At 48.7% G+C, this 49,063-nt stretch carries 39 protein-coding genes and 1 pseudogene; 19 read left to right on the plus strand and 21 right to left on the minus strand.

What is annotated here, in order from left to right; genetic code table 11:
• Window positions 1-1,773, minus strand: a pseudogene (locus tag ACJMM9_RS07100) (hypothetical protein); the annotation flags it as partial.
• A 159-nt stretch (window positions 1,774-1,932) separates the two neighbouring features.
• On the opposite strand from ACJMM9_RS07100, the gene ACJMM9_RS07105 reads away from it, so the two are divergent.
• Window positions 1,933-3,468, plus strand: a complete 1,536-nt coding sequence (locus tag ACJMM9_RS07105) for a diguanylate cyclase domain-containing protein (RefSeq protein ID WP_405325128.1) — start codon at window positions 1,933-1,935, stop codon at window positions 3,466-3,468.
• 23 nt (window positions 3,469-3,491) lie between these two features.
• Here ACJMM9_RS07105 and ACJMM9_RS07110 read toward each other — a convergent pair whose 3' ends face one another.
• Together ACJMM9_RS07110 and ACJMM9_RS07115 are read right to left on the minus strand one after the other, a co-directional pair.
• On the minus strand, window positions 3,492-7,454 hold the full coding sequence (locus tag ACJMM9_RS07110; RefSeq protein ID WP_405325131.1) for an EAL domain-containing protein: 3,963 nt from the start codon (window positions 7,452-7,454) through the stop codon (window positions 3,492-3,494).
• Window positions 7,455-7,647: 193 nt separating this feature from the next.
• Window positions 7,648-8,385 carry an SDR family NAD(P)-dependent oxidoreductase gene (locus ACJMM9_RS07115; protein ID WP_405325135.1) on the minus strand — a complete coding sequence of 246 codons (738 nt, stop codon included), beginning with the start codon at window positions 8,383-8,385 and terminating at the stop codon, window positions 7,648-7,650.
• A 293-nt stretch (window positions 8,386-8,678) separates the two neighbouring features.
• Here ACJMM9_RS07115 and ACJMM9_RS07120 point away from each other — a divergent pair, with 293 nt between their 5' ends.
• From ACJMM9_RS07120 to ACJMM9_RS07160, 9 genes are all read left to right on the plus strand, one after another.
• On the plus strand, window positions 8,679-9,044 hold the full coding sequence (locus ACJMM9_RS07120) for a helix-turn-helix domain-containing protein (RefSeq protein WP_405325137.1): 366 nt from the start codon (window positions 8,679-8,681) through the stop codon (window positions 9,042-9,044).
• 40 nt (window positions 9,045-9,084) lie between these two features.
• Window positions 9,085-10,158, plus strand: a complete 1,074-nt coding sequence (rlmN, locus tag ACJMM9_RS07125) for a 23S rRNA (adenine(2503)-C(2))-methyltransferase RlmN (RefSeq protein WP_405325139.1) — start codon at window positions 9,085-9,087, stop codon at window positions 10,156-10,158.
• Window positions 10,152-10,772: a methyltransferase gene (locus ACJMM9_RS07130; protein WP_405325142.1), complete on the plus strand. Its 621-nt coding sequence runs from the start codon at window positions 10,152-10,154 to the stop codon at window positions 10,770-10,772. Before rlmN ends, ACJMM9_RS07130 begins: the two co-directional genes overlap by 7 nt.
• A gap of 164 nt (window positions 10,773-10,936) precedes the next feature.
• Window positions 10,937-11,434 carry a YchJ family protein gene (locus ACJMM9_RS07135; protein WP_173465248.1) on the plus strand — a complete coding sequence of 166 codons (498 nt, stop codon included), beginning with the start codon at window positions 10,937-10,939 and terminating at the stop codon, window positions 11,432-11,434.
• A gap of 126 nt (window positions 11,435-11,560) precedes the next feature.
• Complete coding sequence (argC, locus tag ACJMM9_RS07140) at window positions 11,561-12,526, plus strand: N-acetyl-gamma-glutamyl-phosphate reductase (RefSeq protein WP_405325145.1); 966 nt, start codon at window positions 11,561-11,563, stop codon at window positions 12,524-12,526.
• A gap of 131 nt (window positions 12,527-12,657) precedes the next feature.
• A complete protein-coding gene (gene obgE, locus ACJMM9_RS07145) occupies window positions 12,658-13,659 on the plus strand; it encodes a GTPase ObgE (protein ID WP_012820189.1) in 1,002 nt (333 codons plus the stop codon).
• Between the two features lie 32 nt (window positions 13,660-13,691).
• Entirely contained in the window at window positions 13,692-14,042 is a 351-nt protein-coding gene (locus tag ACJMM9_RS07150; protein WP_012820190.1) for an HU family DNA-binding protein, read from the plus strand.
• Window positions 14,023-14,493 carry an SsrA-binding protein SmpB gene (smpB, locus tag ACJMM9_RS07155; protein WP_012820191.1) on the plus strand — a complete coding sequence of 157 codons (471 nt, stop codon included), beginning with the start codon at window positions 14,023-14,025 and terminating at the stop codon, window positions 14,491-14,493. Before ACJMM9_RS07150 ends, smpB begins: the two co-directional genes overlap by 20 nt.
• Before the next feature lie 29 nt (window positions 14,494-14,522).
• A complete protein-coding gene (locus tag ACJMM9_RS07160) occupies window positions 14,523-15,644 on the plus strand; it encodes an N-acetylmuramoyl-L-alanine amidase (RefSeq protein ID WP_405325150.1) in 1,122 nt (373 codons plus the stop codon).
• Window positions 15,645-15,765: 121 nt separating this feature from the next.
• Here the strand turns inward: ACJMM9_RS07160 and ACJMM9_RS07165 are convergent, their stop codons facing one another.
• From ACJMM9_RS07165 to ACJMM9_RS07185, 5 genes are all read right to left on the minus strand, one after another.
• Window positions 15,766-16,836, minus strand: a complete 1,071-nt coding sequence (locus ACJMM9_RS07165; RefSeq protein ID WP_405325153.1) for a hypothetical protein — start codon at window positions 16,834-16,836, stop codon at window positions 15,766-15,768.
• Window positions 16,837-17,061: 225 nt separating this feature from the next.
• Entirely contained in the window at window positions 17,062-17,814 is a 753-nt protein-coding gene (locus ACJMM9_RS07170) for a hypothetical protein (protein WP_405325156.1), read from the minus strand.
• 252 nt (window positions 17,815-18,066) lie between these two features.
• A complete protein-coding gene (locus ACJMM9_RS07175; protein WP_073424666.1) occupies window positions 18,067-18,810 on the minus strand; it encodes a YebC/PmpR family DNA-binding transcriptional regulator in 744 nt (247 codons plus the stop codon).
• Window positions 18,811-18,849: 39 nt separating this feature from the next.
• A complete protein-coding gene (locus ACJMM9_RS07180) occupies window positions 18,850-19,569 on the minus strand; it encodes a hypothetical protein (RefSeq protein WP_405325159.1) in 720 nt (239 codons plus the stop codon).
• Window positions 19,570-19,598: 29 nt separating this feature from the next.
• Window positions 19,599-21,212 carry a phosphomannomutase gene (locus ACJMM9_RS07185; RefSeq protein WP_088630356.1) on the minus strand — a complete coding sequence of 538 codons (1,614 nt, stop codon included), beginning with the start codon at window positions 21,210-21,212 and terminating at the stop codon, window positions 19,599-19,601.
• Window positions 21,213-21,609: 397 nt separating this feature from the next.
• On the opposite strand from ACJMM9_RS07185, the gene dapA reads away from it, so the two are divergent.
• Complete coding sequence (gene dapA / locus ACJMM9_RS07190) at window positions 21,610-22,566, plus strand: 4-hydroxy-tetrahydrodipicolinate synthase (RefSeq protein ID WP_173354547.1); 957 nt, start codon at window positions 21,610-21,612, stop codon at window positions 22,564-22,566.
• Window positions 22,567-22,723: 157 nt separating this feature from the next.
• Entirely contained in the window at window positions 22,724-23,407 is a 684-nt protein-coding gene (locus ACJMM9_RS07195; RefSeq protein WP_405325163.1) for a hypothetical protein, read from the plus strand.
• A 144-nt stretch (window positions 23,408-23,551) separates the two neighbouring features.
• Here ACJMM9_RS07195 and ACJMM9_RS07200 read toward each other — a convergent pair whose 3' ends face one another.
• From ACJMM9_RS07200 to surE, 3 genes are all read right to left on the minus strand, one after another.
• Window positions 23,552-25,408: a glycoside hydrolase family 11 protein gene (locus ACJMM9_RS07200; RefSeq protein ID WP_405325166.1), complete on the minus strand. Its 1,857-nt coding sequence runs from the start codon at window positions 25,406-25,408 to the stop codon at window positions 23,552-23,554.
• Window positions 25,409-25,628: 220 nt separating this feature from the next.
• Complete coding sequence (gene gyrA, locus ACJMM9_RS07205) at window positions 25,629-28,340, minus strand: DNA gyrase subunit A (RefSeq protein ID WP_405325169.1); 2,712 nt, start codon at window positions 28,338-28,340, stop codon at window positions 25,629-25,631.
• A gap of 50 nt (window positions 28,341-28,390) precedes the next feature.
• Entirely contained in the window at window positions 28,391-29,179 is a 789-nt protein-coding gene (surE, locus tag ACJMM9_RS07210; protein WP_405325171.1) for a 5'/3'-nucleotidase SurE, read from the minus strand.
• A gap of 219 nt (window positions 29,180-29,398) precedes the next feature.
• Between surE and ACJMM9_RS07215 the strand changes: the two genes are divergently transcribed.
• Window positions 29,399-30,070 carry a TrmH family RNA methyltransferase gene (locus ACJMM9_RS07215; RefSeq protein ID WP_173355254.1) on the plus strand — a complete coding sequence of 224 codons (672 nt, stop codon included), beginning with the start codon at window positions 29,399-29,401 and terminating at the stop codon, window positions 30,068-30,070.
• A gap of 90 nt (window positions 30,071-30,160) precedes the next feature.
• On the opposite strand, the gene ACJMM9_RS07220 is transcribed toward ACJMM9_RS07215, so the two are convergent.
• Window positions 30,161-31,360, minus strand: a complete 1,200-nt coding sequence (locus ACJMM9_RS07220; protein ID WP_405325174.1) for a hypothetical protein — start codon at window positions 31,358-31,360, stop codon at window positions 30,161-30,163.
• Window positions 31,361-31,568: 208 nt separating this feature from the next.
• Here ACJMM9_RS07220 and ACJMM9_RS07225 point away from each other — a divergent pair, with 208 nt between their 5' ends.
• The 3 genes from ACJMM9_RS07225 (at window position 31,569) to ilvD (ending at window position 35,567) form a co-directional block, all read left to right on the plus strand.
• Entirely contained in the window at window positions 31,569-31,940 is a 372-nt protein-coding gene (locus ACJMM9_RS07225) for a hypothetical protein (RefSeq protein ID WP_405325177.1), read from the plus strand.
• Between the two features lie 20 nt (window positions 31,941-31,960).
• On the plus strand, window positions 31,961-33,601 hold the full coding sequence (locus tag ACJMM9_RS07230; protein ID WP_405325180.1) for an RNA methyltransferase: 1,641 nt from the start codon (window positions 31,961-31,963) through the stop codon (window positions 33,599-33,601).
• Window positions 33,602-33,707: 106 nt separating this feature from the next.
• On the plus strand, window positions 33,708-35,567 hold the full coding sequence (ilvD, locus tag ACJMM9_RS07235) for a dihydroxy-acid dehydratase (protein WP_405325183.1): 1,860 nt from the start codon (window positions 33,708-33,710) through the stop codon (window positions 35,565-35,567).
• Between the two features lie 73 nt (window positions 35,568-35,640).
• Here ilvD and ACJMM9_RS07240 read toward each other — a convergent pair whose 3' ends face one another.
• Window positions 35,641-35,937, minus strand: a complete 297-nt coding sequence (locus tag ACJMM9_RS07240) for an STAS domain-containing protein (protein ID WP_088640139.1) — start codon at window positions 35,935-35,937, stop codon at window positions 35,641-35,643.
• Between the two features lie 35 nt (window positions 35,938-35,972).
• A complete protein-coding gene (locus tag ACJMM9_RS07245) occupies window positions 35,973-36,386 on the minus strand; it encodes an ATP-binding protein (RefSeq protein WP_405325186.1) in 414 nt (137 codons plus the stop codon).
• Window positions 36,387-36,511: 125 nt separating this feature from the next.
• Here ACJMM9_RS07245 and ACJMM9_RS07250 point away from each other — a divergent pair, with 125 nt between their 5' ends.
• Window positions 36,512-36,997 carry an NUDIX hydrolase gene (locus tag ACJMM9_RS07250; protein ID WP_405325189.1) on the plus strand — a complete coding sequence of 162 codons (486 nt, stop codon included), beginning with the start codon at window positions 36,512-36,514 and terminating at the stop codon, window positions 36,995-36,997.
• Window positions 36,998-37,143: 146 nt separating this feature from the next.
• Here ACJMM9_RS07250 and ACJMM9_RS07255 read toward each other — a convergent pair whose 3' ends face one another.
• The gene (locus ACJMM9_RS07255) at window positions 37,144-37,632 is read right to left on the minus strand and encodes an LptE family protein (protein WP_405325191.1); all 489 of its coding nucleotides are present in this window, start codon (window positions 37,630-37,632) and stop codon (window positions 37,144-37,146) included.
• A gap of 89 nt (window positions 37,633-37,721) precedes the next feature.
• Here ACJMM9_RS07255 and serS point away from each other — a divergent pair, with 89 nt between their 5' ends.
• Complete coding sequence (gene serS, locus ACJMM9_RS07260) at window positions 37,722-39,008, plus strand: serine--tRNA ligase (RefSeq protein WP_073442886.1); 1,287 nt, start codon at window positions 37,722-37,724, stop codon at window positions 39,006-39,008.
• Between the two features lie 151 nt (window positions 39,009-39,159).
• On the opposite strand, the gene ACJMM9_RS07265 is transcribed toward serS, so the two are convergent.
• Entirely contained in the window at window positions 39,160-39,486 is a 327-nt protein-coding gene (locus tag ACJMM9_RS07265; protein WP_405325195.1) for a hypothetical protein, read from the minus strand.
• Between the two features lie 67 nt (window positions 39,487-39,553).
• Here ACJMM9_RS07265 and ACJMM9_RS07270 point away from each other — a divergent pair, with 67 nt between their 5' ends.
• Window positions 39,554-41,323, plus strand: coding sequence for an AMP-dependent synthetase/ligase (locus ACJMM9_RS07270; RefSeq protein WP_405325198.1), 1,770 nt, complete (start codon window positions 39,554-39,556; stop codon window positions 41,321-41,323).
• Window positions 41,324-41,440: 117 nt separating this feature from the next.
• Here ACJMM9_RS07270 and ACJMM9_RS07275 read toward each other — a convergent pair whose 3' ends face one another.
• The 5 genes from ACJMM9_RS07275 to ACJMM9_RS07295 all read right to left on the minus strand — a co-directional run.
• Complete coding sequence (locus tag ACJMM9_RS07275; RefSeq protein WP_173465265.1) at window positions 41,441-42,607, minus strand: phosphoglycerate dehydrogenase; 1,167 nt, start codon at window positions 42,605-42,607, stop codon at window positions 41,441-41,443.
• Window positions 42,608-42,740: 133 nt separating this feature from the next.
• Window positions 42,741-44,480 (minus strand): (E)-4-hydroxy-3-methylbut-2-enyl-diphosphate synthase, encoded by a 1,740-nt coding sequence (ispG, locus tag ACJMM9_RS07280; protein WP_405325201.1) that lies wholly within the window; start codon window positions 44,478-44,480, stop codon window positions 42,741-42,743.
• A gap of 58 nt (window positions 44,481-44,538) precedes the next feature.
• Window positions 44,539-46,284, minus strand: a complete 1,746-nt coding sequence (locus ACJMM9_RS07285) for an HD domain-containing phosphohydrolase (protein ID WP_405325204.1) — start codon at window positions 46,282-46,284, stop codon at window positions 44,539-44,541.
• Window positions 46,285-46,307: 23 nt separating this feature from the next.
• Entirely contained in the window at window positions 46,308-48,014 is a 1,707-nt protein-coding gene (locus ACJMM9_RS07290) for an HD domain-containing phosphohydrolase (RefSeq protein WP_405325207.1), read from the minus strand.
• Between the two features lie 172 nt (window positions 48,015-48,186).
• Window positions 48,187-49,063, minus strand: an 877-nt coding sequence (locus ACJMM9_RS07295) for a S1 RNA-binding domain-containing protein (protein WP_405325210.1), incomplete at its 5' end; no start/stop codon positions are given.

The raw sequence follows: 49,063 nt of genomic DNA on the forward strand, positions 1-49,063 counted from the left end.
ACTTGAGAAGATCCCTTCGGATGAACTTAAAACTACTTCCGACGAACTCGACCACAAAACATCTGAAGAGCTTAATTCTAGCGTTTCTGAAGAGCTGGACGACATTTCTTCAAAAGAACTGGATGAGACTTCTATTTCCAAAGAATCATAAACGGCGTAATATTTTGCATCAGCCTTCGCTGGCACAACAGCCTTATCCCACCCCTTGAACGAGTAAGAATACTTTTCTGTAGAATTTCGCAACGGAGTTCCTTCATAAACATACGTCTTGCCATACTGAACACTCTGCGATTCAATCAACGTAGAATCCCAATTAAAGAACGAGATTTCATAAAAGACATTGCTCATGTCCTTGAACTTTGCCGAGACTGTCTCGTTCTGCGTAAACACGCTAGATGCATTTACCTGTGTACCGCCACTTGTAAACCAGCCTTCAAAAACATAATTTTCAGCCGCCGCAGGCGCTGCCGGGAACGCGACCTGACCCTTGGCATTGGAATATTGAGTGGACAAAGTCGTGCTGCCATTCTTAAAAACAATTTTATTCGTCTTTTTATCGCTGAGCATTGCCACATAAGCATAGCCTCCATTGATAGTCCAAACTCCATTACTAGAAGTTTTGGTGCCGCAAAGCATATTCATGTCGTAAGCAAATGAACCCGCTTTCATTTGTGCAGTCGTTCTTCCTTCGACCTTTTTTCCTATTGATCCGTTATTCTTGCCAACAGCACTTTTGTTCGCCAATACAGTTTTATCGTAAATGACGCAATCCCCAACCTTTCCGGAGTTTACAGCCACAGCACCACCTACATAATAGTCGCCACTAACACTTCCTTTTACTTTACTTGTGCTTAAGGCATCCCAAAGTTTGGCACCGTTATTACTCATACCAACAAGACCACCTGCATAAGCATATCCATAATCGGTTGTAGATCCCGTAGATCTCGCCGATGCCTGTCCAACAACTTCGCCGTGGTTGCTCACGTGCTTGATTTCACCATCGTTCGTTCCGCTTATACCCCCAGCGTACGATGCGGCCATCCCGTCATAAGCAGTCATTTGAGCCCCAACCCAAGCGTAGTTGACACTGTTCCAAATAAGTTTTTCATTGACAGCGGCTATACCTCCCGCATATCCGTAAAGCATCGTCAAATTATTCGAAGTTACGTTCGTCTTGGCGCTAATAGAAGCTCTATTGAAGCAGTAGCGGATTTCGCCCTTATTTTCACCAGCAATACCACCAGCATAAAGATACGCTGTTCCAGAACTTACTGTACTCGTCACCTTGACACTGTTGTTACCGACATTGTAAATTGTTCCGTAATTATGAGCCGCCACGGCACCCGCATATTCAGAACTTGTAACAGAGCCTACATTTAGGCGCAAATTTTTCACCGACCCACTGCTACCGATATATCCAAACAAGCCGACATTCGAGCCGCTTGCCTTAAGACCGTAGACGACCTTTCCGTTACCCTCGAAAATGCCATTGAACGGTTTGCTGCTTGAACCAATCGGAGTCCAGTTAGTGCCACAAGTTTTCGTTTCATCGGCACCCAGAACAATGTTTGCCGAGAGCACTGCGTTTATCGTATTTTTTCCGCCGTTCACTGTCGCGGCAAACCACGCCAAGTGATTCGGAGTCGTAATCGAATAGTAGCTTTTGCCATTGATTGTAGTCGTTCCTGGCTGTGTCTTGCCACCACTCCATGCAGCGAAAGTCTGTGTAAGAAATGAAAAAATGAGCAAAAAAACGAGGGACTTATTTTTCATGAGCGCAAATGTAAATATTTCGTAAGAATAATTCAAGATTCTATTTATTAATAAATATCACACTTCAGCCCGCCACACATACCATAATCACGGTATTTCCGCCCCATAAACTCCAAAATTATATATCTTAAGGGCAATAACAGCTTTGAGGTGTATTAAATGAAACTCAACTTTTCATTGAGGATCGCTTCTGAAAATGACAAAAACATTTTCAGGACCTTTGTCGTCGAAAAGAAATTGATGTGGGATACCAGTATCTCTGTGGATTCTCCAGCTAGCGATTCTTTTGAAGTTTTACTAACTGACGACGCAAATGAAGCAATCCAAGCCGTACAGGACAAGCGCCCCCAAAGCGAAACCGTTTTCTTAGGCGAGATTGCCAAAGTCGAAAGCGTGTACGAATCGCTTCTGGATGTCTGGCCCAAAAACGAAGCCAGCGCCATCCGCAAGATCCGTATCGAGAAATTACTCCAGAATTTGCAGACCCGCTTTGACGCCTACCATTACCAGAATCTACTCACGACAGCAATCGACAGCGTCCCAGACCTCGTGTGGTTCAAAGATAAGATCGGCGCCCACATGATGGTGAATAAAGAATTCTGCAACACAGTCCATAAGACAAAAGAAGATATTCGCGGTCGAGGGCACTATTATATTTGGGACATCTCCGAAGAGGAATACAAGAAGGGCGAATACGTCTGCATGGAATCCGAAGAAGAGACGATGTCTTCTGGTCATACCTGCATTTTCGACGAACCGCTCAAGACCAGCAGCGGCATGAAGCAGCTAAAGACTTACAAGACCCCGCTTTACGACATGTTCGGCAATATCGAAGGAACGGTCGGAATCGCAAAAGACGTCACCGACTTTGGCAACATGGGGCTTGAGCTTTCGATTCTCGTAGAAAACCTCCCGTTCCCGCTGATTCTTTGCGATACAAACAGGAAAGTTCTCAAGATGAACGATTCCTTTAAAAAGCTTATCGAATCGATCGACGGGACCTTCAAAAGCTTCCAATACCAAGAATGGCTACAGCACAACATGACTCCCATTGGGGAAGAAGATGTTGATTTGGAAGGCAAGTCTAGAAAGAGAGAATATGAAATAAATCTCGCCGGACAAACGCGCTATTTTAAAGTCATCGAACAGGAAATCATTGACTACTTCAAGAATACATCTGGCTACTTCGTGATTTTCAATGACGTGACAATGGTACGCGAATATGAAAAGATGATTCTGAACGAAGCGAACACCGACGCCCTAACAGAGCTTTACAACAGGCGTTATTTCGAGGACTTTATCCACAACAACGCCAAAAGATCCATGACGCTCATTTACATGGACCTCGACCGCTTCAAGGAAATCAACGATAATTTCGGGCACAAGCGCGGCGACCAGATTTTGAAAGGTTCGGCAAAGTTCATCCAGGAAACATTCCCCGACGGAATTGTCGCACGCCTGGGCGGCGATGAATTTACAGTCATCTTAGAAAAAGAAATCACCGAAGAAGAAATCAAAACACGGTGCGAAGAGCTGAACAAGAAGATCTGCACACTCATTCGCGCAAGCGATTTACGCATATCCATCAGCTACGGCATTTCTTCAACAGACGGCAGCCGCAACACAGACCAGCTTCTGCGTGAAGCGGATAAACGCATGTACGAAAACAAGCGCGCAAAGCAAGGATATAAATAAAGGGGCATCGCCCCTTTTATTTATCAATTATTATCTCTCATATTCGTTATGTCCGATATGGTAACGATGTATTTTTGAGAGCCATCGTAAAGCACTCGTCCACGAACAAATTTAATCTGCCCATTTTCGAGCTTTAGCGATTTGCCATACGGTTCTCCCGAAGCACTATACAGCTTTGCACGTTCCAAGAATTCTTCCGCAGAGCAAAGCGGTATCTGGAAAAGCTTACAAAGGTTGTCCATAGAATCCGTAATCGTTCTCTGGACATACATAGGTTTTCCATCAACACAGGAAAGGCTCAATATTCTATCGTAATTGCCATCGATATAGATAATCTGGTCATACAGATTCAAAACAACAGCATCCGTCAATTCCTTATAGGCTTCGACATCGGTATCGTTTTCATTCTGGAGTTTCAGAATGACATCGCCAGTATCTGGATCCGCCATCATATCAAACGTGGACTTGATGGAGAACCATCCATTTTTAAAATTATAGCTCAAATTGAGCGGCGAAACAGGCCGCTTATTCACATAGTCAAGAATCAATTTTTCACGAGTGTAATCTGACACCTTTTGGACATTTACACAATCCTTTGACATAAGCCCTGTCAAATAATTGTAATGGACATCGTAAGTATAATTACCAGAAAAGCCTTCCGGAATATACGTTATGCCCTCCATTCTCAACACTGGAGAATTCTTCGTGAGGTTCCAGAACAGGAATGCCTTGTAACCCGGTTCATAAGACTTGGTATGCGAAGCTTCACCAGAAGACATGAACAATTTGAAAGCATTCTTTCGGCCAAAATAATTTTTGAGGGCCATATCGTCTTCAGAGACAAATACTGATAAAATACGTCCATACGGAGTATCTCTATAGAATCTGCCCACATGATAAATCCGCTTAACAACACCTTTCTTCGTCTTAATACGATATGTTGTCTGAGTCGGCATAGAGCTACCACTGCGGAAAAGCGTTTCAAGCTTTTCATCGACTCGCGCATAGTCTTCAGGGAGAACGGCTCCTTCAAATTTATGCCCTGTCAGCGCACGGAAATCATCCTCGTTATCGCAATCAAAAATTTCGAGCGCCTGTCCATTGACATAAAGAATGTCTCCGCTTACAGCATCCAAAAGAACGACTCCGCCAGGAACATATTCCATATAGTTCAAAGCAAGCTGGTGGAGCAATTCCGTATTCTTGATAGCTCCATCAATTTTCGACTTGACCTGCTCCTTGTTTTTTATAGGCGTATGAATAAACTGATAAGCACCCAAACGGACACTTTCTTTCGCCAGTTCCATATTATCCGTCATCACCACAAACGGAATCTGGAATTCTCGCTTTTCGCCTCTAAATTTTTGAATAATCTTGAAGCCATCAATTTTCGGAAGAGCGGCATCAATCAGGGCAAGCGAGATTTTGTTACCGTACTCCAGCAAAATATTGAGGACCTGTTCACCATCATTAGCCAGCATCACGTTGTAATCCGACCTCAAGATTTCTTCTAGGAATGCCCGATCCTGCGAGTTCACCGTTGCAAGCAAAATATTCTTCGCCTCGGCAGGGAACTTCACCATTTTTTGCTGTGCCGAAGCACTTTCAACAGCGCTCACATGCGTATTGCGGAACGTCAAATCATAAATATGGCAACCGTTAATATCGGCAATCAAGCGCCCTCCCAAGAACACATAAGTTCCATGGGATGCATAAGTCGTCTGTAACGGGGCCTTATAGGCAGCGTGTTCTGCCTCGCGTAATTTTTCATAAACCGGATTACCAGGATCATTACAAGCAACCTCAACATCCTTAAAACTTGTAAATCCTAGACTCATGAGTTGTTCTTCGTATTGCTGGTTTACAAACAGGAACTTAAATTTCCCATCTTCATAAGACATGATTGCCTTAGGAGAATCAACCAGATAATCGAGGCGTCCAAGCCTTGAATACACATGGCGAGCCTTCGGATCTTCAACAGGCATTCCCATAGAAGCCATGTGTTTAAGCGTTTCCTTCAAGGGCATCGGTTTACCGTAATAGTACCCTTGAACCTTTTCGCAGCCAATGCCCTTCAAAAAGTCCATCTGCTCCTTAGTCTCTACACCTTCAGCAAGAGTCTTAAGGCCCAAATTTTTCGCCATACGAACTGTCGAACGGATTATGGTACGGGATGTCTCATTGAAATTCGACAGGAACGCCATATCAATTTTCAGCTCATCAAACTTATAATCCTTCAGCGTATTCAGAGAAGAGTAGCCACTACCAAAGTCATCCATCCAGACTTCATAACCAGCAAGACGGAACCGTTCAATTTCGTTTCGGACATAAGAATCCGACGCAATGATACTTTCCGTAATCTCGACACGAATATAGTCACGATCGATTTTATATTTTTCGAGCGCTTCTTCAACAACTTCGAAGATATTGCAGCCAATAAAATCCAGACGCGAAAGGTTAAACGAAACCGGAACTACCTGATTTCCACTATCGATCTCCTCTCGCATTTCCTTACAGACAATATTAATGACCTCGCTATCAAGTTTATGGATTTGTCCAGATTCTTCAAGAGCGCCAATAAATACAGCAGGATTCAAGAAACCATATTGCGGGTCAATCCAACGCGCAAGAGCTTCCATACCGCAGAAAGTTTCCGTGATCGTACGGACAACCGGCTGGTAATAAACTTTGATGTAGCCATTTTTTATAGCTTCGTCAATGTGGTTCACAACGTAATTCTGCAAGAATAGCGCCTTGCGCAGATCTTCGTCATAATAGCGAACAAATCCGTCACTAGACTGTTTTTTGACTTTACATGCAATTTTCGCCTTTTCGCAGACATCAAGCATCGCTTCAAATTCATCAATCTTACAAATGCCGACGTTGACATCCATTGAAATTTTTGAAACGGTACTCTTGACAAACCTTCGAATTTCATTCAGTTTGCTTTCAACATTTACCATGTCTGCAATAATCGTAAAGTGATCATTGGATTGACGGCAAATCAAATTTTTCGGGAATACTTTTTTTAGGAATGCCGCGAAATGAAGCAGGAACTCGTTCCCCTTACTGTAGCCGTTGGCATTATTATAAAGCTTCATCCCGACGATGTCAAAGTAGATAACCGACGGTATACCGCCAGCATTTCTAATATCGTCCGCATAGTTTTCACCACGCATGCGACAGTACTCCATGTTCGGGAGTCCCGTCAATGTATCAAAATACCTGTCAGTTCTTTCGCTTATCCGATGGAATATGGCATCCACGCCATGCCATTTGATCAAAGAAGCTTTTAAAATAAGGTCTCCGCCCGTACGCGAATTCGATACAAGAACTTCGCCTCTTTCAAGGACCTCGTCAAGAGTAACCAGTTGCGGTTCTTTCGGATCAAAAAAGTATTCTTCAAAGGTGATTCCTGGATTAAAGGCCTTTACCGGCGTCCAGATTTTCTCTACAGAAGCACTGATCATGTAAATTTCGTGAGTCTTTGCATCCACAATAACAAAAGGCTCAACGGTATCACTATTTAAAAATTCAATCAGGCTCTTATCAAATTCGAGGCGTTTTTCCTTATTTTGTTCAAGCGCCTCAGTCACATCGTCATAAACGACAACTGTATATTCAGTGGAATCATCAAAAAAATGATGATAGCCTATGGAATGAATAGTACGGTATTCCTCTTTTCCATACAGTTTTTGACGATAAATAACCTCGTAGCGCCCATCCTTTGATTTTGCAAATTCTTTGGCCTTGTTCGCAACATATACAATATCTTCATGATGAACACCCTTATACATGTCCGTATCAAGGAAATGCAGTAGATCTTCACGGGTACAGCCAGGTTTCTGCCAGCGAATAAGTCCATTAGAGACGAGAATAGTTTCAAGATGTCCATTTGCAAATCGATAGACCGCAAGCGGAATATCGGAATTTTCCAATTCCTTCCTTATCCCCTCTGGAATTATATTTTTTTTCTGCACAGACATAGCCACACATCCTCTACAAGAAAGGGAGCAGAAGCATCTTACAGCAAAAAATTCAATGCTCCCCTTGAAAAAAAATAACTTCTAATGTTTAAAATAATTTAATATTTCGCCATTTGCAAGCTTTTTGACATATTTTTGTAATATATTTTAATAGCGAGTGTGATATTCTTAACTTTTTGAGGATGCAGAAAAACTACGCAAATACCTTGCTTCCGGCCTCGACTGCATCAGCTATGCTCATACCCACGTAATCCTGGGCGCTAAACCAGCGACCGCTCTTCTTATCGTCAAGAAGCACACTGACAAGAGCGCCCGGCACAACGCTTTCGGGAGCATTCGGGGCGTTCGGGCCACCAAGATCCGTGCGCAACCAACCCGGATCCATGACATTCATCATCACGTCGGTACCATTCAGCTTGCAGGCGAAATCCTTCACGAACTTCGTGAGGGCAGCCTTTGCGCATGCATAAGCGGCTAGTTCCGGCTCATTGGCGATACCGCTCGTGGTAAGCTGCATGCGGCCAAAGCCACGCTTGATCATGCCCGGCAAAAAGTGGTAGGCAATTTTCATCGGGGCAAAGAAGTTTACAGCCATTGCCTGACGGAAGTCTTCCATCGTATTCGTCGTGTAATCGGCAAAATAGTGGCTCATAAGGCCCGCATTGTTGAACACGAGGTCCACCTGGACGCCAAAGGAATCGATTTCGGCAAGGGCGGCGTCAATTTCGGCTTCATTTTCGAGATTGCAGCCCACAGCCTTCACTTGAACGCCATACGGAGCAAGTTCGTTAATCACCTTTTCGGCATGGCTCTTGTCGCGGCCCTGCAAAATGAGATTTGCACCGAGTTTAGCCATTTCGATCGCGATGAGGCGACCAACACCACGGCAACCTCCCGTCACCAAACACCACTTCCCTTTGACGTCAATCATTCGTATCCCTTTGCGCAATGCGCGATAAATTTGCTCTTACGAAAAATAATCAATCTTTTCCAAAACAGGCGCCCAAACGAAAGACGATTCTGTATACAAATGTAAAGACTTATCTCACAATCCCTTAAATTAAAATCAATTTGATTTTAAACAACAAAAATTCGAGTCAATAAATTAATAGACATTTTATGACAATAAATAAGAAATAAAACCCAAAATATCAAAGTTTTACGTCATTTTGCAAACTAAAGCATGCACTTAACATTTCCAAAATTTCATAAAATTAGGCTCCAATGAATTACGAAACACTCCTATTACACGAAGCCATCAGGCTTCTTCTTATTTCGATTAGGCAACAGCGGCAACACACGCAGCAGTCGCTATCCATTGAATCAGGAATTTCAAGACAATTCATATCGCAAATGGAATGCGGGAAACGTATCCCCTCTATAGACACGCTCTCCCAGCTTGCCATAGCTCTTAAAACAAGCATCAGCTCCCTTTCCGTAGAACTTGACCGCATATACCAGCATCTTTTTTGGCAAAAGCACCCAAAACAAGCAGGGAAAAACGACGACGAACCGCTCCAGAATGTCGCTGAAAGTGATTTACCACACATAGAGTACATACGCAAGGCCAGGGGATTACGAAAACCCTAGCCCTTAACAAGAAGCTTAAAATTTTCTATCTTTTATAGATATGGAATGGCAGCGCAATATAAAAACTTTGACAACCGACGAGCTCAAAGCTTGGCTTCGGGACGTTGACGAAAAGCCCTACCGCGCCGACCAGATTCAAAAATGGCTATTCTGCCAGCAGGTGCGTTCTTACGACGAGATGGTAAACATCTCCCCTGCCCTCCGCGAAAAAATGGCAAAACAGTTCACGCTTTGCGGCCTCAAGGAGGCGCAGCGTTCTGTTTCTGTCGATGGAACGGTCAAGTGGCTTTTTGAGACCGAAGACGGTCACCATATCGAAACCGTGATGATACCTGCAAACGGTCGCTATTCCGTTTGCGTTTCAACCCAGGTCGGCTGCGCCATGAACTGCGCATTTTGCCGCACCGCGAAGATGGGATTCACGCGTAACCTCGAAGCAGGCGAAATTCTCGAAGAAATCATCAACGTCAACTGGTACCTGAAAGATAACGGCTTCATGAACGAAGAAGGCGGCACGGCCCAGGTGACGAACATCATCTTCATGGGCATGGGCGAACCGCTCAACAACCTCGAGAACGTCCACCGCGTCTGCTGCACGCTCCATAACCAGAAACTTTTCAACATGGGCGCAAAGCGCATGACCGTGAGCACTTCGGGTGTCGTCCCGAAAATCAAGGAACTTGTCGATCGCAACACGCCCTGCTGCCTCGCGGTAAGCCTCAACAGCACGAACAACGAATACCGTTCGTCCGTGATGCCGGTAAACAAGACCTGGCCTATCGAGAAACTTTTGGAAGCGGTTGACGAATACATCCGCCGCACCGATAACTATGTGACGTTCGAGTTCGTGCTCATCCAGAACATCACCTGCACCCCCAGGGCCGCAAAAGAACTCATCCGCATTTGCGCCCCGCGCCGCGTGAAGGTAAACGCCATCGTGCTTAACGACGGTGACGACCCGACGCTCCACGCCCCCACCCCCGAAGAGGTGGAGGATTTCCTCGCCGCCGTGCGAGCTGCTGAAATTCAAATAACGATCCGTAATCCGCGCGGTAGGGACATCCTTGCTGCGTGTGGACAATTAGCGTACAAAAAGGAAGGTAAAGAATGTTAACGCAAAACCTCCCGGAATTCTGGGACAATCTTTATGCCGAAGGCAAGGACTACTGGAATTTCAAGAAGGCTACTCCGGCCCTGCTTGAATTTTTCAAGCACCCCTCCTGCCCCGCAGAGGGCTCCGTGCTGATTCCAGGCGCCGGGTTCGGCTATGATGCCGAGGCATGGGCTTTGCGTGGACACGAAGTTTTGGCAGTCGACTTTGCCCCGACCGCAGTCGATGAACTGGACCATTTGAGCCGCAAGCACAAGAACTTGCGCTCCCTTGACCTCGACTTGTTCACCCTTTCTCCGAAGGATGCCAAGCGCGGTGGCCAGCAGTTCGACATCATTTACGACTACGGTACGTTCTCGGCAATCCATCCGGGCCGCCGCGACGAATTCTTCGAAGTCTGCTACAAGATGATGAAGGACGACGGCGTGTTCATCTGCCTCATGTACCCGCTCATGAACGGCAAGACCATGCAGGGTCCTCCGCACTGCATGAGCGAAGGCGAACTCATGGCTCGCCTGGATGGCGTGTTCGACATTGTTGAACGCATCAAGCCCACGAACAGCATTCCGGGCCGCGAAGGCAAGGAAGAGTTCTGGCTCTTGAAGAAGTGCCTGTAATTTAGAAGAGAGAACGCCCGCTGTAGCGGGCTACAGACTAGAGACGAGAGAATGAAGCTCTCGTCTTTTTTATTACAGGAACCTCTGTAAAAAATAAAGCGGGGAACTCCACAGGCGCACCATTTTTTTGTATTTTTAGCCCAGTTTTTTATAAGGATTTTACTATGGCTAACGATTTATGCCCGTGCGGTTCTGGCAAAGCATATTGCGACTGCTGCGAACCGATTATTAAGAAGACCGCCCTCGCCCCGTCCCCGGAAGCCCTTATGCGCTCCCGCTACACTGCTTATGCCAAGCACGAAATTGCATGGCTCAAGGATTCTCTCGAAGCCACCCAGCGTGACGACTTTGACGAACCGAGCGTAGAAGCATGGAGCCGTCAGTCCGAATGGCTCGGCATCGAAATCAAGCAGACCAAGACCGAAGAAGACAAGAACATCGGCTGGGTCGAATTTGTCGCTCGCTTCAAGCAGGGCAACATCACTCGTAACCACCACGAACTTGGCGAATTCCACAAGGTCGGCGGCGCATGGTACTTCTATGATGGTCGTGCCGTAAAGCAGGAAACTGTCCGTCACGAAGGTCCGGTTGTCGGTCGTAACGACCCGTGCCCGTGCGGTTCTGGCAAGAAGTACAAGAAGTGCTGCGGCGCGAATAAGTAAGAAGTTAAGAGTTCTGAGTTACTAGTTACTAGAATTTCATAACAAGAATTTCTAGTAGCTGTAATCTATAAACTAATAACTTAATAATCCTAGTAACTATCAACTATTAACTAGTAACTAAATCAAATGTTCAAGATATTCGTAGATGGCGAAGCAGGGACCACTGGCCTGCAAATTTTCGAGAGACTTGCCAAGCGCAATGACCTGGAAATTCTCAAGATCAATCCAGAACTCCGCAAGGACGTGAACGAACGCCAGAAGATGATCAATGAATCTGACGTGACGTTCCTTTGCCTCCCGGACGCAGCGTCCATGGAAAGTGCCGCCCTCTGCACGAATCCGAACACGCGCATCATCGACGCCTCCACGGCTCACCGCGTGAACCCGGCTTGGACATACGGTATGCCGGAACTTTCGGCCGAACAGCGCGAAGCCATTTCCAAGAGCAAGCGCATTGCAAACCCCGGTTGCCACGCCTCCGGATTTATCCTCGGCGTCCACCCACTCGTTGCCTCGGGAATCCTCCCGAAGAGCGCAAACCTCGCCGCTTACAGCATCACCGGTTACTCCGGCGGCGGCAAGAAGCTCATCGCCGAATACGAAGCCGAAGACGCCCTCAGCCACAAAGTCGGTGAATCGAAGGCCATCATGGCTCCCGCCCCGTACGCGCTCGCGCTCGCCCACAAGCACCTCCCCGAAATGAAGAAGTACTGCGGACTCGAAAACGTCCCGTTCTTCAACCCGGTGCTTGGCCCCTACTACAAGGGTATGGCCGTGACGGTCGCCATCTTCCCGAACATGCTCACGAAGAAGGTCGGTCCGCAGGACTTGACCGAAATCCTCGCCAAGCATTATGAAGGTTCGAAGTTCGTGAAGGTATTGCCATACGAAGCCGCTCCGGTGCTGTTCAACGGCCGCTTGGACCCGACGGTCTGTAACGATACGAACAACGCCCGCATCCAGGTTTTCGGCAACGAAAACATCATGCAGGTCACGACGATTATCGACAACCTCGGCAAGGGTGCTAGCGGCGCCGCTATTCAGAACATGAATATCGCGCTCGGCCTCGACGAAACGATCGGATTAGTTTAATCCAATTTCATCCGCGAAGGATCCAGTTAAATTTCAGAAAACGCCAAAGCTCCACGAGTTTTGGCGTTTTTTGTTTTTGGAGGTGAAATTTGTACTCTATGAAATTCACCAAAAATTTCTAAATTTGGGCTATGTTCTTAGACGAAAAAAATATTGAAGTTCGCTCCGGCAGAGGCGGTGACGGCATCTGCAGTTTCCATCGTGAAAAGTTTGTACCCCTCGGCGGTCCCGATGGCGGTGATGGCGGTCGTGGCGGTCACGTGATTTTGCAGGTGAACGAGCAGTACACCACGCTCCTCGACATGGGCAATACGCACATTTACAAGGCAAAGAGCGGTCAGCCCGGCGGCGCAAAGCGCTGCTCTGGCGCATCTGCCGAAGATTTGATCATCAGCGTTCCGCGTGGCACAATCGTCAAGGACGAACAGGGCCACATTCTCACGGACTTGACCGAACCGGGTCAGAAGTGGATTGCGGCTCGCGGCGGCAAGGGCGGCATGGGCAACCAGCATTTCGCAACCCCGAAGGTGCAAGCTCCGCGCAAGTGCACTCCGGGTGAAAAGGGCGAAGTCCGCCAGCTGTTCCTCGAACTCAAGCTCATGGCAGACGTGGGTCTCGTGGGTTTCCCGAACGCAGGCAAGTCTAGCCTCGTGAACAAGATTTCTAGCGGTCGCCCGAAGGTTGGTGATTATCCGTTTACGACGCTTGAACCGGTGCTCGGCATCGTCCAGGTGAACGGCCACAGCTTTGTGGTCGCCGATATTCCGGGTCTTTTGGAAGGCGCAAGCGAAGGCAAGGGCCTTGGCCATCAGTTCCTCAAGCACATCGAACGTACGCACACGTTGCTCTTTGTGATTGACGGCTTTGCCGAAAACGCTTACGAGCAGTTCAAGGTCTTGAAGGAAGAGCTCAAGGCATTCCACCCGAAGCTTGCCGAAAAGAACTTTGTCGTAGCCCTCAACAAGAGCGACCTCGGCATCGAAAACGCCATCAAGGAATTTAAAAAGCACCGCCAGAAAGTGGTCATCACATCGGCTGTCACTGGCGAAGGTTGCGCTGAATTGCAGCAGGCTTTGGACGCTGCAGTGCCCCATATGCACAAAAAAAGCATCGGTTGGAGCAAAAAAGCGTAACAGTTGCTTAAAATTATTGTAAATTCTTTAATATGAAGGCGACTCAGTCCAACATAACTAAGAAGGAAATCGTTGATGAAATCGCTTCCCAGACTGGATTTACGCAAGTAAAAACCAAAGTCATCGTGGAAGAACTCATCGACGCGATTTCCAATTGCGTTATCGAGGGCAACAATATCGAGTTGCGTGGATTCGGTCGCTTCAAGAATAAACAGCGCAAGGAACGCCGCACCCGGAACCCCAAAACTGGCGAACTCGTGAACATCCCCGCCAAAGTGCGCCCGGTGTTCGAACCCAGCAAGGACTTGATCGAAAAAATCAACAACGTTCCTTTCGACTTAGAAGAGGCTTTTGTCCCTAAAGATGATCAAGAAAGAATCTAGTACGCCCGTTATCCAGAACCGCAAGGCGAACCACCTCTATTTTGTAGATGAAACATTTGAAGTGGGAATCATGCTCATCGGGTCTGAAGTAAAGTCTATCCGTAACGGCAAGTGCACTCTGGGCGAAGCGTGGATTGATATCGACGAAAACAAGGATGAACTCTGGCTCGTCGGTGCGCATATCGATGAATACCTTTTCGCAAACCGTTTCAACCATTTCCCTGCACGCAGGAGAAAGCTCCTCGCCCATACGCACGAAATCCAGAAGATGCGCAAGGCGAAGGAATTGAAGGGTTGCACAATCATCCCGCTGAAGATGTACTTTAAGAACCGTATTGCAAAACTCGAAGTAGGAATATGCCGAGGCAAGGATCAACACGACAAGCGACAGGACATTCTAGTCCGCGACGCCAAGATGGAAATGGCTCGCGCCGCCAAGGCTCATCGCTAATTTTAGCTTTACTGCTAGTCGCATGTAGCTTGGCCCTCGCTGCTACGGCAAGGGTCGATGTGGAGTCTGTCGCCCGCGAAATCAAAGGTTCGTTCCACTGGTATCCGGTGCAAAAGACATTCTCGATTGTTTCTGCAAAGGACACGCTCAAATTTGCCGTCGGCATTCCGTACATGACGAGGAACGGTCGCACGGTCGATTTGTCGGCAGCGCCAGAACTCGATAACGGGCACTTGTGGATTGCGGAAAACGATGCCAAGAAAATTTCAAGTAAAGTTGCAGCAGTCTCTGTAACAAAGACCGAGACTACGCAAGCCAAAGCAAATGAAACTGCGCCAGCTAAGCCGGTTGCAAAGCCCGCCGAACAGAAACCTGCACAGCCAGTTGTCGTTAAGCCGAAGGCTCCGAAGCAAGAAATCGCAGGCACACGCGAAGTCCGTACCATCGTGATTGACCCCGGACATGGAGGCAAGGATCCCGGCGCTTCGGGCAAGAAGTCCCAAGAAAAAGATATCGTACTCGCCGTCGCAAAGCTTTTGCGCAAGAACCTCGCAGACGAAGGCTTCAACGTGAAGCTCACCCGCAGCAAGGACGTTTTTATTGAACTGCGCCAGCGTGCAAACTTGGCAAACCAGTGGGATGGCGACCTGTTCATCAGCCTGCACTGCAACGCCATTGACGCAACCGAAGAGCGCAAGAAGATTATCCAGGGTTACCAGTTCTACGTGCTGCGCGCCCCGGAAAGCGAAGAAGATAAGGCGATTGCCCGTCGTGAAAACGCAGTCGCCACGCTCTACGGCGAAAAGAACGCCAAGGACGAACTTTCACCGCTGGAATGGTTCAAGCTCGAAGCCCGCCTTGAGCAATACAAGCAGACGAGTTATCTGTTCACCGAAAAATTGCTAAACAGTTTTGAAGGCGGAAAAATCAAGAAGATGAATACAGGCGTCGGCGGTGCGGGATTCATGGTCCTCGTGGGCGCGATGATGCCGGCAGTGCTCATTGAACTTGGATTTATCAGCAACGAAGAAGACGAAGCTTACATGATGACCAAGGCAGGCCAGCAAGACCTCGCCGACCGCATTGCAAAAGCCGTCAGCAAGTACAAGGACGCCGTCCACACCTACCGCGAGACACTCGGAAGAGATTAGACGAGAGAGTCCAGACGAAAGACGAGAGAAAAAAAGGAATCCGCAAGAAATGACTGGATTCCTCGTTGCACTCGGAATGACGAGATGTTTTCGGAATGACGTGAAAGAATCTCCCCGAAAACTATTCCGCAGCCTTTGAATCTTTCTCAATGATTTTAAGGCATTCCGCAAGAACCGCATCATATTTTTTCTGATAAGTTTCAGTCGTTGCAGGAGTGCCATCATCGCAAGTCTTGGTCTTTGCAATATAGCCATTGAACCAATAAGCAGAATACCGACTCAACCAGGAATCGGATTGATCCTCATCATCCATGGTATAAGGGGCAAAGCGTCCCTTCAAAGTTTTATTCTCACGGTCCACAAGACTATTTAAATATTTTTGTTCCGATTCAGATCTGGCAATATCTTCCATGAGCCTTCTAGAAATAATCTCATACAGTTTTTTCTGAACATCGGCAAGGACATCCGTAAACAGGGCAAAATCTTCCTGCGGGCAATTTTTCACAACAACATCAGGAGCGACGCCATGAGCCTCATTATACTCCTTTTCGCTCGTATAGAATTTCTTCCCATCTAGTTTAACATCGACGTACGAGCTGTCGTTGGAACATTTCATGTCCACGAACATGCGCATCGGGCAACCGCCATACGAAATGCCATAAAGAGGTTCTTCCCGAAACAGGTCTTTAACAGCACCGCAAGACTGGAGGGCACTTTCCCATCTCGATATAATTTTTTCGGATAAAGTTGTATCTGACTTTAAATACTTTTTATAATCATCACAAGATAGACTTTCTGTACTACCGCAAGATACCATTCCCATATAAGAACTTTTATAGCAAGTCACCGAAGGATCTCTCGCCAAGACATAGTCTGCAGTTCCAGAAGAGCTTTGGGCGTTTAGGCTACTCGAAGAAAGAGATCCGCTAGACGAGCTTCCAACTTCTGCCGAACTTGCTGCGGATTCTTCAGAAGAACTTTGCTGTAGAGCATTTTCAGATGAGCTTGATGTTTGCGCTATCGTAGAACTCGAAGAATTCTCTTCTGCGTCACTTCCGCTCGCATCGGAGGAAGAATCTGGATTTGCAGCTTGCATTGCGGGAAATTGCGGATTGGAATCCGTACCGCAGCTTGCCCAAAAAAGTGATGCAACGGTCAAGTAACTCAGACGCCAAAACTTGCGGATATTCATAAAATTCTCCTTTACTCTCTAAATTATAATTTATCAAAATTGATTTTTTAAAAAGCATTCAATACAAATAAAAAACGTTGACATTCCGTCAATAAGCTCAACGGACACGAGTCGTCATCGTAAAAAAAGAACTGTCACTTTCGCAACAGTTCTGTTTTAAAATTGACTGGATCCTTCGAGGCTTTGTCGCCTCTCAGGATGACGCCGATCTCAAGAATATCAAAGTTATTTACGGACTTGCACAGAGTGCTTGCTTATGGCCGGGCGGCCAAGCAAATCAAAGTATTGATACTTTTTAATGTTCACGGCCGATCGAATTTTTCGGATTCCAATCGTCTTTTGGGGATTCACCGGAATCAAGAACAAATCTGTAACACTGTAATGGGAATCGGTAATAAAATGAATCGTATCCCCCTTGGTCTCGTATGTAATCTTCTTGAAATTTTCATCTTCAGGATCGGTACCATCATAGCAAACATTATTGTTATTCGAATCCAAATAAAGAACAGACTTGTTGCCAGAATCATCCGTAAAAAGAGTATCGTTTCGAAGAACGAAAGATCCATGAGTAGTAAAATTTTCCCCTTCATCAACACTCGTATATTCGAAACTTATCGAGTCTGCACCGGCAAAATATTTGACACTGCTATAAAATTCTCCATTATTCTTTACGACGATTTTTTTCAAGCCATCTTCTGTTGTCGTTTCTTGAGAGAAATTAAATACTTTCTTAACCGTTTTATTTTCATTCGCCATAACAATGCTATCAGGGAGATAATTTCCAGACGTGTAATACTGTTTCTTGAACCACGGTTCGGATTCCATTCCTTCCTTAGGGGTTCTATAGAGACTATCAAGAACATAGTCTCCAGGAATATCAGCTTCCAGAATTATAGTCTTGAAATAAGCCTCAACACAATTGAGGGCATTAGCGTAAATGGAAAGAGCTGCAAGAGAAAAAAGAATTTTTTTGATCATAGTCATTTCGAGGGTTAAATATTGTACAAAATATACTCATTTTACACATAAAAAAAAGAACCGCTGCCAAAGCAACAGTTCTTTAAAGGAGATTCCCTTCCGGAACCCCGGAACTTGTCCGGGGCAAGCTCAGTCCGGGATGACAAATCCTTACGGACTATTGACGCTTACGCCTTCGGCTTCAGCGTCTGTCCTTCGGCTCGGTCATGCCGGCAAGCCTGCGGTTTGCCGTCGCGACACTCGCCTTGCGGACTACTCAGCGTCCATGTCAGCTTCGTCGATTTCGGCGTTGTGGTAGACTTCCTGAACGTCGTCGTGGTCTTCGAACTTGTCGATGAGCTTGAGGAGCTTGACAGCGTCATCGTGACCGAGTTTGACCGGGTCATTCGGGACGTAGCTGAGTTCTGCGCTCATCATTTCGATACCAGCATTTTCGAGAGCCTTGGAAACGGCGTCGAAAGCTTCCGGAGATGTGGAGATCTCATGAACGCCATCTTCGGTGCTCATGTCTTCTGCGCCAGCTTCGAGGACGAGGTCCATGATCTGATCTTCCGGATACTTTTCAGCATCGACGACAATCACGCCCTTGTAGGTGAATGCCCAAGAAACGGAACCGGATTCGCCCATGGAACCGTTGTTCTTGTTGAAGATGTTACGGATTTCAGCAACCGTACGGACCTTGTTGTCGGTCATGCACTGCACCATGATAGCAATGCCTGCCGGGCCGCGTCCTTCGTACAGCGGTTCCGTCATTTCGGTACCGGAGTTAGCACCCGTACCCTTGGCAATAGCACTTTCGATGTTCTTGGTCGGAAGGCTCTGGCTCTTGGACTTGAGAATTGCAGCACGGAGACGCGGGTTAGCGTCAGGATTGCCGCCGCCGAGCTTAGCAGCGATGGAGATTTCCTTAATCAGCTTGTTCCAAGCCTTGGCACGAGCGACGTCGGTTTTGGCTTTCTTGCGTTTGGTGGTGGCCCATTTGGAGTGACCGGACATAATTTACCTCTACTTGAGTTTTGTAATAAAATTTAGTAACTATTTGCCATTCATCTTGCAGCGGCGTTTCTGCTTGGCGGTGAGCTTGCGGCTAGAGCAATCAAGGTCGTCGTGCTTTTTAGACTTGAACTTTGCCTTTTCTGCTCTTTCACGAGACCTGCGGTCCGCCTCTTCCTGAGCTTTACGCTCAGCTTCGAGGGCCTTGGCTTCACGCCTTTTCTGCTGCATATCGACAAGTTTCGTCTTGTCTATAGGAACAGCAGACGCCTTTGTAATTTCACGTTCGAACCTACCGCTCCAGATTTTACCGAGAAGCGAACCAGACTGGAGAGCATCATCCAAGATGCTCTGTGCCCAGCTGTCATTTGCAGGCGGCAAAAGCTTGAACGACAAGTTGCGAATTCTAGTCGGTTCTTCGTCGTAATAAAGCATCATGTCGAAGAAGCCCACGTTGTACTCTTCGCCATCGGAACCGGCAGCAATCTTGTCCGGTATGTAGGCAAGCACAGCGTAAAGCGCTCTATCGAAAAGTGCTGTTATAAGGACATCGGAATCTCCACCGGGAGCCTGAACTTCACCTTCCGCAAGGAATGCCCACGGAGCCACATCGACTCGGAGCCTGAACTTGTGGAAACCCTTCTCAGCTTTTTTGAGCTTGATTAAGGCGCCAGAGAAAGCCTGGAATTCCGGCTTAATGGAGCCTTCCTGCGCGAACACAAATGCACACGCAAGGAAGATGACCGTTAGAATTTTTTTCATTTCCCTAATCCAATTCGCTTAATTTATCCTTAGTTCTTGAAGAACAAAGCCTTTGCAGCTTCGAACATCGGATCCTTTTCATCCGGGTTACGGCATTCCGTATAAATACGAACCTTCGGTTCCGTACCAGACGGACGCACGAGCATCCAGGAATCGTCGTCGAAGATGACCTTCACGCCGTCGAGCGTGAGGAGCTGCTTCACGGTCTTTTCGTTGTTGCCAACCATGACCTTTGCACCCGGCTTAGCGATATCGGCAATGGCATTGACCTTAGCCTTGAGCGGTTCGCCAACGAGAGACTTGTCGACTTCGAAACCAGAACGGGTCGGATAGAAGCGGCCGTATTCTTCGTACAAAGCGTCGAGGTATTCGCCGAGGTTCTTGCCAGTTGTTGCAAGAATTTCGAGAGCGATGAGGAGGCCGAACTGAGCGTCCTTTTCAAGCGTGTTGTTGAGGCCGGAGATACCGTCAGATTCTTCGAATGCAACGAGAGCCTTCTGCTTAGCGTTGCGAGAGAGCCACGGGCGGAAGTTCTTGAAGCCCACCGGAGTTTCCATGACAGGAACGCCGAGCTTTTCAGCAATGATGTTCACGAAGTTGGAAGTAGCAACGGACTTGGCCACACAGCCCTGTTCCTTGCGCCAGGTAGCCATGTAGTGGAAAGCGATTGCACCGAACTGGTTCATATCGATTTCGCGAGTGCCGTCGTAGAAACGGATACGGTCGCCATCCGGGTCAAAGATTGCACCGAGACGGAACCAGGACTTGCTTTCGTCCAAAACCTTGCGGACCTTTTCGAGGTTCTTGCTGGACGGTTCCGGAGCGATACCGCCGAACAAAGAATCGTCTTCGTTGCGGAGCGTGATGAGGCATTCCGGATTGTCGAGGAGAGCAGCCGGACGGCGGCGGGTAGAACCGTGAACGTGGTCACACACGAGCGTGAGGCGGCCCTTCTTGATAAATTCCTTGATGCGGTCGAACTTGATCGTGCCCTGCTTCACGAGGAATTCCTTGTAAATCTTGAGGGAGTCGATAATTTCCCAGTCAACCTTGGAGACCGGTTCGAACTTCCAGGTAGCCATCATTTCGTTAGAAAGCTTGGTGATGACGTTCGTGATTTCCGGACCTGCAGGACCACCGTCTGCCGGGTTGAACTTGATGCCGTTGTAGTGGCTCGGGTTGTGGCTCGGAGTCATGTTGATGGAGCAAGCAGCGCCGAGCATTTCGATGGCAGCGGAGAATTCCGGAGTCGGCATTTCGCCACCGTAATAGACCTTCACGCCAGCCTTTGCAAACTGGTCTGCGACAGCTTCGCAGAATTCGTGACCGAGCAAGCGGTTATCATGGCCAACGACCACGCCGCGCTTCTGGAGTTCAGCAAAATCCTTGACACCCAGAGCAGCGAAAAGTTCCGGAGTTGCTTCCTTGTACAAACGCACAATAGCAGCACCGACAACCTGCAAGTTGCGGAGCGTGAATTCAGAACCGATTTCACCGCGCCAGCCGGAGGTACCAAAGCTGACCTTGGCCGGTTCCTGGGAGGTCAATGCGACCTGCTTCACGGTTTCAACCAGGTTCATATCGGTAGCCGGGTTGAATTCGGGGGACTGAATCTTTTTCCAAATCTGGGTAATGTTTTCCATAGCGGTTCCTTTGTAGTTTTAACGCGCAAAATTTAGAAAAATCCAGTAGGAAGTAGGAAGTAGACGGTAGGAAGAAACACCAAAAATAAGGGGTTACAATTCTTGTAAAAACTTAAGACACGAATTTCATTTGTTTTGAATAAATTATCAAAGATAAGCCGGGGCGTTATGGGGACGGCGTCTGAGGCCCCGTTCGAAGGGGTAGCGGAAGACCCGAAGGGGCTGAAGCGAGGGGGATACCTCCCCCACCTATTTTAAAGATTGGCGCGTCCCCTTACAGGGTCCTCGCAACGACGTTTTTCAAGCTACAACTCTTGATTTACAAGGCTTTATATTCGCCACATTTTTCTCTCGTCTTTCGTCTTTCGTCTCTCGTCTATACTATATTTAGGTTACTATGCAAATTACAAACGCTTCTCAACTTACTGGTGTTTTCCCCGCGTTGTTCACCCCGCTCAAGAACGACGATCCTAAGAACCTTCGCAACTCCATCGACTACAAGAAGATGGGGCAGATGATTGACGATGTTATTGCAGCTGGTGCTAGTGGTGTGCTCCCCGCCGTGACGACGGGCCAGAGTGCAACAGTCTCTCCGCAGCAGCACTTGGATATCATTAAGTTCACGCTCGACTACGTTGACGGTCGCGTCCCTGTGATTGCAGGCGCAGGCTCCAACTGCACGCGCGAATCTATCGAGATGATCGAAAACGTTTTGAAGATTGCTCCGGTGGCAGTCCTCTGCGTGACTGGCTACTACAACAATCCGCCGCAGGAAGGCTTGCTCAAGCACTACCAGACGCTCAGTAGCGAAACTGGCGCTAAGATTGTTATTTACAACGTTCCGGGCCGTACCTCTAGCTACGTCCATCCGGACACACTCATCGCTCTTGCCGAAGACAAGAACATCATCGGTCTCAAGCAGGCGGTTGAATTTGGTTTTGGCGAAAAGTTCCACGAAGACACGATGCGCGTCATCAAGGAAACGAAGGGCAAGGACTTCGCTGTGATGAGCGGTGAAGACGGTCTCTTTGCAGACCTCCTCGAAATGGGCGGCACGGGTATCGTGAGCGCAACGGGCAACATCCCAGAAGCTTGCAAGACTTTCGTCGACCTCTACAAGGCATTCCAGGCAGGCGACAAGGACAAGGCTCACAACTTGCAGAAGGCCGCTCGTGACTACATCGACGCCACGTTCTGCCGCAAGAACCCGATTCCTCTCGGAACGCTCTTCAACAGCCCGTTGTTCCAGCCGCTCGTAAGCGTGAAGGACACGGCTAATGGTGCTGACGCTGTCGCCCGCATCATGAAGCTCATCGACGAAAAGGCACAAAGCTTGAAGAAGTATCACATTTAGACGAAAGAACGCCGCTGCGCGGCTACAGACTAAAGACGAGAGATTGTTAAACAAGTTATTTGAATCTTTTCAAAAATTTTTCTCTCGTCTGTAGCAAAGCAACGCAGTTGCGAAGCGTTCACTCGTCTCTCGTCTATTTTTTAACAGGAGAATCACAATGGCTAAGAATGAAAAATCCGTTACCGACTTGGTCTGCGAACACATCAAGAAGCAGAAGCTTCTTCCGATTCCGGTGCAGACTCTGAACGAAGAAGCCGAAGCTACTCGCTACTTCGGCGGCGACCTCAAGGAATTCTTGGCAGCAGCCAAGACTCTCGGCGCAAAGGGAATCTTCGTTGAAACACTTTATCTGGAAGACGATGAATTTTACTACGACAGCGGCATCGATGATGAAGAATATCTCGCCATGAACGGAGACTTCAATAACGAATGCTGCTGCGGTGAAAACTGCAACTGCAAGAAGGGCGACAAGAAGAAGTCCAAGAAGGCAGAAGAAGACGATAAGGTTGACGGCGTTCTCTTGGAACCGGAAGACCTCGAAGGTCTTGACCTCTCCCTCCTCCGTCCGGAAATTGCTAAGTTCCTCGACCGCGTTGGCGAAAGCTGCGGCGTGCGCTTGACGGTTCCGGGTGTGGATCACCTCGAAGTCGAAATTTTCGCTGACTGGTACGACGAATTTGCCGAACTCGTTGACGAAGCTTCTGAAATCATCGAAGAAGATCCGAACGGCGCTCTCGAACAGGTGGAAGCCATGTTCAAGGAAGCTGAAAAGGCTGCCAAGGATGAGGACAAGAGCGTGAAGAAAATCGCTGCTCATCCGCCGAAAAAATCCAAGAAGTAATCTTCGACTTTAGACAAAGTATTGACGCGAGTTCCGTTTCGGGACTCGCGTTTTTTTTGTACGTAAGGAAAGCGGCATTCCCGAAGCATGCAAAAACGCTCCCCGAAGGGGAGCGTTTTCACAGTCTTTTGGGAGAGAAACTTATTACTTCACAAGAACGCGCTGCATGAAGCTGCCCTGCTTCACCATGTAGATGCCAGAGTTCTTGTAGTTAGACTTGAGAACCTGAGCCATAGATGCGCCGGCTTCGAGTTTTGCAATACCGAGGAAGCGACCCTGCATGTCGAACACCTGGAAATTGCCACTCTTAAGTTCCATTCTCGGAGCTGTAGCGTGAATTGCAGTCGTGCTGCTAGAAGATTTCACGGTCTTAGAAGAGCTAGACTTAGCTTCGCTAGAGCTAGATTCCGGTTCCGGCTGCGGAAGAGGATGAGCCTTGTCCGTCATCTTGAAGTAGGTCACGTCAAACGAACCCGAGCCACCACCAGCTTCAACAAGCACCTTGGCTTCGTACATCTTACCCATTTTCATACCGAGAGATTCCCACTTCTTGAAATGAGCCGTGATATCGATATGGCCACAGGAACGAGATTTCTTACGAACGCTAAAGTACTGCGGGAAGTTATCCGAATTGCCCTTGATGGACGGAGCGTTATAACGCTGATTCTGGTAAACTTCGTAGACATCACCGTCCACTTCAAATTCACCCTTCTTTTGTCCCGTAAGATTTGAACCCGGCTTGTTAAACCAGTCATCCACGATGTAGTATTCTACGAGCGGGTTAACGGTCCAACCATAGATACCGATATAGTTATAACCACCGGCACTACCCTGCTTGCTCCACTTGTAGTAAGCATCGATAGGACCGAGATCTTCATAAGTCTTATCTTCGTTGTACTTGAAACCGACACGGGCAAGGAAGTCATTGGTGCCGCTCCAGCTAGCCTTATACGTACCGTTGTCGTAGAAGGTCATGGAGTTGTTGCCGCCCTGGTACCAGATTTCGTAGTGGTAAGGAGAGCTACCGACGTTACCCGTCACGCTAGAGTTGTTCTGACCCTGAGTCGTCTTGCTGGAACCCTGGTGACCCATTTCGTCCTTGCAGGCGTCAATTGTACCAGAAACCGCGCCGCCCTTAGAGGAGCTAGACTTCGGAGCTGCTGTAGAGCTGGAACCCGGATTCACAGCGGTAGAGGAGCTAGACTTAGTCTGTCCGCCGCCATTGGAGACATAGACCTTGGCATAATTAAAATCAATCTTTCCAGAAGCGCCTTGCTGTTCAGGATACTGACCGGCTTCACCCAAGATTTTAGCTTCGTACAAAGAAGAACCAAGAGAAATACCCTTGCTCTTCCAAGCCTTGAAATGTTCCGTAATGCTGATCGTACCGCACTTACGAGCGGTGCTTCTCAAGCTGTAAATCTGCTTGAAGGGCTTATTACCTTCGATACTAGCTCTGTTGGCATCAGCCGTGAAAATTTCGTATTCGGCGCCGTCAACAGTGATTTTGCCCTGAGATGTGCCTAGCCAATTCGGTCTAGAAGCCGGGCCCCAGTTATCGACGATGTACCATTCGATCAACGGGTTTTGCATCCAACCGTAAATACCCGCATAAGCATAAGAAATAGACTTATCATTGGTAAAGGTCTTCATGCTGTAATCGGCAACAAGGTTACCGACCGAGAGAGGATCCTTGCCACTGTTCATCCCATAATAGAGACCTTCTCTGCACAGGAAGTCATCTGTATTGGAGAAAGAACATGAAAAAGAGCCGTCGGTATAGAAATCCGTGGTAGCGCTACCGCTCTTGTTCCACTGTTCATAGTGGTAATCACCTATTTGGCCAGTTTCACCCTTGTCCGAACCTGCGCCAACGCTAAAAGAAACGGTCTTTTTCGTACCAGAATGACTTGCATTACAGAAATCCTGGGCGAAAGCACCAGAGGCAAGTCCTAAAGACAGGACCAATCCAATCTTGGCTGCACTAGAAATGTTTTTCATAGTAATGATACTCCTCACATTTTAGTTATGCTTAACATAATATATTAGAGAGTATTCTAAAAAGGACTCCTGAAAAAAAAGTTTGTTGTTTAGAAAAACAACGACATTTTGTTTACAGAAAAAAGTTAAAAAGTGGCACAAAAAAAGCCCCTTCCCAAGATTTCAGGAAGAGACTTTTAAAATTTCGGGAACTAACGTTCCGCTTTCGCTAGTTTAGCGATTATTCTTCGGTTTCCGTCGGGCCGATTTCCTGCTTTTCAGCATCGTCTTTTACAACGGAATCGTCATCGACTTCAACGCCCTTGACCTTGTCGAAAGTTTCCTTGGCATCAGCGCTATCCTGTTCGATATCTTCGACGCTCGGGAGTGCAGTTGCATCCTTCACGACGTCGCCATCTCGCAGCGTAATCGCCTTGACGCCCTGGGCATTGCGGCCCGTGAGGCGTATATCGGCGGCCTTGATGCGGATGACCTGACCATCCTTACTTGTGATGATCAAATCGTAATCGTCGGCAACGCTTTCCACGAACACGGCGGCACCAATCTTGTCTGTAACGTTCAGGTTGCGGACACCCTTGCTACCACGGCGAGTCACACGGTAAGAACCCGGTTCAGAACGCTTGCCATAGCCCTTTTCGGTGATGGTCAAGATCTTATTGCCGGCCTTGAGCCACAGGAGCGAAATGACTTCGTCGCCTTCGGCGAGCGTAATGCCCTTCACGCCATGTGTGCCACGGCCCATCGAGCGGAAGCAGGTAATCGGGAACGTGACAGCCTGACCGTTCTTGGTCGCAATCATCAAGAGATCCTTCGGAATCGGGCGGTTTGCAAAGTCTTCGGCATCGCCAGATTCGGATTCTTCAGCAACAGCGGCCTCGGCAGCCTGGGCTTCAGCGGCATTTTCGACAGCTTCTGCAGAATCGTCGTCAGAAGCGTTCTTGCTGGCTTCGTATTCTTCGGCAGACATGCCCACGAGTTGGACCTTGACCAATTCATCGTCTTCGTCGAGGCTAATGGCATTGACGCCTGCCTTACGCGGACGGCTGAACAGCGTGAGGTCCATCTTGTTGATGATGCCCTTCTTGGTGGCAAATACGAGGCAGAAGTAGCCACCGAACTTACGCACCGGCACAATTGCCTGCACCTTTTCGCCTTCCGTGAGGGCGACAAAGTTCACAATCGGGCGGCCCTTGCCATTGCGGGCGCCTTCCGGCAAGCGGTAGACCTTTGTCCAGTAGACACGGCCCTTGTTCGTGAACACGAGCAAGTAGCTATGCGTGCTAGCCGTGAAGATCTGTTCCACATTGTCTTCGTCCTTGAGGCCTGCGCCGATGATACCCTTACCACCGCGGTTCTGAGCCTTAAACGTGTCGATCGGGAGGCGACGGATGTAGCCTTCCTTGCTAAGCGTGATGACCTGTTCTTCTTCGGCAATGAGGTCTTCATCATCGCTATCGTCAATAGCTTCGCCAATCGTCGTGCGGCGTTCGTCACCGTACTTGTCAACGACTGCATCGAGCTTCTGGAGCATGATGGCAACGCGGCGTTCGCGCTTTTCCAAGATGTCCTTCAAGTCAGCGACCGTAGCAATGAGTTCGTTGTATTCAGCTTCCAACTTTTCGATGTTGAGTCCGACCAACTGTGCAAGGCGCATGTCAACGATGGCCTGAGACTGGATTTCGTCAAGCGAGAAGCGGTCCTGCAAGCTCTGCTTTGCAATTTCGGTCGTCTTGCTCTGGCGAATGATCTTCACGACTTCGTCGATGTTCTGCGTTGCAACACGCAAACCTTCGATGATATGGAGGCGAGCAGCAGCCTTCTTCAAGTCGAACTGCGTTGCACGAGTAATCACATCGAGGCGGTGGTCAATGTAGACCTGCAAAAGATCCTTAAGCGTGAGGAGCTTCGGGAGGTTATTAACAAGCGCCAAGTTGTAAATGCTAAACGTCGTCTGCAGCTGCGTGTACTTGAACAAGTTATTCAAGACAACTTCACCAACAGCATCACGGCGGAGTTCAATCACAATGCGGATGTCACGGCTCGATTCATCGCGGATGTCCGTAATGCCATCGATTCGCTTGTCGCGGACAAGGTCTGCAATCTTCTTGCAAAGTTCGGCCTTGTTCACCATGTACGGAATTTCGGTGACAATGATACGCGGCTTGCCCTTTGCATCCGTTTCAATTTCGGTACGAGCGCGCACACGCACACGGCCATGACCCGTGAGGTAAGCTTCACGAATACCAGAACGGCCACAGACAATAGCACCTGTCGGGAAGTCCGGGCCCTTCACATATTCCATCAATTCTTCACCGGTGATGTCCGGATTTTCGGCCATAGCGTGAATGGCAGCACCGACTTCGCGCAAGTTGTGCGGAGCCATGTTCGTTGCCATACCCACAGCAATACCCGACGTTCCGTTCACAATCATGTTCGGAAGCGCAGACGGGAGCACCAGCGGTTCTTCGAGAGATTCATCGTAGTTCGGGCCCATGTCGACAGTTTCTTTTTCAAGATCTTCGAGCATGAGAGCGCCGAGGTTATTCATCTTCGCTTCGGTGTAACGCATGGCAGCCGGGCTGTCACCGTCGATAGAACCGAAGTTACCCTGACCAAACACCAGCGGATAACGCAGCGAGAAGTCCTGCGCCATACGTGCAAGAGTTTCATAAACAGCAGAGTCACCATGCGGGTGATACTTACCGATAACATCACCCACGATACGGGCGGACTTGACCGTTCCCTTGTTCGGAACCACGCCCAGCTTGTGCATACTGTACATCACGCGGCGGTGCACGGGCTTAAAGCCATCGCGCGCATCCGGCAATGCACGAGCGACAATAACGCTCATCGAGTAGCGAAGATAGCAGTCCTGCATGTCTTGTTCGACAAGACTCTTGAACTGCGATCCAGGTACCATTTCTTCTGACATTAGTTAACCTCTATAGTAGGAAGTAGACAGTAGGAAGTAGGAAGTTTTTCCTAAATCATGCCGCCGCCTTCTAACATTTCACTTATCACTTTCAAACTTTCTTCATCGGTCTGGTCTATGCGGTGCGGTGTGATTGTCGCATAGCCCTTATCTAGCAAGTTGTCATCCGAACCCTCGGGAGCCATCGACCACAGCTTTTCGCCATCCAAGAACCACAAGCCATCCTTGTGATCGTAGTGGTCGGTAAACATTCCACGATCCATCGTGCAAGCCTTAAATCCAAGGAATTCATCATCCTTGATCTTCGGGAAATTCACATTCCAGAAGACGCCCCTGGAGATTTTCTTGAACAACTTTTCGGAAACAATCTTACGTGCAAAATCAATCGCCACCTGCAACAGGTTGCCTTTCAATCCACGGAGCGAAAGCGCCACTGCAGGTACACCCCAAAGGGCGGCTTCGCGGGCGCCGGCAACTGTCCCCGAATATAGCGACGACACACCAGAATTTTCGCCCACATTGACTCCCGAAAAACAGACATCAAAGCCTTCGGGAACAATCGTGTTATCATCAAGTCCGTAATTGGCAAAATGCCCTATGGCAAACTTCACACAGTCTGCCGGAGTGCCCGAAACCGAGTAAACCTCGTACGGCAACTTCGCTTTCCCCGGAACAGCTTCGACATGCTGAATGCGCAACCCGCGACGAATCGTAAAGGCGTGACCGACACCACTCTGTTCGTCTTCAGGAGCAAAGACATAGACATCGGAAACCTCGCTCAAAGCAAGAGCGAGAGCATGCAGATTGACACTACCAACGCCATCGTCGTTAGTGATCAAGACCCTAGTTTTCCGTAATTGTTCCATTTATATGCAATTTAGAAAAACGGGTGATAAAATTGTTTCAAAATCCTTAAAAACACGCGTAAAAAAGCCATTTTTGAGCCGTTTAAAGGGTAATTTTCTATCATTTCAAACATGTACACGGAACCTAAATTTTTAGCTATGAAAGAGCCTTCAAAATTCAAGAGGCTCGCAGAACTTTTACGAGTCATAATTTTGCAATTAGGCGACGATGTTCCTCGCGCCCGCCGAGAATTCGAGACCTACACCGAATGGCTCCACTTGCCCGAATCCGAGAGATTGACAGGCAAGAACCAGGCGCAAATGATCGACTTGTACAAGACGTTCCGCACCCGCGCAGGGCTTGGCTTTGAACGCGACGTATACCTGGAACAGGAACCGGGCGACCGCGAAGTTGCAAACGAAAAGCCCATCCAATTCGCCGTACTCGTGCACAATCTGCGAAGCGCATTCAACGTAGGCTCCATCATCCGCAGCACCGACTGTTTCGGACTCGAAGGCGTACACCTCAGCGGCTACAGCTGTAGCCCCGATCATGTGACCGTCAAAAGCGCAGCACGCGGCTGTCAGGAATGGATCCCCATCAAGCGCTGGGATAGCCCTTTCGATTGCATCAAATGGCACAAGGAAAACGGCTACGAAATCATCGCCCTTGAAACAGGCGAAGATATCCCGAGCATAAACAACGTAAAATGGCCCGAAAAAGGTCTCATCGTGCTTGGCAACGAAGAACTCGGCATCGCTCCGGAAATCATGGCAGAGGCAACCATGAAAGTGACCATTCCGATGGCAGGCCGCAAAGCTAGCATGAACGTCGCCGGCGCATTCGCCATCATGGCATTCTGCCTCCGCAGTAACGCGAAGTAAAAAGCATTTTTCGCTAATAGCAAAAGCCGCAGCATCAAAGCTGCGGCAATTTTCGTAAAACCCGACGAACGGGCACAAACTTTTCTAAAACTACTTTGCCGGAGCAAGAGCCTTCACGGCATCGGTCAAGCGGTCAATAGCCTTGATGAGTTCATCCATCTTGGCATCGCTTACACCGCCGGCAATGGCAGCAGCAGTCGCATTCACAGCCGATTCAACAGCCTTAGCAGCCGGAGCAGCGCTCACAGGGACCTTACCAAACCAGATATCTGGCCAGCGGTCATTACCACTGTTGTATGTAATACGCGTTGCCGTTTCAACCGGTTCGCCAATCTTCCAGATATAAAGTTCGTAGTCGAACAAGTCGTGGTCGTGGCCCTTGTCCGTTGCGCCCCACACAAGCCACTTGCCATCCGGCGAGAGGCGCGGGAAGTATTCATGGCTGCGACGACCCGGCAAGTCCATCAGCTTCACGTTCTTCGGGATGCCGAAGAAGCCGACCTTTTCGACCTGCTTACCGTCCTTAGCCGTGAACCACAAAATTTCACTCGGGGCAGCCGTACCACCATTACCCGTAGGGTTCACGCGGTAGAGCTTGGAGCCATCGAAATTCCAGTCGATCTGGCAACCGTCACCGGACTTGGTCCAAGCATTCTTAGCCAAGTCCCACACGCCCGTTTCACGCATCGAACCGCGAAGCGTAATCGCAAGGTGCTTGCCATCCGGGCTCATGTTCGGTTCCTGCAAAATCACGCCGGCCTTATTGAAAGCCTTTTCGCCATCAAGCACGAGCGTTTCCTTTTTGCTTGCGAGGTCCATCGTAAAGACCTTGCCGGCACGGCTAAACACAATGGACTTGCCATCCGGGCGCCAGGTTCCCCACGTGGCGTTTTCGACAATCTTCGTCTCGTTTGTACCGTCAATGCCGACAGTCCACAAGTCCCACTTTTCCGGGTAGTTGGCATCGTTTTCGGGAACCCAGCCACCCTTGCTGCGGTTAAAAAGGACCTTCGAACCATCCGGAGCAATACGCGGGAACCAGTCCACATTATTGCTCTTGGTCAGCGCACGGGCATTCGTCCCGTCAGCATTCATAATCCAAATATCGTGGAGTGAATTTGCACGGCTCGTAGACCAGACAATAGCGCCTTCGAGCTTTCCCTTCAAAGCATCGAGAGCCTTCTGTTCCTCAGGAGTCGGGTCAACAGACGCACCCACGGGAGCGCCCTGTGCAGCAAAAGCAGATACGGCCAAAAAGCCAATTGCGGAAATCAAAGCAAACTTTTTCATAATCATGTTTTAAAGATAGCAACACAATAAAAAATGTGGAATAGAACACTTTTTAAAGTATCTCAATTTAGCTCAACACGCAAATAAGTTTTTTGTAAGATTTCAGAAAAACAAAAAGAACGCAAAGAGAACATTTAATGTTATTAAAAGCTTTTTTCGCAACCGCTAAAAGAAATGTCAATATAGATTTACAATTCGAGGAAAGATTATGAAGTTACAAATTGTCAGATGCATACTGTTTGCAGGCATACTTGCTACTGCGTGGAACTGCTCCGAAAGTTCAGCGACACAAGACAGCGCATCAAATAACACTTCAAGTCTTCAAATACCGCAGAACATCGTCGTGAGCGAACCGAGTTATTTTTACCAGCTCGGATCCAATTACTACGTCATCGCGCCTACAACAATGACCGTAAGCGACGGTTCCGGGAAAGTCATCGGCACATTCAACACATCCACAGGCGCCATCATGTCGCTCTCTGGAGAAATCATCGCCATCAACCTGGACTTGAGCAAAATGCCCGTTGTCGCCCCGGCCGCACCCGCCAAGACATTGATTGCCGTTGACCTGGACTCCTAGCAATTTTTATATTGCAGTCCATGAGTGACGCCCTCGAAAAACGCATCAAGAAACACATCATCGGAAAGCCCCATCGCTTTTTAGCCATTTCTCCGCTTGGCTTTGAACAAACGCTTGCGAGAGAACTTGATTGCATTTTAGGAGAAAGCGCAACAGAACTGCCGCACGTCACTGGAGACGGCAAAGTCGAGTTCACCACAAAACTGACCGAAGCGTGGAAAGCAGTCGCCATAAGCCGCGTCGCAAACCGTGTGCTCATGGAAGTCGCAAGCTTCAAAGCCGAGAACTTCCGCGAACTCGAAAAGAAAGCAAGCGAAATCCCGTGGGAACTTTATTTAAAATTCGGAATTAGGAATTCGGATTTCGGAATTAACGACAATCAGTCATCCTCGACCGTCAGGGAGGGGATCCATAATTTATCGGATTACATTTGCGAAGGGAATCCAATCAACGCATTAAACATCCACGTTACATGCAAACATTCCCGTCTGTACCACAGCGACGCCATCGCCGAAAGGTTGTACAACATAATTAAAGGGGTAAGCCTCCCCCTCGCTCCATCTAGACGAGAGAACGACCCTTCGGCCTTACAGACGAAAGACGAGAGAAAAACACCCATTCGTCTCTCGTCTACAAGCGAAGCGAACTCTCGTCTAGATTACACTACCCCCTCTGCGGGGACACCCCGCAACGCCCCGATGCAAAACGAGAATCGCGGCACACCTCAAAATCTTTACGTCAACTTCCTAGACGACCGCTGCACCATCTGGCTAGACCTCGCCGGCGAAGAACTCTACAAGCGCGGCTTTGAACGTTTCGTGAACGACGCCCCGCTCAAAGAAACCATCGCCTCCGCGATGCTCTTCGAAGCACTCCACATAAACAGCCAACTACCAAATTTACAAGATGTCACCCCGGACTCCGTTCCGGGGCCACCATACACAATACTCGACCTCATGGCTGGCAGTGGCACGTTCAGCCTCGAATCCGCCTGCATTGCAAACAAAATCATTCCCGGCACGTGCCGCGATTTCGCACTCAAGCACCAGCCCGCCTTCAAAGAAGCCACGTGGAATTTTATTACGCGCAGCGCCACCCAGAATGATACCAAAAATAACGTTTCCGCACCCGTCACCCTGAGCGAAGTGAAGGGTCCAGTAACGTCTCGTAATGCGACAAAGCATCCCATCATCGCAAAAATCGTCACAAGCGACATTTCCGAACGCGCGGTAAGCATCATCAAGCACAACATCGAATGTAGCCCACTCGCAAACATTTCGCCTGCGCCCATCGCACCGCAACTCCGCGACTTTTTCAGCTACACCGCCAAAGAAATTGTAGACGCCTGCGACGACGCCTCGCCCATTCTCGTGCTGAACCCGCCCTACGGCAAACGCCTTGATTTCGACGCGCCCAAGCTTTACACGCAAATCGGCAAAAAGCTAACGGAACTTTCGCACGACCTACATAACCTCGGCAAATCACTCACAGTCGCCATCCTCGCTCCCAAAGACGACACCCGCGACGGCGCCAAGTACACTTGCACCGCAAACCTTTTGCGCGAATGCCCCGCCCTTTCACCAGAGCACTCCCCGACCGCGAAAGTCATCCAAACAAGCCACGGCGGCTTTAGCCTCAACGCCTTCTTTGCAACAATCTAGGCGCCTTGCGTTTTTCAATACAACAATTAATTTTCTAACTTATAACCGAAATTTAAGGTGACATGCATTATGTCGCCGGAATTATTAAAGACAAAAAAGGATCATTATGCCGAAACTTCGTTCGCTCAAGACTATGGAAGGCCGCGAAATGGCCGGTGCACGTGCCCTTTGGCACGCAACAGGAACCAAGGTAGAAGACTTTGGTAAGCCCGTCATTTGCGTGGTGAACAGCTACACCCAGTTTGTTCCGGGTCACGTTCATCTCAAGGATGTTGGTCAGGTTGTCGCACGTGCGATCGAAGCTGCCGGCGGTGTCGCCAAGGAAATGAACACCATCGCCGTTGACGACGGTATCGCCATGGGCCACGATGGCATGCTCTACAGCTTGCCGAGCCGCGACCTCATTGCTGACGCCACCGAATACATGGCCAACGCCCACCGCGCAGACGCACTCGTGTGCATCTCTAACTGCGACAAGGTGACTCCGGGTATGCTCATGGCCGCCATGCGCCTCAACATTCCGGCAATCTTCGTTTCTGGCGGCCCGATGGAAGCTGGCCACGTCACGACGAAGGACGGCAAGGACCGCGCCCTCGACTTGATCGACGCCATGATCGATTCTGCAGACAACACCATCAGCGATGAAGAAGTGGCAGACATCGAAGCAAACGCTTGCCCGACTTGCGGTTCCTGCTCCGGCATGTTCACCGCAAACTCTATGAACTCCCTTACTGAAGCCCTCGGCCTTAGCCTCCCGGGCAACGGCACCATCGTCGCAACGCACGCCGAACGCAAGAAGCTCTTCGAAGCTGCCGGTAAGCGCATCGTGGAACTCTGCCACCAGTATTACGATTTGAACGACGAAAGCATCCTCCCGCGCAGCATCGCCACGAAGGACGCCTTCGAAAACGCCATGCGCCTCGACATCGCCATGGGTGGTTCTTCTAACACCGTTCTCCACTTGCTCGCCGTCGCTCAGGAAGCTGGCGTGGACTTCACCATGAAGGACATCGACCGCCTCTCCCGCAACACGCCGTGCATCTGCAAGGTCGCTCCGACCGTCCACAACATCCACGTTGAAAACGTGAACCGCGCAGGCGGCATCATGGGTATCATCGGTGAACTCGACCGCATGGGTCTCATCCACAAGAGTGCAAAGACTGTTCACGCCGCTACGATGGGCGATGCTCTCGAAGCAAACGACATCAAGCGTAATCCGACTGCCGAAGCCAAGCAGCGCTACCTCGCAGGTCCGGGCCGCAAGTACAACATCGAAGCATTCTCCCAGAACTTCATGTACCCGGATCACGACCTCGACCGCGCAAATGGCGCTATCCGCGATGGCGAACATGCTTACACCAAGGACGGCGGCCTCGCTGTTCTTTACGGTAACCTCGCTATCGACGGCTGCATCGTGAAGACCGCAGGCGTTGACGAATCCATTCTCAAGTTCACCGGTCCGGCAGTCGTATTCGAAAGCCAGGAAGATGCCGTCAAGGGCATTCTCGACCCGAACGTTGTGAAGGCTGGCGACGTCGTCGTCATCCGTTACGAAGGCCCGAAGGGTGGCCCGGGCATGCAGGAAATGCTCTACCCGACCTCTTACCTCAAGAGCCGTCACCTCGGCAAGCTCTGCGCTCTCCTCACCGACGGTCGTTTCTCCGGCGGTACAAGCGGTCTCTCCATTGGCCACGCTTCTCCGGAAGCCGCCAACAAGGGTAACATCGGTCTCGTGCACACAGGCGACGTCATCGAAATCGACATCCCGAACCGTACCATCAACGTAGAACTCACCGACGAAGAACTCGCCGCCCGTCGCCAGGAAATGGAATCCCGTGGCGCCAAGGCATGGAAACCAGAGAACCGCAACCGCGTCGTGTCCAAGGCACTCCAGGCATACGCCGCCATGGCATCCAGCGCAGATAAAGGTGCTGTCAGAGATCTATCTCTGATTGGCGTAAAGTAAGGGTAATCCTTTTTATACAAAAAACGGCACCGCGCAGGTGCCGTTTTTTCATCCATACAAATTCTAAACCAAACTATACGACAGTCAAAATGTCCGAGAATCCCGTCACCTCAAAAATTTCCTTGATTTCATCGCAGACATTCTTGATAGTCATCTTGCCTTGCTTGTTCATAATCTTCTGGGCAGAAAGCAACACGCGCAATCCCGCCGAAGAAATATAAGTCAACTTGGCAAAATCAAATTCCAAATCAACAACCCCATCCAGCTTCCCCTGAATTTCAGATTCAAGCAAAGGAGCGGTCATTGTGTCCAGACGCCCTTCTAGAGCGAAAGACATATTGGAGCCATCTACTTTTTTTTCGATTTTCATTATAGCCTCTCTTTGTATTTTAAATCAACAATAAATTAACCCAATTTTTTGACAACGGTTAAAATATTCTTCTGACCATCACGTTTATACTCAACACCATCCATAATTTTTTTTACGAGGAATATTCCAAGTCCTCCAATTTCACGGTCCTCTGCAGAAAGTGAAACATCCGGATCTGTTTTCTTTAACGGATCGTATTCCACCCCATCATCAATAAAAGTGAGCTTTGCTGTCAGCACATCCGCATTCACATTCAGGATCAACTTCATATTCGAAGAACCTGAATAACGAACAACATTGCTGAACAGCTCATCGATGGCAACGCCAATCTGCATGAGAGCCTTTGGCGAAGGATGAAGCGGCTCCAGGGAGCTTTCAACAAAATCCGTCAAAGTTCTAACATTTTCAAATTTTGAATCTACGACGATTTCTTTAACCCAATTCTGCATATTACCAGCCAAAAGTTTCGTAAATCATACAATAATTATACATTTATCTCGCATAAATAGTTAACAATTCTAAGAAAGTCCTCCCAAAAAGAGCAAAAAAACAAACAATTCTATATTTGAAGCGTATGATTAACACAACCCTCTGCTATATCGAGCAAAACGGCAAATATTTGCTCCTCCATCGTATCAAGAAAAAAAATGACATCAACAAGGATAAGTGGATAGGTATCGGAGGCAAGTTCGAAGAATGGGAATCCCCCGAAGACTGCATCCACCGCGAAGCGCTTGAAGAAACAGGACTCACACTTATCCGGCCCAAATACCGGGGCATAGTCACCTTCATCAGCGACGGCATGGACCAGACCGAATTCATGCACATCTTTACCGCGACCGAGTTTACAGGTGCGCTCAAAGATTGCGACGAGGGTGTACTAGAATGGGTAGACAAGCAAAAGGTGAAGGAACTCCCCCACTGGGATGGAGACCTCATATTCCTTGCACTACTCGAACGCGGCGAACCATTTTTTTCGCTAAAGCTCACCTACAAAGGGAGTGAACTCACCGAGGCTTTATTGAACGAAAAGCCGGTTACACTACAAGATTTCCTATAAAAATGTAATATTCCACATTTTTTTGAGAAAAATTGACATAACGACTTAACAAACGGCTAAAAATTAAGCATATTTGTAATACTCCAAACCAACCCCAGACTCGGCAAGATGCGTATTCTTACGATATTGCCGAGTCGCTTTTTTTATTACCACTTGGCAAGGGCGTTCGAGACAATCAAGTCCTGGAGCTTTTCAACGGCACGCGTCTGACCATGGCGGTCTTCGGTCTCGTTAGCCTGGACATCGTAGACACCATCTGCAGAAAGGGACTTGCTCTCGTAGATGATTCTTTCTTTTACGTTATCATAAAATTTAACTTCAACGCGGATCGTGACGCGGTATGTCTCGACATCGCTATTGCTGTTGTAGTTTTCAGGCTTGTTGGAATAGCTTAACAAAGTAATTTCAAAATCAGCATTGGCATCACCATTCACGAGGCGCACACCACCCGCATTGCGTTTGAACATATCGACAACGGCCGTATGGATATTGTTGGCTAGCACGGGGTCAAGAGTCTTGTCATCAACTTCATGAATGTTAACTGTTTTAATATGGCTCGGAAGCGTCGAAGCGGTAAAGCTGTAACAGCCATTCAAAACAGTAGCAAGCAAAGCTACAGCAACAAAACAAAGCAAACAGGAGAGATTCTTTCGAAAACGCATGTCGATAATTTAGAAAAAAGCTATCTTTCCACCCGTAAAAATATTTTCAACAGAGGCATAAGATGCTTGACATTAAGAAAATCCGCGAAAATCCGGAATACTACATTGCTGAAACCGAAAAGAAATATACGACCGTAAGCCTTCGTGACGTGCTCGCCGTCGATAACGAACGCCGCCCGCTCCTCACCGAAGTCGAACGCCTCAAGAGCGAACGTAACGCCCAGTCCAAGCGCATTGGCGAACTCAAGAAGAAGGGCGAAAACGCAGACGAAGCCCAGGCCGCCACTCGCGAACTCGGCAACAAGATCGACGAACTCGACAAGAAGCTCAAGGAACTCGACTACAAGCAGACTGAAATGCTCATGCACGTTCCGAACATCGCTCCGCGTTCTCCGGAAGGCAAGGACAGTTCGGACAACGTTGTTGAAAAAGACGGCCCGATTCCGTTTGACTACTACACCAAGAACGATGACTTCGCCCGCGTGGACCACAAGACGCTCGGCGAACGTCTCGGCATCTTTGACTTTGAACGTGGCGCAAAGATTTCTGGCAGCGGCTTCCCGGTTTACCGCGGTCTCGGCTCTCGCCTCGAACGCGCCCTCATCCAGTTCTTCCTCGACGAACACCAGAAGGCAGGCTTCGAAGAATTCACTCCGCCGTACCTCGTCACCCGCAACACCATGCGCGGCACGGGTCAGCTTCCGAAGTTCGAAGAAGACATGTACCGCTGCGACAAGGATGACGACCTCTTCCTCATCCCGACTGCAGAAGTCCCGCTCACGAACCTCTACTCTGGCGAAGTGATTCCGGAATCTGAACTTCCGAAGCGCATCTGCGCCTACTCCGCTTGCTTCCGCCGCGAAGCTGGTAGCTACGGCAAGGACACCCGCGGTCTGCTGCGCTTGCACCAGTTCAACAAGGTTGAAATGGTCTACTTCGCTCATCCGGAACACAGCTACGAAGACCACGAAGAACTCACCCGCTTCGGTGAAAAACTCCTCGAAAAGCTCGGCCTCCCCTACCACCGCCTTGCCCTCTGCAAGGGCGACCTCGGTTTCGGTGCAGCCAAGTGCTACGATCTCGAAGTTTACGCTCCGGTCGAAAAGAAGTGGCTCGAAGTCAGCTCCTGCTCGAACTTCGAAGACTACCAGGCACGTCGCGCCAACATCAAGACAAAGGTCAACGGCAAGAACGTCTACCTCCACACGCTTAACGGCTCTGGCCTCGCCACTCCGCGCGTGATGGTCGGCATCTGCGACAACTACCAGCAGAAAGACGGCTCGCTCAAGATTCCTGAAGTCCTCCGTCCGTACATGGGTGGTTTGGAATTCATTACCCCGAAGAAGTAATTTGGCTTCGTCATCCTGACGCTTAGCGGCAGGATCCATTAAATTTCAAAAAGCAAGTTCCCATGGACTTGCTTTTTTTCATTTTCCCTGAACTGTCACCCCGGCCTGAGCTTGCCCCGGACATGTTCCGGGGTGCCGGGGTCGCCTTTTCCTATAACTTTTCAAGTTTCTCGTACACATCGTACAGCCTCTGCACTCCGTTTTCAAGCCCGTAGTAATGCTTTACGTACGGCACCAAAAGCGCAAAAAACAGCACATCCAGCGCAAGCACCGATATTTCCGGCACAACGACCAAGAATAAAATTCCGCCAACGGTCAAAAGCGCAAACAGAATCATCACGAGTTCGTGAACCAGGCGCTCATGCTGAAAAAAGCCGATGTGCGTCCGGACCGACAAGAGCTGCTCCGCCGTCAAGGAGTTCCCCGCCTCAACCATTTTCAAAAGTTCGTCTTCGTAATCGCTTAATTTTTTCAACATATCTCTAATATACTGAAATTTTTCAAAAAATTTGAGCTATTGCAAAATAGAATGTTATTTTAAAAGCATGGAGTCTTTGGAATTCACATCTCTGCCGTCTTTGTTCTTTGCGAACTGCGACAGAGCCGCTTTTAAAGGATGGTATCACCGTAAAAACGGTGAGTGGATTCATTATTCCAAAGGAACTCTCAAGCAAAACACCAAGGCTCTCGCACTTGCCTTAAAATCGCTCGGTTTAAAAGAAAAAGAAAGCGTCGGCATCATCGCCCCAAGTTCTCCAAACTGGATTATCGCAGACATAGCCATACAAATAAATCGCGCTCACGTCGTTCCGCTTTTTCCAAACATTTCTTCTGAGAACTTTGAATACCAAAGTCACGATGCCAATATCAAGATCCTGATTATCAATTCCTTTGAAGAACTTGAAGAGCCTCTTTACGACTTGCTCCCGTCTTTTTCAAAAATCATCTGCATCGACAACGATTCATTCCTCCCGGCCAATGGAATTTATTGGGAAGACCTTCTGGAAAAAGGATCCAAACTTCTTGCAGACAAGAATCAGTCGGAATGGATCAAAAAGAATATTAAAGACATTCAGCCAGATGATATTTTTAGCATAATTTACACAAGCGGTTCTACAGGTCGGCCTAAAGGCGTGGAACTTACCCACAGAAACATGTTAGTACAAATTCAAAACATCGCCCCGATGTTCAGGTTTGATACAAAAAAAGATTCATGCCTTACAATTCTCCCGGTCGCTCATGTTCTCGAGCGCATGGCGGTCTATTTTTACACGCTCAGCGGCGTCACCATTTACTTTGGCGACAATCCCAAGAATCTTTCACACATTTTGCGTGAAGTTCGACCGACCATCATGATCGTGGTCCCGCGCATTCTCGAGCGCCTTTACGAGAGCATGACAACCGCAACCGATCGCGCCAAAGGAATCAAAAGATTCCTAATAAAACACGCTATCAAAATTGCAAAAATCAAAGAACCCAACAAGCGTTTCGACCCTCTTTACTGGATATTCAATAAGCTCGTCTATAAGAAAATGCGTGAAGCCGTCGGTGGCAATTTCCGCATGATCATTTCGGGCAGCAGTTCTCTCAACAAATCTATTTTGCGATTCCTTTTGAACATCGGGCTTCCCGTCTTTGAAGGCTACGGCATGACAGAATGCTCCCCCGTCGTTTCTGCAAACTGCAAACAAGCGATAAAGCCCGGCTCCATAGGCAAGCCTCTGCCCCACCTCGAAGTGCGAATCGGGAAATGTAGCGAGATCCAAGTCCGAGGCGAAAGTGTCTTTAAAGGATACCACAACCGCCCCGACTTAAACGCCAACATATTCACAGATGACGGATTTTACCGTTCTGGAGACCAAGGCTATTTTGACGAAGACGGATTCCTTTATTTTACAGGTCGCATCAAAGAACTCCTCAAGACGAGTACCGGCAAATACGTCAGTCCCAACCCCATCGAACTCGAAATCATCCGTCACCCGCTTGTCGAGCAAGCGCTTGTCATTGCAAACGATCGCAAATTTGTGTCTGCAATTATTTGGCTGAACCCCGTAGGCGCCCGCCGCATGCTCAAGCCGCAAAACGAAGATTACGATGTAGAAAATGCGCTAAAGTCACCGCTTGTCCGCGATGCCATCAATCGCCACATCGAACATGTCAACGAAAAGTTGAACCATTGGGAACAAATTCGCAAGTGGACTCTGGTCGGTGACGAACTCACGATTGAATCGGGTCTCTTGACCCCCACATTAAAAATTCGGCGCACCGTTGCTGAAAAACGATACGCCGAACAAATTGAAAAGATGTACAATTAGACGAGAGACCGCTTCGCTGGTAGACGAAAGACGAAAGATTTTTTCTTTGAGTCCATGCGAAGCACCACTATTATTCTTTCGTCTCTAGTCTGTAGGACCGCAGGTCCGTTCTTTCGTCTAAAAATGGATCACGCGGACCTTGATGACCTTGTCGAGCTTGGAGAGCTTTTCGACGATGGAATCATCGACCTTGCTTTCGACGTCAACGAGGTTGTAACCGATCTTGCCATTGCTCTTGTTGCTGAAAGATGCAATGTTGATGCCTTCTGCACCGAACACCTTCGTGATTTCAGAAATCATGTTCGGAACGTCCTGGTTGATCACGACCACGCGGCTCTTGATGCCAGCATGCGGATGATCGACGAGAGCCGGGAAGTTCACGGAATTGCGGACGCAACCGTATTCGATGTAGTCCTTCAATTCTTCAACAGCCATGACTGCGCAGTTTTCTTCGGCTTCTTCGGTAGAAGCGCCGAGGTGCGGGAAGCAAGTGACCTTGTCGTTCTTGATGAGATCTGCGGTCGGGAAGTCGCAGAGGTAGCCCTGGAGGGAACCAGAAGCGAGCATTTCGTTCACCGGATCCATTTCAACGATGCCACCACGAGCAAAGTTCATGATGTAGGAACCCTTGAACTGAGCGAGGTTCTTGCGGTTGAGGAGGTTTTCGGTAACGCCCTTGATGAACGGGACGTGAACCGTGAGGAAGTCAGAATTTGCAATCACGGTGTCGAGATCAGCAATTTCGACCTTGTTAGAAAGTTCATGCATGTTGTTTGCGTTCGGATACGGTTCGTAAGCGATCACGCGCATGTTCTTCCAACGGGCATAGTTAGCAACGAGAACACCGATCTTGCCGAGGCCAACAACACCGAGAGTCTTGCCGGCAAGTTCCATACCAGCAAACTTCTTCTTGCCGCTTTCGACAGTCTTTGCGAGGTCCGGATCATTCACGTCGAGACCCTTGACCCAAGCAGCAGCCTTGTCAGCATTACGGACAGCCATGCCGAGCACGGTCATCACGAGTTCAGCAACAGCGTTTGCGTTTGCACCCGGAGTGTTGAACACGCAAATGCCCTTTGCAGAAGCCTTGTCAATCGTGATGTTGTTCACGCCAGCACCAGCGCGAGCGACAGCCAAAAGGCCATTGAAGTTATCCGTATCAACCTGAGCAGAACGCACCAAGATAGCATCCGGATTTTCGATAGCATCGGAAACCTGGTAGAACGGGCCAAACAAGCCCAAGCCTTTCTTGGAAATGTTGTTCATTGTCTTAATAGTTGCCATTTTTCATTCCTTTGTTTAAGTTAAAAATCTTAGACGAGAGACCGCTTCGCTGGTAGACGAGAGACGAAAGATTGTTCAAAAGAAATTCTCTCGTCTTTCGTCTGTAACCGCATAGCGGCGTTCTTTCGTCTCATCAAGGTTCCTGCCAGCGACCACGTTCCTTGATGAGGTTCACCAATTCTTCGATGGCGTCCTCTTCAGGGATGTTCTTCTTGACGGCTGTCTTGCCTTCGAAAAGCGTAATACGGCCCGGGCCACCGCCCACATAGCCGAAGTCAGCATCAGCCATTTCACCAGGGCCATTCACGATGCAGCCCATGATGCCAATGGAAATGTCCGAGAGGTGTCCAAAGCGGGCCTTGATCTTGCCCATCACCTGCTGGATGTCGTAAAGCGTACGACCGCAGCTCGGGCAGCTGATAAAGTTCGTCTTGCTACGGCGGCAATAAGCAGCCTGCAAAATGTCGAATGCGAGAATCACAGAATCCTTCGGACTCTTGTAACCGTCAATCACGACGGCATCGCCAAGGCCATCCGTCACAAGGCTTCCGATATCGGCAGATACACGGAGTGTATCCTTTTCACTATCTGTAATCTTTGCATAAAGGAGAATCGGATCCTTGCGGTTTGCGGCATACAAAGCCGAAGCGAGAGCACGTACGCCCATCACCATTTCAGGTCCCGTATAGCAGAAGAGCGAACCTTCCGGCACGGAGTTCGGATTTGCAGCAAAGCCTGCGATATCCATCGTATCCTTAAATTCAACAACCGGCTTAGCATCAAGACCCGGCAAAGCAAATTCTGCATTGCGGCGTTCACCCGTGAGGCTCACAGCGTCAGCCTTCATGCCGACGCGCACCGGTTCCGAACCGCCAATCTTTACGCCAGCAAGCGTCACCGGGACCGTTTCCCTGCGTTCGTAGTGGTACGGATCCTTTTCCAGAACCGGCACCGCAAACTTCGGCACATCGGTCTTAAGTTCGCAAGCCTTGATGAGTTCCTGCGCCACCGGAACTTCTGCCACCGGATCTTCAGTCAAGGACACGCGAATCGTATCGGCAAGGCCATCGAGCAAAAGCGCACCAATGCCAGCCGCAGACTTCAAACGTCCGTCGGAACCGGCACCCGCTTCCGTTACGCCCACATGGAACGGATACGGCTTAAAGTGTTCCTGCTTCAAGCGAGCGGCAAGCAAGCGGTAAGCAGAAATGGCCACACGCGGATTGCTCGACTTGAGGCTCAAGACCACCTGGTCAAAATGTTCGGCTTCGCAAACAGCCAAATATTCGATGGCGCTTTCCACCATGCCTTCCACGGTGTCGCCATAGCGATAAATCATACGGGCGCTCAAGGAACCGTGGTTCACGCCAATGCGGATAGCACGGCCAAGGCGCTTCGCTTCTTGCACAAACGGAGTGAAGGCTTCGGCAACCTTTTCCTTTCCTTCATCAAAAGACTTGTCCGTCTGCTGGTCAAGCGTCAAAATACCAGTATCTACAAAGTTACCCGGATTGATGCGGACCTTTTCCACCCACTTGAGCGCTTCGAAAGCAGCCTTCGGCTGGAAGTGGATATCGGCAGAAACAGGGACCTTGCAACCGGCAGCGCGCACACGCTTCATGACTTCTTCAAGTCCAGCGGCATCGGCGAACGTAGGCGCCGTAATGCGCACCAGACCGCAACCGACCTTGGCAAGCGCAAGCGTTTCCGCCACCGTCTTTTCGACATCCTTCGGCTTGGTCGTCGTCATGGATTGAACTAAAATGGGGGCATTGCCCCCTATCAAAGCGTCGCCTACGCGAACTTGAACAGTTTCCCTGCGAACCGCCTTAAAACGGTCATCAACATACGGAAGTGTAGTAAAATCTAGCATGGCTCAAATTTAGTAAAATAGGGAGCCATTTAGCAACAATTACATAAAGCGTACAGACCTAATTCGCAGGGCTTTCCGCAGAAGCTTTCTCCGCCTCAGCTCTTTCGGCTTCACATTCCTTTCGGTAGAACTCTTCCAGCTCTTCTCGGCTCTGTTCAAAATACTTCTTCAAACTCGGATCAAAATGCTTACCCATGGACTTGTCAATAATATCGTAAGCATCCCCAAAAGAGAACGCTTCCTTGTAACACCTCTTGCTCACAAGGGCGTCATACACATCCGCAATCGCCATCACGCGGGCTTCGAGCGGAATTGCCTCGCCCTTCAGCCCATACGGGTATCCACTGCCATCCCAACGTTCGTGATGTCCACCAGCCATGTTTTTCGCAATTTCCACAAACAGTTCGCTCTGGAAATTCGAAAGCAGGTTCTTGATAATGATAGCCCCTTTTTCAGCATGCGTTTTCATCTCGGCATACTCTTCTTCTGTAAACTTACCAGGCTTGCAAAGGACCTTATCATCAATGGCAATTTTACCAATATCATGCATAGGCGCCGCCGCAATCATATCGTCGTAAAATTCTTTCGAGTAATTGAGATTCGGATCCTTCTGCATTTTCGCAACAAGAATACTCACCACTTCCTTTGTACGCTTGAGGTGTGCCCCTGTAAAACCATCCTTGTTATTGACCATTTCAGCCATTCCCACAAGCATCTGGTTCTGGAACAAGCGAATCTGATCCTTATTGTTCTTGATAAGAGCAGCAAGTTCTGTGTTGTTTGCGTCCAGGCGTTCAATATAGCGCTGGATATTGGTTTCATCTTCAATACGGAATAAGCATATCTGCAATTTCTTATTCTGATGCACATTGCGCATAACCGCCTTGAAGTAACGTTCTTTATACGAGAAACGGTAAACTTTATCTCCGCTAGAATCTTTCAGCTGAGTCATGCCTTCCTTAAAGACATCCGCAATTTCAGCATCCTGGGGCAAATCATGGTCCACACGGCAATCCAACAGTTCCGGGAAATAGCGGCTTGCAATATCATTGCAACCCAAATACAAGCCCTTCGGAGAAAACGCCAAATATGCAGCCGTATTTTCAGCTTCAAGAGATTCCAGTACACTGTTCATAACATCGTGCATCTTTACCAGGGCACAGACATAGAGCAAGACCAGTTCATCAATCAAGTACACAAGCGGCATGAGCAGGGTATCGTTTTCCATATTGCGCGCCAAAATAAAAGCACCGATGGAAACGAACGCCAACGCAGCAATAGCGATCAAAGTCTTATAACTAACATTGCGTTTTTTCTTTGCAGCAATGATAATGACAACCACATTGGCCAGCATGTAGAAATACAGCAGGATATTCCACAAGACATGCCCAGGACCGTACGTTGGCATATAGCTGCCAAAGCCGTTCAGTACAACGTATCTTACAGATTCATAGAAGACATCGCTAAAGCCAACCGTGCACGAAAGCCCAAATACAAGTGCGCTATACAGGAACAAAAATAGCTTGATCCACCTCGACAATTCAAAAGAGCAAAGGCGGCAAATCAAGAGGAACAAGAAAAGCGGCAGGAAACACGCCCCCAGATAGCACACTTTGTTAGCAACAATAGCCCCTTCAATGGTCGTCGAAAGAGCGAGAAACAAGTAGCCAAAATCGGCAAGGACAATCGAAAAGAAAAACGCCGTAAAATAGGTATTCAACGGCCTACGGTAAAAGACAGAAAGCAGGCAGGCGTTTATCCCCGAAAAGACGCACATAGCAATCAAGTAATAGATAACAAACATACCACTTTCCCGAACAAGTTTAACTAGTGATCTACAGAACAGTAATAATCCATCAGCTGGTCCTGGCATTCCAAGAAGCAATCTTTCAAACGCGGATCAAACTGTTTACCCATTGACGCAACAATTACATCGCGGGCTTCCCTAAACGACATACGTTCCTTGTAGCAACGCTTACTCACCAAAGCGTCATAAACATCGGCAAGAGCCATGATGCGCGCTTCCATCGGAATATTATCTCCCGAGCGCTGTTCCGGATAACCCGTACCGTCCCAGCGTTCATGATGGTAAAGCGCCATATTCTTGGCAACATTGACAAAATAATTGTCCTTCACGTCAGAAAGGAGCTTTTCAATAATGTTAGCCCCCTTCTCCGCATGGGTCTTCATAATTTCACGATCATCGACATTGAAGCGTCCTGGCTTGCGTAGCACAGCATCGTCAATCGCCACCTTACCCAGATCATACATCGGAGCTGCGGCAATCAATACATCCAGGAACTTATCCGACAAATTATCAAATCCTTTTTTGCGCATCATCGAAACAAGAATCTTTACGACCTCGCTTGTACGCTTGATGTGACCTTCCATGTTCCCAGCGCGGCTTTCCGCCATTTGCGCCATGCCGACAATCCATTTTTCCTGCACTGAAAGTTTTTCATTTTCAGTCTTTACCATGTTCTTCTGCAACATGGAATTGCTGCGGCCAAGAGCATCAATGTAGCGCTGTTCCTGCGTATTGTCTTCGATCCTGAACAAGAACACATTCTTTCCATGCACTTGCCTCAGGACCTTCACTTCGCACTTGTAATGGCGCCCGGAATAATTGAACTCGGTCATCTGGCAATAATCCGTCAAGATCTTGGATTTTCTGTACTTTTCAATCCAGGACATAATGTGCTGCTGCAATTCTGTTTCACCTTTCAAATGAGCGTCAACTCTCATTTTGACAAGTTCAGGGAAAAAGTTCATTGCAATCCGGTTTGCCCCCAAATACGCGCCATCGACCAAAAAAGAGAAATAGGCGCACGAACTTTCTGTTTCAATGGACTCAATAACGCATTCCGTAATATCGTACCATTTTACATTGTTACAAATGTAGAGCAAGAGGACCTGGTCAATCACATAGATAAGCGGCATAATCATCATGTCGCTTTCCAAGAAACGAGCCAGGAAGAACGAAAGAATCGTCGCGATTTCGCCAATGATCATTGCAATAATGTTCTTGAGAGAAACCATTTTCTGATGCAAAATCGCACGGATAATGACCCATATATCCAGAATAACATAGCTCACCAGGAACGCATTGAACAAGCTATGCGCCCAGCCATAAGTCGCCACATAGTTGCCGACCCCAGCCTGAACCACATACTCCACCGTCTTGTAATACGCCGGGAAATACCCGACCGTCATAGCCAGTGCACAAATAGTAAAGCTCATCAAGATAAGCGTCAAGTGCAGCCACTTCGGAATGCTCATCTTGCATATTTTCAGGAGAGCAAAGAACATGAACATCGGGAGGAACGACCCTCCGAGGTAGTTCACCTTATTGGCAATAATCGCGCCTTCAACCGTTTCAGAAAATCCAAGCAGCCAATGGCCAAAATTCGCGACAAGAATCGCGTAGAAGGAGTAGTAAATGTAAATGTTCCGCTGATTCTGAAAACGCAGAGAAAGTACTGCCAGGTTGACAGCGGACAAAACAAACATCAATGTTAAATAGATATAACCCATATCCACAACCGGTATAGAACCGTTTATAAAGCTAATCTATTTTTGCAAGAAGGAACATCCGCCTCCTAAAAAAGTTCCACTCGCAAAAGTGTACAATTGCAAATATAAAAAAGAAAACGCATGGTCATAACCATGCGTTTCCTTTAGATAGTCTAATTGAACTCATCCAGGACTATGCTTCAGCCGGAGCTTCGGCAGCAGGTGCTTCCGGAGCAGCTTCAGCAGCCGGGGCGGCCTTCGGAGGGAGCAAAGCCTTCATAGAAAGCTTCACCTTGCCCTTCGGGTCAACACCGAGGCAGAGCACTTCGACTTCGTCACCGACATGAACCACGTCTTCGACCTTATCGACACGGCGGTCGGCAAGTTCAGAGATGTGGACGAGACCGTCACGGCCCGGGAGGATTTCGACGAATGCGCCAAACGGCTGGATCGTCTTCACCTTGCCCTTGTACTTGCGGCCCGGTTCCGGTTCTGCAGTGAGTTCTTCGATCATGCGGCGGCAAACTTCACCAGCCTTACCTGTCGGGGCGGCGATGTCGATATTGCCGTTGTCGTCAATGTTAATGGTGCAGCCCGTCTGAGCCTGCATGCCCTTGATGACAGAGCCACCAGAACCGATAACGTCACGGATCTTCGTGGTCGGGATGCGCATCTTGAGCATCGTCGGGGCCTTTTCAGAAACGTGCGGACGCGGGGCAGCAAGGCCAAGTTCAGCCATCTTACCGAGGATGTGGATACGGCCCTGACGAGCCTGTTCCAAAGCTTCGCGCATGAGTTCCGGGGTGATACCGCGGATCTTGATGTCCATCTGGAATGCCGTGATACCTTCAGCAGTACCCGTCACCTTGAAGTCCATATCGCCGAGGTGGTCTTCCGTACCGGTAATGTCGGTCAAGATCTTGATCTTGCCGCCTTCCTTGACGGAACCCTTTTCGGAGATGAGGCCCATGGCGATACCTGCAACCGGAGCCTTGATAGGAACGCCAGCGTCCATCAAGCTGAGGCAGCCACCGCAAACAGAGGCCATGGAAGAAGAACCGTTGGATTCC

The organism is Fibrobacter sp. (assembly GCF_045112255.1).
Classification (GTDB): Bacteria; Fibrobacterota; Fibrobacteria; order Fibrobacterales; family Fibrobacteraceae; genus Fibrobacter.

What these genes read in the sequence shown, in the direction of transcription:
- ACJMM9_RS07105 (WP_405325128.1), top strand. Translation starts at nt 1,933, where the DNA reads ATGAAACTCAACTTTTCATTGAGGATCGCTTCTGAAAATGACAAAAAC.
- ACJMM9_RS07110 (WP_405325131.1), bottom strand. Translation starts at nt 7,454, where the DNA reads ATGTCTGTGCAGAAAAAAAATATAATTCCAGAGGGGATAAGGAAGGAA.
- ACJMM9_RS07115 (WP_405325135.1), bottom strand. Translation starts at nt 8,385, where the DNA reads ATGATTGACGTCAAAGGGAAGTGGTGTTTGGTGACGGGAGGTTGCCGT.
- ACJMM9_RS07120 (WP_405325137.1), top strand. Translation starts at nt 8,679, where the DNA reads ATGAATTACGAAACACTCCTATTACACGAAGCCATCAGGCTTCTTCTT.
- rlmN (WP_405325139.1), top strand. Translation starts at nt 9,085, where the DNA reads ATGGAATGGCAGCGCAATATAAAAACTTTGACAACCGACGAGCTCAAA.
- ACJMM9_RS07130 (WP_405325142.1), top strand. Translation starts at nt 10,152, where the DNA reads ATGTTAACGCAAAACCTCCCGGAATTCTGGGACAATCTTTATGCCGAA.
- ACJMM9_RS07135 (WP_173465248.1), top strand. Translation starts at nt 10,937, where the DNA reads ATGGCTAACGATTTATGCCCGTGCGGTTCTGGCAAAGCATATTGCGAC.
- argC (WP_405325145.1), top strand. Translation starts at nt 11,561, where the DNA reads ATGTTCAAGATATTCGTAGATGGCGAAGCAGGGACCACTGGCCTGCAA.
- obgE (WP_012820189.1), top strand. Translation starts at nt 12,658, where the DNA reads ATGTTCTTAGACGAAAAAAATATTGAAGTTCGCTCCGGCAGAGGCGGT.
- ACJMM9_RS07150 (WP_012820190.1), top strand. Translation starts at nt 13,692, where the DNA reads ATGAAGGCGACTCAGTCCAACATAACTAAGAAGGAAATCGTTGATGAA.
- smpB (WP_012820191.1), top strand. Translation starts at nt 14,023, where the DNA reads ATGATCAAGAAAGAATCTAGTACGCCCGTTATCCAGAACCGCAAGGCG.
- ACJMM9_RS07165 (WP_405325153.1), bottom strand. Translation starts at nt 16,836, where the DNA reads ATGAATATCCGCAAGTTTTGGCGTCTGAGTTACTTGACCGTTGCATCA.
- ACJMM9_RS07170 (WP_405325156.1), bottom strand. Translation starts at nt 17,814, where the DNA reads ATGATCAAAAAAATTCTTTTTTCTCTTGCAGCTCTTTCCATTTACGCT.
- ACJMM9_RS07175 (WP_073424666.1), bottom strand. Translation starts at nt 18,810, where the DNA reads ATGTCCGGTCACTCCAAATGGGCCACCACCAAACGCAAGAAAGCCAAA.
- ACJMM9_RS07180 (WP_405325159.1), bottom strand. Translation starts at nt 19,569, where the DNA reads ATGAAAAAAATTCTAACGGTCATCTTCCTTGCGTGTGCATTTGTGTTC.
- ACJMM9_RS07185 (WP_088630356.1), bottom strand. Translation starts at nt 21,212, where the DNA reads ATGGAAAACATTACCCAGATTTGGAAAAAGATTCAGTCCCCCGAATTC.
- dapA (WP_173354547.1), top strand. Translation starts at nt 21,610, where the DNA reads ATGCAAATTACAAACGCTTCTCAACTTACTGGTGTTTTCCCCGCGTTG.
- ACJMM9_RS07195 (WP_405325163.1), top strand. Translation starts at nt 22,724, where the DNA reads ATGGCTAAGAATGAAAAATCCGTTACCGACTTGGTCTGCGAACACATC.
- ACJMM9_RS07200 (WP_405325166.1), bottom strand. Translation starts at nt 25,408, where the DNA reads ATGAAAAACATTTCTAGTGCAGCCAAGATTGGATTGGTCCTGTCTTTA.
- gyrA (WP_405325169.1), bottom strand. Translation starts at nt 28,340, where the DNA reads ATGTCAGAAGAAATGGTACCTGGATCGCAGTTCAAGAGTCTTGTCGAA.
- ACJMM9_RS07220 (WP_405325174.1), bottom strand. Translation starts at nt 31,360, where the DNA reads ATGAAAAAGTTTGCTTTGATTTCCGCAATTGGCTTTTTGGCCGTATCT.
- ACJMM9_RS07225 (WP_405325177.1), top strand. Translation starts at nt 31,569, where the DNA reads ATGAAGTTACAAATTGTCAGATGCATACTGTTTGCAGGCATACTTGCT.
- ACJMM9_RS07230 (WP_405325180.1), top strand. Translation starts at nt 31,961, where the DNA reads ATGAGTGACGCCCTCGAAAAACGCATCAAGAAACACATCATCGGAAAG.
- ilvD (WP_405325183.1), top strand. Translation starts at nt 33,708, where the DNA reads ATGCCGAAACTTCGTTCGCTCAAGACTATGGAAGGCCGCGAAATGGCC.
- ACJMM9_RS07240 (WP_088640139.1), bottom strand. Translation starts at nt 35,937, where the DNA reads ATGAAAATCGAAAAAAAAGTAGATGGCTCCAATATGTCTTTCGCTCTA.
- ACJMM9_RS07245 (WP_405325186.1), bottom strand. Translation starts at nt 36,386, where the DNA reads ATGCAGAATTGGGTTAAAGAAATCGTCGTAGATTCAAAATTTGAAAAT.
- ACJMM9_RS07250 (WP_405325189.1), top strand. Translation starts at nt 36,512, where the DNA reads ATGATTAACACAACCCTCTGCTATATCGAGCAAAACGGCAAATATTTG.
- serS (WP_073442886.1), top strand. Translation starts at nt 37,722, where the DNA reads ATGCTTGACATTAAGAAAATCCGCGAAAATCCGGAATACTACATTGCT.
- ACJMM9_RS07265 (WP_405325195.1), bottom strand. Translation starts at nt 39,486, where the DNA reads ATGTTGAAAAAATTAAGCGATTACGAAGACGAACTTTTGAAAATGGTT.
- ACJMM9_RS07270 (WP_405325198.1), top strand. Translation starts at nt 39,554, where the DNA reads ATGGAGTCTTTGGAATTCACATCTCTGCCGTCTTTGTTCTTTGCGAAC.
- ACJMM9_RS07275 (WP_173465265.1), bottom strand. Translation starts at nt 42,607, where the DNA reads ATGGCAACTATTAAGACAATGAACAACATTTCCAAGAAAGGCTTGGGC.
- ispG (WP_405325201.1), bottom strand. Translation starts at nt 44,480, where the DNA reads ATGCTAGATTTTACTACACTTCCGTATGTTGATGACCGTTTTAAGGCG.
- ACJMM9_RS07285 (WP_405325204.1), bottom strand. Translation starts at nt 46,284, where the DNA reads ATGTTTGTTATCTATTACTTGATTGCTATGTGCGTCTTTTCGGGGATA.
- ACJMM9_RS07290 (WP_405325207.1), bottom strand. Translation starts at nt 48,014, where the DNA reads ATGGGTTATATCTATTTAACATTGATGTTTGTTTTGTCCGCTGTCAAC.